General features: G+C 41.0%; 62 protein-coding genes, 11 tRNA genes and 1 other RNA gene (1 of these 74 only partly in view). 57 read left to right on the forward strand and 17 right to left on the reverse strand.

The window, feature by feature from the left end; translation table 11 throughout:
• The 4 genes from tpiA to Q8N22_00150 form a co-directional block, all read left to right on the forward strand.
• Nucleotides 1-735 (forward strand): triose-phosphate isomerase (gene tpiA / locus Q8N22_00135; GenBank protein MDP3052360.1); only part of this gene is annotated, 735 nt, incomplete at its 5' end.
• A complete protein-coding gene (locus Q8N22_00140; GenBank protein MDP3052361.1) occupies nucleotides 692-1849 on the forward strand; it encodes a phosphoglycerate kinase in 1158 nt (385 codons plus the stop codon). The genes tpiA and Q8N22_00140, both read left to right, overlap by 44 nt.
• The gene (locus tag Q8N22_00145; GenBank protein ID MDP3052362.1) at nucleotides 1849-3000 is read left to right on the forward strand and encodes a DHHA1 domain-containing protein; all 1152 of its coding nucleotides are present in this window, start codon (nucleotides 1849-1851) and stop codon (nucleotides 2998-3000) included. Before Q8N22_00140 ends, Q8N22_00145 begins: the two co-directional genes overlap by 1 nt.
• 6 nt (nucleotides 3001-3006) lie before the next feature.
• A complete protein-coding gene (locus Q8N22_00150; protein MDP3052363.1) occupies nucleotides 3007-3609 on the forward strand; it encodes a ribonuclease H family protein in 603 nt (200 codons plus the stop codon).
• A 32-nt stretch (nucleotides 3610-3641) separates the two neighbouring features.
• On the opposite strand, the gene rnpB is transcribed toward Q8N22_00150, so the two are convergent.
• Nucleotides 3642-3957, reverse strand: an RNA gene (gene rnpB / locus Q8N22_00155) — RNase P RNA component class A.
• Between the two features lie 33 nt (nucleotides 3958-3990).
• Between rnpB and Q8N22_00160 the strand changes: the two genes are divergently transcribed.
• From Q8N22_00160 to Q8N22_00170, 3 genes are read left to right on the forward strand one after another with little or no spacing between them, the layout of a single operon-like run.
• A complete protein-coding gene (locus Q8N22_00160) occupies nucleotides 3991-4200 on the forward strand; it encodes a hypothetical protein (GenBank protein MDP3052364.1) in 210 nt (69 codons plus the stop codon).
• A complete protein-coding gene (locus Q8N22_00165) occupies nucleotides 4187-5020 on the forward strand; it encodes an ATP-binding cassette domain-containing protein (protein ID MDP3052365.1) in 834 nt (277 codons plus the stop codon). Before Q8N22_00160 ends, Q8N22_00165 begins: the two co-directional genes overlap by 14 nt.
• A 5-nt stretch (nucleotides 5021-5025) precedes the next feature.
• A complete protein-coding gene (locus Q8N22_00170) occupies nucleotides 5026-5841 on the forward strand; it encodes an ABC transporter permease (protein MDP3052366.1) in 816 nt (271 codons plus the stop codon).
• A 62-nt stretch (nucleotides 5842-5903) separates the two neighbouring features.
• On the opposite strand, the gene Q8N22_00175 is transcribed toward Q8N22_00170, so the two are convergent.
• Nucleotides 5904-7448, reverse strand: a complete 1545-nt coding sequence (locus tag Q8N22_00175) for a cobalamin-dependent protein (GenBank protein MDP3052367.1) — start codon at nucleotides 7446-7448, stop codon at nucleotides 5904-5906.
• Nucleotides 7449-7643: 195 nt separating this feature from the next.
• On the opposite strand from Q8N22_00175, the gene Q8N22_00180 reads away from it, so the two are divergent.
• Nucleotides 7644-8132: an FKBP-type peptidyl-prolyl cis-trans isomerase gene (locus Q8N22_00180; protein MDP3052368.1), complete on the forward strand. Its 489-nt coding sequence runs from the start codon at nucleotides 7644-7646 to the stop codon at nucleotides 8130-8132.
• Between the two features lie 6 nt (nucleotides 8133-8138).
• Here the strand turns inward: Q8N22_00180 and Q8N22_00185 are convergent, their stop codons facing one another.
• From Q8N22_00185 to Q8N22_00200, 4 genes are all read right to left on the reverse strand, one after another.
• The gene (locus Q8N22_00185; protein ID MDP3052369.1) at nucleotides 8139-8402 is read right to left on the reverse strand and encodes a SemiSWEET family transporter; all 264 of its coding nucleotides are present in this window, start codon (nucleotides 8400-8402) and stop codon (nucleotides 8139-8141) included.
• A 38-nt stretch (nucleotides 8403-8440) separates the two neighbouring features.
• Nucleotides 8441-8511 (reverse strand) — tRNA-Gln (locus Q8N22_00190).
• Between the two features lie 58 nt (nucleotides 8512-8569).
• The gene (gene dnaX / locus Q8N22_00195; GenBank protein ID MDP3052370.1) at nucleotides 8570-9691 is read right to left on the reverse strand and encodes a DNA polymerase III subunit gamma/tau; all 1122 of its coding nucleotides are present in this window, start codon (nucleotides 9689-9691) and stop codon (nucleotides 8570-8572) included.
• An 88-nt stretch (nucleotides 9692-9779) separates the two neighbouring features.
• The gene (locus Q8N22_00200) at nucleotides 9780-10409 is read right to left on the reverse strand and encodes a CDP-alcohol phosphatidyltransferase family protein (protein ID MDP3052371.1); all 630 of its coding nucleotides are present in this window, start codon (nucleotides 10407-10409) and stop codon (nucleotides 9780-9782) included.
• A gap of 191 nt (nucleotides 10410-10600) precedes the next feature.
• Here Q8N22_00200 and Q8N22_00205 point away from each other — a divergent pair, with 191 nt between their 5' ends.
• Nucleotides 10601-11908 carry a putative glycoside hydrolase gene (locus tag Q8N22_00205; protein ID MDP3052372.1) on the forward strand — a complete coding sequence of 436 codons (1308 nt, stop codon included), beginning with the start codon at nucleotides 10601-10603 and terminating at the stop codon, nucleotides 11906-11908.
• 54 nt (nucleotides 11909-11962) lie between these two features.
• Here the strand turns inward: Q8N22_00205 and Q8N22_00210 are convergent, their stop codons facing one another.
• Nucleotides 11963-12670 (reverse strand): thioredoxin family protein, encoded by a 708-nt coding sequence (locus tag Q8N22_00210; protein MDP3052373.1) that lies wholly within the window; start codon nucleotides 12668-12670, stop codon nucleotides 11963-11965.
• Between the two features lie 40 nt (nucleotides 12671-12710).
• Between Q8N22_00210 and Q8N22_00215 the strand changes: the two genes are divergently transcribed.
• The 38 genes from Q8N22_00215 (at nucleotide 12711) to rplU (ending at nucleotide 39251) form a co-directional block, all read left to right on the forward strand.
• Nucleotides 12711-13430 (forward strand): segregation/condensation protein A, encoded by a 720-nt coding sequence (locus tag Q8N22_00215; protein MDP3052374.1) that lies wholly within the window; start codon nucleotides 12711-12713, stop codon nucleotides 13428-13430.
• A gap of 21 nt (nucleotides 13431-13451) precedes the next feature.
• Nucleotides 13452-14009: an SMC-Scp complex subunit ScpB gene (gene scpB, locus Q8N22_00220; protein ID MDP3052375.1), complete on the forward strand. Its 558-nt coding sequence runs from the start codon at nucleotides 13452-13454 to the stop codon at nucleotides 14007-14009.
• Nucleotides 13999-15027, forward strand: a complete 1029-nt coding sequence (locus Q8N22_00225; protein ID MDP3052376.1) for a serine hydrolase — start codon at nucleotides 13999-14001, stop codon at nucleotides 15025-15027. Before scpB ends, Q8N22_00225 begins: the two co-directional genes overlap by 11 nt.
• Nucleotides 15017-16084, forward strand: a complete 1068-nt coding sequence (locus Q8N22_00230; protein MDP3052377.1) for a phospho-N-acetylmuramoyl-pentapeptide-transferase — start codon at nucleotides 15017-15019, stop codon at nucleotides 16082-16084. The genes Q8N22_00225 and Q8N22_00230 overlap by 11 nt, the downstream gene beginning before the upstream one ends.
• Nucleotides 16085-16206: 122 nt before the next feature.
• Nucleotides 16207-16533, forward strand: a complete 327-nt coding sequence (locus Q8N22_00235; GenBank protein ID MDP3052378.1) for a hypothetical protein — start codon at nucleotides 16207-16209, stop codon at nucleotides 16531-16533.
• A gap of 343 nt (nucleotides 16534-16876) precedes the next feature.
• Nucleotides 16877-18331 carry an amidohydrolase family protein gene (locus Q8N22_00240; protein ID MDP3052379.1) on the forward strand — a complete coding sequence of 485 codons (1455 nt, stop codon included), beginning with the start codon at nucleotides 16877-16879 and terminating at the stop codon, nucleotides 18329-18331.
• Between the two features lie 10 nt (nucleotides 18332-18341).
• A complete protein-coding gene (gene ftsW, locus Q8N22_00245) occupies nucleotides 18342-19445 on the forward strand; it encodes a putative lipid II flippase FtsW (GenBank protein ID MDP3052380.1) in 1104 nt (367 codons plus the stop codon).
• Between the two features lie 53 nt (nucleotides 19446-19498).
• On the forward strand, nucleotides 19499-20488 hold the full coding sequence (locus tag Q8N22_00250; protein ID MDP3052381.1) for a carbohydrate kinase family protein: 990 nt from the start codon (nucleotides 19499-19501) through the stop codon (nucleotides 20486-20488).
• A 9-nt stretch (nucleotides 20489-20497) separates the two neighbouring features.
• Nucleotides 20498-21745 (forward strand): hypothetical protein, encoded by a 1248-nt coding sequence (locus Q8N22_00255; GenBank protein ID MDP3052382.1) that lies wholly within the window; start codon nucleotides 20498-20500, stop codon nucleotides 21743-21745.
• Between the two features lie 13 nt (nucleotides 21746-21758).
• Complete coding sequence (locus Q8N22_00260) at nucleotides 21759-22646, forward strand: class II fructose-bisphosphate aldolase (protein ID MDP3052383.1); 888 nt, start codon at nucleotides 21759-21761, stop codon at nucleotides 22644-22646.
• A 79-nt stretch (nucleotides 22647-22725) separates the two neighbouring features.
• Entirely contained in the window at nucleotides 22726-23472 is a 747-nt protein-coding gene (locus Q8N22_00265) for a PCRF domain-containing protein (protein MDP3052384.1), read from the forward strand.
• 119 nt (nucleotides 23473-23591) lie between these two features.
• The gene (locus tag Q8N22_00270) at nucleotides 23592-24521 is read left to right on the forward strand and encodes an HD domain-containing protein (protein MDP3052385.1); all 930 of its coding nucleotides are present in this window, start codon (nucleotides 23592-23594) and stop codon (nucleotides 24519-24521) included.
• 5 nt (nucleotides 24522-24526) lie between these two features.
• Complete coding sequence (locus tag Q8N22_00275) at nucleotides 24527-26659, forward strand: AAA family ATPase (GenBank protein ID MDP3052386.1); 2133 nt, start codon at nucleotides 24527-24529, stop codon at nucleotides 26657-26659.
• A gap of 23 nt (nucleotides 26660-26682) precedes the next feature.
• Entirely contained in the window at nucleotides 26683-26913 is a 231-nt protein-coding gene (gene rpsP, locus Q8N22_00280; GenBank protein ID MDP3052387.1) for a 30S ribosomal protein S16, read from the forward strand.
• A gap of 200 nt (nucleotides 26914-27113) precedes the next feature.
• Nucleotides 27114-27425: a KH domain-containing protein gene (locus Q8N22_00285; GenBank protein ID MDP3052388.1), complete on the forward strand. Its 312-nt coding sequence runs from the start codon at nucleotides 27114-27116 to the stop codon at nucleotides 27423-27425.
• A gap of 90 nt (nucleotides 27426-27515) precedes the next feature.
• A complete protein-coding gene (trmD, locus tag Q8N22_00290; GenBank protein MDP3052389.1) occupies nucleotides 27516-28196 on the forward strand; it encodes a tRNA (guanosine(37)-N1)-methyltransferase TrmD in 681 nt (226 codons plus the stop codon).
• A gap of 43 nt (nucleotides 28197-28239) precedes the next feature.
• Nucleotides 28240-28989: a 30S ribosomal protein S2 gene (gene rpsB / locus Q8N22_00295; GenBank protein MDP3052390.1), complete on the forward strand. Its 750-nt coding sequence runs from the start codon at nucleotides 28240-28242 to the stop codon at nucleotides 28987-28989.
• Between the two features lie 17 nt (nucleotides 28990-29006).
• On the forward strand, nucleotides 29007-29459 hold the full coding sequence (gene tsf / locus Q8N22_00300) for a translation elongation factor Ts (GenBank protein ID MDP3052391.1): 453 nt from the start codon (nucleotides 29007-29009) through the stop codon (nucleotides 29457-29459).
• Between the two features lie 9 nt (nucleotides 29460-29468).
• Nucleotides 29469-29765, forward strand: a complete 297-nt coding sequence (locus tag Q8N22_00305; GenBank protein ID MDP3052392.1) for a hypothetical protein — start codon at nucleotides 29469-29471, stop codon at nucleotides 29763-29765.
• A gap of 38 nt (nucleotides 29766-29803) precedes the next feature.
• Nucleotides 29804-29890 (forward strand) — tRNA-Tyr (locus tag Q8N22_00310).
• Between the two features lie 108 nt (nucleotides 29891-29998).
• Nucleotides 29999-30070 (forward strand) — tRNA-Thr (locus tag Q8N22_00315).
• A 48-nt stretch (nucleotides 30071-30118) separates the two neighbouring features.
• A tRNA-Thr gene (locus Q8N22_00320) sits at nucleotides 30119-30191 on the forward strand.
• Between the two features lie 56 nt (nucleotides 30192-30247).
• On the forward strand, nucleotides 30248-30595 hold the full coding sequence (locus Q8N22_00325) for a four helix bundle protein (protein MDP3052393.1): 348 nt from the start codon (nucleotides 30248-30250) through the stop codon (nucleotides 30593-30595).
• A gap of 52 nt (nucleotides 30596-30647) precedes the next feature.
• Nucleotides 30648-30824, forward strand: coding sequence for a 50S ribosomal protein L33 (gene rpmG / locus Q8N22_00330; GenBank protein ID MDP3052394.1), 177 nt, complete (start codon nucleotides 30648-30650; stop codon nucleotides 30822-30824).
• A gap of 269 nt (nucleotides 30825-31093) precedes the next feature.
• Nucleotides 31094-31164, forward strand: a tRNA-Trp gene (locus tag Q8N22_00335).
• A 4-nt stretch (nucleotides 31165-31168) separates the two neighbouring features.
• Nucleotides 31169-31795 (forward strand): protein-L-isoaspartate O-methyltransferase, encoded by a 627-nt coding sequence (gene pcm, locus Q8N22_00340; protein ID MDP3052395.1) that lies wholly within the window; start codon nucleotides 31169-31171, stop codon nucleotides 31793-31795.
• 275 nt (nucleotides 31796-32070) lie between these two features.
• Complete coding sequence (gene rplJ / locus Q8N22_00345; GenBank protein MDP3052396.1) at nucleotides 32071-32559, forward strand: 50S ribosomal protein L10; 489 nt, start codon at nucleotides 32071-32073, stop codon at nucleotides 32557-32559.
• A gap of 24 nt (nucleotides 32560-32583) precedes the next feature.
• On the forward strand, nucleotides 32584-32958 hold the full coding sequence (gene rplL / locus Q8N22_00350; GenBank protein ID MDP3052397.1) for a 50S ribosomal protein L7/L12: 375 nt from the start codon (nucleotides 32584-32586) through the stop codon (nucleotides 32956-32958).
• 75 nt (nucleotides 32959-33033) lie between these two features.
• Nucleotides 33034-33105: transfer RNA gene (locus Q8N22_00355), tRNA-Val, on the forward strand.
• A gap of 7 nt (nucleotides 33106-33112) precedes the next feature.
• Nucleotides 33113-33337 carry a GIY-YIG nuclease family protein gene (locus Q8N22_00360; protein ID MDP3052398.1) on the forward strand — a complete coding sequence of 75 codons (225 nt, stop codon included), beginning with the start codon at nucleotides 33113-33115 and terminating at the stop codon, nucleotides 33335-33337.
• 307 nt (nucleotides 33338-33644) lie between these two features.
• Nucleotides 33645-34076 carry a division/cell wall cluster transcriptional repressor MraZ gene (mraZ, locus tag Q8N22_00365; GenBank protein ID MDP3052399.1) on the forward strand — a complete coding sequence of 144 codons (432 nt, stop codon included), beginning with the start codon at nucleotides 33645-33647 and terminating at the stop codon, nucleotides 34074-34076.
• A 23-nt stretch (nucleotides 34077-34099) separates the two neighbouring features.
• Nucleotides 34100-35032: a 16S rRNA (cytosine(1402)-N(4))-methyltransferase RsmH gene (gene rsmH, locus Q8N22_00370; GenBank protein MDP3052400.1), complete on the forward strand. Its 933-nt coding sequence runs from the start codon at nucleotides 34100-34102 to the stop codon at nucleotides 35030-35032.
• Nucleotides 35033-35065: 33 nt separating this feature from the next.
• Nucleotides 35066-35353, forward strand: coding sequence for a septum formation initiator family protein (locus Q8N22_00375; GenBank protein MDP3052401.1), 288 nt, complete (start codon nucleotides 35066-35068; stop codon nucleotides 35351-35353).
• A 16-nt stretch (nucleotides 35354-35369) separates the two neighbouring features.
• A complete protein-coding gene (locus Q8N22_00380) occupies nucleotides 35370-36959 on the forward strand; it encodes a penicillin-binding protein 2 (GenBank protein ID MDP3052402.1) in 1590 nt (529 codons plus the stop codon).
• 45 nt (nucleotides 36960-37004) lie between these two features.
• Nucleotides 37005-38249: a UDP-N-acetylmuramoyl-tripeptide--D-alanyl-D-alanine ligase gene (gene murF, locus Q8N22_00385; GenBank protein MDP3052403.1), complete on the forward strand. Its 1245-nt coding sequence runs from the start codon at nucleotides 37005-37007 to the stop codon at nucleotides 38247-38249.
• Between the two features lie 16 nt (nucleotides 38250-38265).
• Nucleotides 38266-38337: transfer RNA gene (locus Q8N22_00390), tRNA-Glu, on the forward strand.
• A 208-nt stretch (nucleotides 38338-38545) separates the two neighbouring features.
• Nucleotides 38546-38881, forward strand: a complete 336-nt coding sequence (locus Q8N22_00395; GenBank protein MDP3052404.1) for a hypothetical protein — start codon at nucleotides 38546-38548, stop codon at nucleotides 38879-38881.
• 10 nt (nucleotides 38882-38891) lie between these two features.
• Nucleotides 38892-39251 carry a 50S ribosomal protein L21 gene (rplU, locus tag Q8N22_00400; GenBank protein MDP3052405.1) on the forward strand — a complete coding sequence of 120 codons (360 nt, stop codon included), beginning with the start codon at nucleotides 38892-38894 and terminating at the stop codon, nucleotides 39249-39251.
• 39 nt (nucleotides 39252-39290) lie between these two features.
• Here rplU and recR read toward each other — a convergent pair whose 3' ends face one another.
• Genes recR through Q8N22_00415 form a run of 3 tightly spaced genes read right to left on the reverse strand, consistent with a single transcriptional unit; the run spans nucleotide 39291 to nucleotide 42145 of the window.
• Nucleotides 39291-39881 (reverse strand): recombination mediator RecR, encoded by a 591-nt coding sequence (gene recR / locus Q8N22_00405; GenBank protein MDP3052406.1) that lies wholly within the window; start codon nucleotides 39879-39881, stop codon nucleotides 39291-39293.
• Nucleotides 39882-39899: 18 nt separating this feature from the next.
• Entirely contained in the window at nucleotides 39900-41246 is a 1347-nt protein-coding gene (gene dnaB, locus Q8N22_00410; protein ID MDP3052407.1) for a replicative DNA helicase, read from the reverse strand.
• Nucleotides 41237-42145 (reverse strand): magnesium transporter CorA family protein, encoded by a 909-nt coding sequence (locus Q8N22_00415; GenBank protein ID MDP3052408.1) that lies wholly within the window; start codon nucleotides 42143-42145, stop codon nucleotides 41237-41239. Before Q8N22_00415 ends, dnaB begins: the two co-directional genes overlap by 10 nt.
• A gap of 198 nt (nucleotides 42146-42343) precedes the next feature.
• On the opposite strand from Q8N22_00415, the gene Q8N22_00420 reads away from it, so the two are divergent.
• From Q8N22_00420 to Q8N22_00430, 3 genes are all read left to right on the forward strand, one after another.
• Entirely contained in the window at nucleotides 42344-44344 is a 2001-nt protein-coding gene (locus tag Q8N22_00420; GenBank protein ID MDP3052409.1) for a hypothetical protein, read from the forward strand.
• Between the two features lie 100 nt (nucleotides 44345-44444).
• Nucleotides 44445-46958: a leucine--tRNA ligase gene (gene leuS, locus Q8N22_00425; GenBank protein ID MDP3052410.1), complete on the forward strand. Its 2514-nt coding sequence runs from the start codon at nucleotides 44445-44447 to the stop codon at nucleotides 46956-46958.
• 95 nt (nucleotides 46959-47053) lie between these two features.
• A complete protein-coding gene (locus tag Q8N22_00430) occupies nucleotides 47054-47929 on the forward strand; it encodes a hypothetical protein (GenBank protein MDP3052411.1) in 876 nt (291 codons plus the stop codon).
• A gap of 94 nt (nucleotides 47930-48023) precedes the next feature.
• Here Q8N22_00430 and Q8N22_00435 read toward each other — a convergent pair whose 3' ends face one another.
• Together Q8N22_00435 and Q8N22_00440 are read right to left on the reverse strand one after the other, a co-directional pair.
• The gene (locus Q8N22_00435) at nucleotides 48024-49061 is read right to left on the reverse strand and encodes a trypsin-like peptidase domain-containing protein (protein MDP3052412.1); all 1038 of its coding nucleotides are present in this window, start codon (nucleotides 49059-49061) and stop codon (nucleotides 48024-48026) included.
• Nucleotides 49062-49131: 70 nt separating this feature from the next.
• Nucleotides 49132-49217 (reverse strand) — tRNA-Ser (locus tag Q8N22_00440).
• Nucleotides 49218-49419: 202 nt separating this feature from the next.
• On the opposite strand from Q8N22_00440, the gene Q8N22_00445 reads away from it, so the two are divergent.
• The 5 genes from Q8N22_00445 to Q8N22_00465 all read left to right on the forward strand — a co-directional run bounded on the left by Q8N22_00445 (nucleotide 49420) and on the right by Q8N22_00465 (nucleotide 51861).
• Nucleotides 49420-49491, forward strand: a tRNA-Arg gene (locus tag Q8N22_00445).
• Between the two features lie 8 nt (nucleotides 49492-49499).
• Nucleotides 49500-49574 (forward strand) — tRNA-Val (locus Q8N22_00450).
• A 44-nt stretch (nucleotides 49575-49618) separates the two neighbouring features.
• On the forward strand, nucleotides 49619-50305 hold the full coding sequence (locus Q8N22_00455) for a hypothetical protein (GenBank protein MDP3052413.1): 687 nt from the start codon (nucleotides 49619-49621) through the stop codon (nucleotides 50303-50305).
• A 2-nt stretch (nucleotides 50306-50307) separates the two neighbouring features.
• Nucleotides 50308-50378: transfer RNA gene (locus Q8N22_00460), tRNA-Ala, on the forward strand.
• A gap of 877 nt (nucleotides 50379-51255) precedes the next feature.
• A complete protein-coding gene (locus Q8N22_00465; protein ID MDP3052414.1) occupies nucleotides 51256-51861 on the forward strand; it encodes a hypothetical protein in 606 nt (201 codons plus the stop codon).
• Between the two features lie 58 nt (nucleotides 51862-51919).
• On the opposite strand, the gene Q8N22_00470 is transcribed toward Q8N22_00465, so the two are convergent.
• Genes Q8N22_00470 through Q8N22_00490 form a run of 5 tightly spaced genes read right to left on the reverse strand, consistent with a single transcriptional unit; the run spans nucleotide 51920 to nucleotide 53644 of the window.
• Nucleotides 51920-52174, reverse strand: coding sequence for a hypothetical protein (locus Q8N22_00470; protein MDP3052415.1), 255 nt, complete (start codon nucleotides 52172-52174; stop codon nucleotides 51920-51922).
• A gap of 1 nt (nucleotide 52175) precedes the next feature.
• The gene (locus tag Q8N22_00475) at nucleotides 52176-52790 is read right to left on the reverse strand and encodes a crossover junction endodeoxyribonuclease RuvC (GenBank protein ID MDP3052416.1); all 615 of its coding nucleotides are present in this window, start codon (nucleotides 52788-52790) and stop codon (nucleotides 52176-52178) included.
• Nucleotides 52759-53136, reverse strand: coding sequence for a hypothetical protein (locus Q8N22_00480; protein ID MDP3052417.1), 378 nt, complete (start codon nucleotides 53134-53136; stop codon nucleotides 52759-52761). The genes Q8N22_00475 and Q8N22_00480 overlap by 32 nt, the downstream gene beginning before the upstream one ends.
• 18 nt (nucleotides 53137-53154) lie before the next feature.
• Complete coding sequence (locus Q8N22_00485; GenBank protein MDP3052418.1) at nucleotides 53155-53454, reverse strand: helix-turn-helix transcriptional regulator; 300 nt, start codon at nucleotides 53452-53454, stop codon at nucleotides 53155-53157.
• A gap of 43 nt (nucleotides 53455-53497) precedes the next feature.
• A complete protein-coding gene (locus Q8N22_00490; protein ID MDP3052419.1) occupies nucleotides 53498-53644 on the reverse strand; it encodes a hypothetical protein in 147 nt (48 codons plus the stop codon).
• 298 nt (nucleotides 53645-53942) lie between these two features.
• Here Q8N22_00490 and Q8N22_00495 point away from each other — a divergent pair, with 298 nt between their 5' ends.
• Nucleotides 53943-54179: a hypothetical protein gene (locus Q8N22_00495; GenBank protein MDP3052420.1), complete on the forward strand. Its 237-nt coding sequence runs from the start codon at nucleotides 53943-53945 to the stop codon at nucleotides 54177-54179.
• Nucleotides 54180-54254: 75 nt separating this feature from the next.
• Nucleotides 54255-54834, forward strand: partial view of a hypothetical protein gene (locus tag Q8N22_00500; protein ID MDP3052421.1) — the 5' portion only. The gene runs 8 nt beyond the window's last position; 580 of the gene's 588 nt are visible here — the first part of the coding sequence; it begins with the start codon at nucleotides 54255-54257; its stop codon lies beyond the right edge, outside the window.

Below are 54834 nucleotides of genomic sequence, written 5' to 3' on the forward strand. Positions count from 1 at the left end.
CTTTTAAAGAGAATATGGCTTGGCCAAGATAAAAAATTAGGCAATTTGGATTTGATAATCACGCCGCCTTTTATTTATTTGGAGCCGTTATTATTGAAAGCCAAAAGTTTGAGGTTAAAAGTTAAATTCGGAGCGCAAAATTGTTTTTGGGAAAATCAGGGCGCTTACACCGGCGAAATTTCTCCGCTGATGCTGAAAAATTTGGGAGCGGAATATGCGATTATAGGCCATTCGGAAAGACGAAATTATATGCGGGAAAGCGATGAAATGATTTCAAAAAAAATAAAATCGGTTTTTGAAAACAAATTGACTCCGGTTTTATGCGTGGGCGAGACCATGGAACAAAGAGCGAAGGGGATGCGCAAAAATACAGTTCAAGAACAGCTTAATAAAGATTTAAGGGATATTAAAAATCTGAAAAATCATAATTTAATCATCGCTTACGAGCCGGTTTGGGCAATCGGCACCGGAAATTATTGCCAGCCGGAAGAAGCTCTGGAAATGATAAAATTCATAAAAGAAATTTTTAGCTTGAATTCGGGCCAGCCATCCTGCGAAGAAAATATAAAAGTTTTATACGGCGGTTCGGTGGATTCAAAGAATATCGCTAACTATCTGAAATATCCGGAAATTGACGGCGCTTTAGTCGGCGGCGCGAGCATCAAAATAAACGAATTTAAGAAAATCATTAATGAAGTATCTAAGGCAGTTAAAACTGAGCCAGCTCAAAAATAAAACCTGTCTTTTGCGGGTGGATTTGAATATTGAGTCGCCGGGAAAAGATGCTTTTCGTTTACAGGCGATTTTGCCGACTATAAAATTTTTGATTAAAAACGGAGCAAAAGTGGTGATTTTAAGCCATCGGGGAAGGCCAAAAATAAATCTCAAATCTTCTCCCTGCGGGAGATCTCGCGAAGCGAGACAAATCTCAAGTCTCAAAAATTTTTCCCTTAAGCCGTTTGCGGGAATTCTTTCTCAATTGCTTGGAAAACCGGTTCGTTTTATAGATTTTAGAAATGAATTTAGGGCATCCAAAATCCATAAAATCATCACTATCACGCGTGATAGTATTTTTCTTTTGGAAAATTTGAGATTTTTGCCCGAAGAAGAAAAAAATGACAGTCGCTTTGCTAAATTCTTAGCTTCTTTAGGGGATATTTATATTAACGACGCTTTTGCCGTCAGCCACAGAGAGAACGCCTCAGTGGAAGCCATCACTAAATTTTTGCCAAGTTATGCCGGTTTTCTTTTGGAAAAAGAAATTGAGAATCTTGACGCGGTAATAAAAAAATCCAAAAAGCCGTTAGTGGTAATTCTTGGCGGAGCCAAGGTCTCGGACAAAATCGGTTTAATAAATAATTTTCTAAAAAGTGCCGATTATTTCTTGATCGGTGGAGCGATGGCCAATACTTTTTTCGCGCTTCAGGGTTTGCCTGTGGGCGATTCATTTTACGAAAAAACGCGAATAGATGAAAAAATAACACGGGAAATAACGCGAAAAATTATTTTACCGATAGACACTGTTCTTTATAAAAGAAAAATTTTGGATATCGGCCCGGAGACGGCAAAAAAATATAACGAAATCATCCAAAAAGCCGAAACCATTATCTGGAACGGCCCGATGGGAATGTTTGAGGATAAAAAATTCGCCAAAGGAACGGAAGTGATAGCGGCCGCGGTTTTCAAAAATAAAAAAGCCAAAATCGTTATCGGCGGCGGAGAGACAATCGCTTCACTCAAACTTACAACTAAAAACAGAAATCTCTTTTTATCAACCGGCGGCGGAGCGATGTTGGAATATTTAGCCGGGGAAAAATTACCGGGAATAGAAGCTTTAAAAAACAATTAATGATTGACCTGAATAAAAAAAATATCCCAAAAGCGATCAAACGTTTGAAATTGGCCAAAAAAAGAAATGAAAAAATCGCCCTCTGGGGCGATTATGATGCCGATGGAATTTCCGGCACTTTGATTATCTATGAAGCGCTGAAAGATTTGGGCTTTGAAAATTTTTTGCTTTCACTTTCCGGCCGAAAAGGAATTTATAATCGGGGCAAAGAAGAAATAGAAAGATTCGCCAAAGAGGGGGTATCACTCATTATTTCCGTTGATTTCGGCATTTCAGCTATTGAAGAAATAAAATTTGCCCGCGAAAAAGGAATTGATTTTATCGTGCTTGATCATCACACTCCGCTCAAGGTTTTGCCTAATGGCATTATTATTAATTACTCCAACGGCCGCAGGGCGGCGGCGGGAGTTGTTTTGGAATTTGTTAAAAATTTATATCGGCAAGAAAAAAGACCAAAGAAAGAAATTGAGAAATTTTTTGATTTGGTCGCTGTTGCCACGGTCGCCGATAAAATTATTTTAACCGCCGCCAATAAGAAAATAATTTCTCAAGGCATTGAAAGGATAAATAAGGGCTATCGGCCGGCCCTTTTTGCTTTGGCTAAAAAAATCAGGATAAAAAAATTAACCCCTGACAATTTTGAGCGCTTGATTGTCCGGATTAATTTTCCCAAAGGAATCAATGAAGAAAATAATTTTTTTAGATTGATGAGCAGTAAGGACGAAAAAGAGATTAAAAATTTGGTTAACGAGATAGAAATTGACTATCAAAAAGCTCAAAAAATCATCGGAAAAATTTTAAAAGAAAATTTTGCCGAGTCAACCGCTGATAAAATTCCGGTAAAAGTGTTTTTTGCCGAAAATAAATTCAATTGGCCTCAGCCTGGGATTAACGGTTTGGTCGCTGATGAAGTTTCCCAAAAATTCAAGCTTCCGGTTTTTGTTTTTAATCATTCAGGCGATAAAATAAAAGCTTCGGGTCGGGCTCCTAAAGGTTTGAACTTAGTGAAAGCGCTGAGGACTTGTTCAGCCGATTTATTTTGTAATTTTGGCGGCCATCCCCGGGCCGCCGGCTTTAAAGCCCCGGTGGAAAATCTGGAAAAAATAAAAGAATGCCTGGAAAATTATTATAAATCCGGGAAACATAAATAATTTTTTATGAAAAATAAAAAATATTTTGCTTATTGTGTTCCTTCGACAGCCGTAAACGGTATCGCCGATAATTGGGAAGATTGCAGGGGTAAAGTGTCCGGAAAACCTAATGCCCGATATAAGGGTTTTGAAACTAAAAAAGAAGCCGAGGAATGGCTGATGGCCGGGGCTGATTATTCTTTTAAGGGCGGTCTTGAACCGGGAATTTATTTTGACGCGGGAACCGGAAGAGGAAAAGGCGTTGAAGCAAGTGTCACAGACGAAAAAGGCCAGAATCTTTTAGCAGAAATTTTACCTAAAAAAAATCTTAATAAATTCGGGAAATATGTTATTGCCGGCGGCGCGACCAATAACTACGGAGAGCTTTTGGCTCTTAATCTGGCTTTCAAGATAGCAACTAAGAGGAAAATTAAAAAGATTTTCGGCGACAGCCGACTCGTGATAAATTTTTGGTCAAAAGGTTTTATAAAAAAAGAAAATGTTTCAAAAAAAACGTTTGACCTCACTGATGAAGTTTTCGCTTTACGGCAAAAATTTGAAAAAGGCGGCGGGAAAATCAGGCATATATCCGGAGATAAAAATCCGGCGGACCTGGGTTTTCATAAATAAAAAAATATTCCGCGCCGAATGGCGCGGGGATATTTTGTTGGCAAGCTATAAGCCGGATTCTGTATTTGGTGATAATTTATCTGGGCTTTCAATTACTTGAAAGCTCTAGCAGCACCCTCCGACTTTCGTCAGAGTACGACTTTGCACCCGATAAGGATTTAGCCGTTTCACTCTTCGACTTCATTCAGAGCAAGCCCTGAACTATTTCGAAGATTAACCCCGAAGGGTCTTCTGGTCCTTTCGAACCAGAACGTCACTGCTCGCACCTCTAAGCTTGCGCTCGGCGGCCGTTAGCCGCTATCTTCTACTAGGTGTCCGGACTTTCCTCTATCGCCACTGCTCCGCAGTGGCACGCTGATTTATGCCGATTTAAGCTGATTTATGCGGATACTTTTTTATCAGCATTTATCAGCGGCTCCGACGATAGTCGGAGTATCAGCATTAATCCGCATGTCATTGCGAAGCAATGACGACAGCTATCACCTGGCTTACCAGCAGTTTCAGAATACAAAATTTACCGTAGTTGTCAATAAAATGATTTTGAGAATTGAGATAGGTTATAATTATAGTTTGGGAAATGATAAACAATAAAGAAATCATCCAGGTCAAAAATCTTGTCAGGAATTTTGGAAAAATAAAAGCCGTTGACGGAATTTCTTTCTCAGTGAAGGAAGGGGAGTTTTTTGGGTTTCTCGGCCCTAATGGAGCCGGCAAGACAACCACGATGAGAATTATCTGCACTTTATTGGCGCCGACTTCCGGTCAGGTAAAAATCAACGGCTATGATGTGGTTAAAAATCCGGATGGCGTAAGGCGTTCCATTGGAATGGTTTTCCAGGAAGAAAGTTTGGATGAAAAATTGACGGCTTGGGAAAATTTAAAATTTCACGCTATTTTATATGATATTCCTTCCAGCCAGCAATCTTCCCGAATAATTGAGGTTTTGGAAATGGCTGGATTAGTCGGCCGTAAAGACGATTTGGTAAACACTTTTTCCGGGGGAATGAAAAGGCGGTTGGAAATCGCCCGTGGACTGCTTCATCGGCCGCGAGTTTTATTTTTGGACGAGCCAACTATGGGTTTGGATCCCCAGACCCGCCGGCATATCTGGGATTATATTCAGGATTTAAGAATCAAGGAATCTATCACCGTTTTTCTGACGACTCATTACATGGACGAAGCGGAGTTAGTTGATCGGGTGGGAATAATTGATAACGGCAAAATCATCGCTTTGGACACAGTCGCTAATCTTAAAAAACAGGTTGGCGGCGTTTCAAACCATTTAACCTTAGATGATGTTTTTTTGGCTTTAACCGGTTGGCAGATTCGCGAAGAAGCCGCCAGCGACAAGGACAGAATGGGCCGGGAAAACCGCCAGCGGAAAAGCTTAAATAATAACCATAAAAATTAATCTTTATGAACCTTCCCTATATTTTTAAATCTATCTATGTTCTTTGGTATAGGGAGCTTTTACATTATTGGCGGGACCCGGTGAGAGTAGTGGCTTCAATTATGATGCCTGTTGGTTTTTTAATTTTTGGCAGCGGACTTTCTTCAATCGTCGGCAAATTCGCCAGTGAAGTCGTAGGGCCGCAGGCTAATCTGATTCAATTTCTTTTTCCGGGGGTTTTAGGGCTTTCGATTTTCTTTGTGGCTATTTTTTCCGGGGCGTCGGTTATTTGGGACAGGGAATTCGGATTTCTTAAAGAAATCCTGGTGGCGCCTATCAGCCGAGCAGTGGTGGCCTTGGGTCGGATTGCCGGCGGTGCCACCATAGCGATGATTCAGAGTTCAATTCTTTTAGCCATCGCACCATTTATCGGCCTGCATCTTTCTTTCCTTATTTTTATAAAACTTTGGTTTTTGATGCTTCTGATTTCTTTGGCCCTGACCGCCTTCGGAGTACTCATCGGCAGTTTAGTGCGCACCACGGAAGCCCACCAGATGATAAGCTATTCTTTGATTGCGCCGATGGCTCTTTTAAGCGGCGCTTATTTCCCCCTGAAAAATCTGCCTTTTTGGATGGATTTTCTAGTTCGCTTCAATCCTTTCACTTACGCCGTTGACGCCTTGCGGCAGACGATTTTGAATTTTTCCCAGATTACGGTGGGAGTAAATATTTTCGGCAAACCCATAATTTTTTTGGGAATTTTCGGCGACGTCCTTATCGTTTTTGTTTTCGGGATAATAATGACTGAATTGGCCATCTGGGCTTTTTCCCGGCTGGATTAAATTTTCCTGCAAGTTTTAGAAAAAAATAAAAAGGGCCGATTTTTTAAATCGGCCCTTAATTTTTATTTTGACATTCTGGAGGTCTGAAATTTTTCCAGTTTTTTCAGAAATGCCTGGTGTTCGTAGCGCTTAAGCCATTGCTTGATCAAAAGATGTCCTCCATAACGAAAAATATCGTTGCGCCAACCGCGATACCAGCGCTGCCAGCCCCTTATTAAATAATCAAAAGGGAAAGCCAGCGTTTTTAAAGGAATTCTCACAAAACTTAGCGGGTTATAATGCCACCCCATAAGTTTTAAAGGCAACTCCTGGAGCTCCTTTAAAGTCATATTGTTCGGTTGATAACAAGCATAGCTTCCGTCATATTTGCCCCAAGGGACAACGTCTAACGGGAAAAGCCGTCCTTCCTGTTCCAATCTGATTCGTAAATCCGTTCCTACGAGCGGAACCGGGCGTAGAATTTGAACAGTATCCAGCCGGCATCGGCGAATAAATTTTTTAAACTGCCGGAATCGTTCTCGGGCGCTGATAGTGACGGCAATTCCTTTCAACGGATAACCGAAGATGAACATCCCATGGACGAAAAATCCGTAGCTGTGGAAAATTTTTGTCCATTTGACCATATCCGAAGACAAATATCCTTTTCTCATGGCTATTAATTCTTCGTTGATAGGGGATTCGTATCCGATGCAGACCGTCCTGACACCGGCTTTTTTCATAGCCGTCAGCAGGATACTGTCTGTGGCCGCCTCCAATCTTATCTGGACCGTGAAGTCAAGCCCGAAGCCGTATTTTTGAGATATCTTTTCAAAAAATTCCAAAGCTCCGGCGCGGTCTTCTTCCATTCGGTCGTCCACGATAAAAAATGTTCCCGCTCGTCTGGTTTCCGCCAGCCATTTCACTTCTTCAAAAAGATACTGACTGGTGGCCCAATGAGGCTTTCCGCGAACCGAGCAAAATTCACAGTGTTTGCCGCAACCCCGGATTCGGCCTATCGGATAAATTTTCACTTTGGCGAATCTTAACAGACCAAAATTCGGAAAAGGCAAATCATTCAAATCAGAAACTTCCATTTTTTCCGGAAGATTGGTTTTGATTTGCGCGTCCTGCCAATATGATATTCCCGGAATTTCAGAAAGAGGTAATTTTTGCCAAAGGGCTTGAAGGAGCCGTTGAATTATTTCTTCGCCGTCGCCATGGACTACAACATCAATTCCTTTTCTAAGAGATTCTTCCGGGGAATAATGCGCGTGCCACCCGCCGGCAATCACGGCTACTCCTTCGTTGCGGTAGAAATCGGCTATTTGCCAGGCCCGTTCCATTGTGCTGGAGAGGCCGCAGAACAGGCCAATAACCGCGGCGGGATTTTCTCCCTGGAGAGTTTTGTGGTCAGGCAGGCCCTCATTGTCTCGCGGTCCCTTGTGATAATTATTTTCATCAATGACTTCCGCGCGCCAGCCCCACAATTTATCAGCGACGGTGGCTATTATAATCGGCCCTAAGGCGGTGATTCTTTCGGCGATAGGGGTGAAAATATTTATTTCTCTGAAAGCCGGGATAATCATCCGGAACAGCGGCCATTCCCCATTTCTTTTTATTTCTTTCATTACTGCCTCCTTTTTTATTTTTTAAGGTTCTTTCAATTTATTTCCTAAATAGAGTATAATACGATTTTTTTGAAAATTAAAACCCCAAACTTCAAAATCCCTAGGAATGGGGATTTTGAAGTTTTACGGATAAAAACAGAAAATAATTTTTTATGTTATCATATATTTTCAATTTGGTATAAAATAAAAAGTATTATGGATAAAAATCTAAAAATTTTGCTGATTATCATGGCCATCGTTATTGTGGCAACGGGGATTCTTGCTTTTTCAAAAAGCGCGAGTCAAAATAAAGAAGCAAATATTAATACTATTATTAATAATCAAAATCAAATGAAAAACGAAACTTTGGCAGATGGTTTGCAAATTATTGACGAGGTTGCCGGCACCGGCGCGGAGGCGGCAGCCGGAAATATCGTCAGCGTCAATTATGTCGGCACCTTAACCAACGGCAAAAAATTTGACAGTTCTTATGACAGGAATCAGCCGTTTTCATTCGTTTTGGGAGCAGGGCAGGTGATTAAGGGTTGGGATGAAGGAGTGGCGGGAATGCGCGTTGGCGGCAAAAGAAAACTGGTTATTCCGCCGGATTTGGCTTATGGCGCTCAAAGTATTGGCAATGGCTTGATTCCCGCGAATTCAACTTTGATTTTTGAAGTGGAGCTTTTGGGGATTCAGGCGCAATAATTTTTTTTAATTGTTATATTTAATTTTTAGAAAAAGTTGAGCGATGCCGATGGCAAGCCCAATTCCGTTGGCGAGAATTATTGGCAACGCGGAAAGAAGAAGTCCGTATATCAGCCAAAGACAGCAGTTAATAATATAAATAACAACCATTCCTATTGAGAGGTCGGCGGTTTTTTTGCTTTTATAGGATTTGATTATTTGCGGCAACATCAGAAACGTTCCGACAACCGCCGCGATATAACCGATTAAGTTGGTGAAAATGTGAGGCATAAATATTTTTTTAAATAATATTATTGATTTTCTAAGTGCTGGGAGACAGGGATTCGGACCCCGATACTGGGCTTCAAAGGCCCATGTCCTACCATTAGACGATCTCCCAATATATACAAACACTAACTAAAATACTTAAAAACTTAAAGCATGGTGTCTTCCGGTTTTTAGTGTTTTAGTCCTTCAGTTTTTAAATTCTCTACTATCGCCACTTCTAACGGAATAATCGGAAACTGGCTGTAGCGCATCTGGCCGTAGGCCTTGATTAAAGATTTTAAAAGTTCCAAATGTTTTTCTTTTATTAATTCCGTGTGGCTTTTGAGTTTTTCCAGGGCTTCGGGAGCTAATTCTTCTTGAAAGGCCTTTTCCAAGGTTGGTTCAAATTTTAAAACCAGCGCCTTTCTTAGATATTGAATTAAATCTTTATTAAACTGAACCAAATTATAGCCGTCATCCTCAATCTCCGCCAGTTCCTTGAGAGATTTATCAAGCTGCCCCTTCAGAAGCGTTTCGGCAAAAGCCGCTATTTTGGAGAAAGTGACTTTGCCAACCATTTTTTCCACTTCATCCACGCTTATTTTCTGATAACCGAAAGACAATAACTGGTCCAGGAGTGATTCCGCGTCCCGGAAACTGCCTTCAGCTGAAGCCGCGATTAATTCTAAAGCGCCGGTGGAAATTTCCAGTTTTTCGCTTTCGGCGATTTTTTTCAGTTTTTCCCGGATTACCATCAGGGGGATTTTTTTGAAATGGAATTGCTGGGTTCGGGAAACAATGGTGGCGGGAATTTTTTCAAACTCGGTGGTGGCTAAAATTAGAATCACGTGTTCGGGCGGTTCTTCCAAAGTTTTCAAAAGAGCGTTAAAGGCCTCTTTGGTTAACATATGCGCCTCGTCAATAATAAAAATCTTTTTTTTGAAAGAAGTAGGGGAGAGGCGGACGCTTTCTTTTAGATTTCGGATTTCATCAATGCCGCGGTTGGAGGCGGCGTCAATTTCAATAACATCCATAGCCGAGCCTTGGTCAATTTCCACGCAGGCTGCGCAGGAATTACAGGGTTCGCCTTTTTTGGCGAATTCTTCGTCTTTTTGCCGGGTCAGGCAGTTGGCGACTTTAGTGATTAAACGGGCGGCCGTGGTTTTCCCCGAACCTCGAGGGCCGGAGAAAAGATAGGCGTGGGAAAATTTATTCTGACTGGCGGAGTTTTTCAAAATCCGGCTGATTATTTCCTGGCCGAGTAAATCCTCAAAAGTCCGCGGCCGATATTTGCGATAAATAGCAAGAGCCATAAGGTGATTATACAATAAAATTTATAGAAAACTAATAAAAAACCAGTTGTTTGGGACAACTGGCAAACCCTAAGATTCGATCCGAGAATTACGCTGAATTTTCAGAGGTGGCCTTGAAGGCAAGATGGCCGATTATACTGGCGATTGCTAAAACCACTGACGGCCATAAAATTATTTGAGCCCAGAAAGGTCTTTGTAAAAGCAGGAGTGAAATTCCGATAGTTTGAAGAAAGAATTTCCATTTTCCCCAAAGGTTGGCTCCCAATTTTCTTTTAAATCCTTTTTGCTCTAGCATTGCTTTGCCGATCAAAGTTAAAACAATCAGGGTGAACTCAAATGCAATGATTAGCCAAAAAAGCAGAGGTGAAAGGAAAGAGGGGCCTTGGCTTAGAAATATTCCAAAAAGGGCAACTCCAGCCAATACCTTATCAGCGAATGGATCAAGGATTTTCCCGGCATCAGTTTCTTTTTTTCTTACTCTGGCAATCGGGCCGTCAATTAAATCCAAGAAAGCCCCAAAAATAAAAAACCAAAAAGCAATATCAGGTCTTTTATTCCAGAGAAAAAAAATGATCGGAAAAATACACAAAATCCTGATAAGGGTTAGTTGATCGGCGTTTAGCCATAAAGGCAGTGGCTTCAAAATGTTCTGCAGAAAATTTTCTTTGGCATCGGTTATTCTTTTCAGGGAAGTTTCAGTAGCGGCTATTATATTCATTTATTCCTCCTTGTTATAAATATTTTTTTAAGGTTCTAATCTGTGCTTTTAATAAAGCATACTTTTGAAATTCTGTCAAAAATGCGCTTAGTGAACCCCGTTAGAGAACTATATTCTCTAACGGGGTGAATTATTTTGTTTTAATTGAATCAAGAATAATGGTATATTGTATTTAATTGTTATAAATTATTATGAAATATTTGCTTTTTTTATTGATTTTGGCCGCTGGCGTCACTGTCTTTCTGTCCGCCAGTTGGCGGATTGAAGTTACGGTGGCCCCGACTCTTCCGGCTGCCAGCTTGGACGCGCCCGAGGCCTCTCAAGCCGGAAATCAAAAAACAACTCAAGCAACGCCAAAAATAACCGATATTGAAAATCAGAAACCGCTGGCTGATGCGCCGGAAATCATCAAGGCTATTTATTTTACCGGCTGGTCGGCCGGCAATTCGGCGAAAATAAAATATCTGATTGACTTGAAGAAAACCACGGAAATCAATGCGGTGGTGATTGACCTTAAAGATTATTCCGGTTATGTGGGCTACGATATCCAGGTCCCGGAAGTTGAAAAATATGAAGCCAAAGAAATAAAAATTCCTTTTATTAACCGTCTTGTCAAACAGCTCCACGATGAGGGGATTTATGTCATCGCCAGGATTACCGTTTTCCAGGACCCGCGGCTTGCCAAAGCCCGGCCCGACCTGACGGTTGAAAGCAAAAAAACCGGCGGTTCCTGGCTGGATAATAAAAAATTGGCTTGGATTGACCCGGCGGCCAAAGATGCTTGGGATTATAATATCGCCATTGCCAAAGACGCGGCCAGCCGGGGATTTGATGAACTGAATTTTGACTACATCCGTTTTCCTTCCGATGGCGATTTGGAAGACATGGGATTTCCTTTTTGGCAAAAAACACGGACTGACGCGGACTTAACGCGGACTAACGCAGAAACAAAAAGTGAAGTGATTAGGAATTTTTTCAAATATCTTCGTCAGCAATTGCCCGGCGTTAAAATTTCCGCCGACCTTTTCGGTTTAACGACTATCAACCAAGACGATTTAGGCATCGGGCAAATTATTGAAGATGCTTTTGAATATTTTGATTTTGTTTCGCCGATGGTTTATCCCAGCCATTACGCTTCCGGATTTTTGGGATATAAAAATCCCGCCCTCTATCCTTACGAAGTGATTAAATATTCTTTAGATTCGGCTATCAAGCGTCTTATAGAATACAGCCGGCCGCAAATCGCCGTTTCCGTCTCCAGTTCAACCGCTGTCAGCTCAGTTACCGCGAGCTCAACGAATAACCAGCAGACGTTTGATTATCCGATGAAATCAAAAATACGTCCCTGGCTTCAGGATTTTAATCTAGGAGCCACTTATGACGCGAGTATGATTACAAAACAAATCCAGGCTACCCAAGACAGTTTGGGAGATAACTTTAACGGCTGGATGCTCTGGAATCCATCAAATGTTTATATCAGGGAAGCGCTGGAGCGATAACCAACAAAATAAAAACCCCTCCGACATATGCCGGAGGGGTTTTTATTTTAACTCTTATTTCTGGTCTATAATTTGTTGAATTAAATTTGTCAGGACTTCGGCTTCTTTTTGTTCTCCGAGCTGTTCGCCGGAACCTTCGCGATAATAAACGCCGCCTAAAACAATAGTGGGAATGCCTCCTTTGCTGTATTTGGAAAAAATGTCTTTGTCTTTCATATCGTTTGCGCTTGTTATCATAATGTCGTGGAAGCTGATTTTGTCGCCGAATTTAGCGGCTACCGCCTGAATAATCGGATGCTCCCACAAACAATGAGAGCAGCTGGTTGAACCGAAGAAATAAATTATCGGCTTGCCGTTTTCTTTGATAATTTCCTGGTTGGCCACTTTTATGAAGTCGCCGTCAACGGTTTCTCCGGCGGGAGGATTCGCGCTTGTTTTTGTTTCAGAAGCGGCCGTTCCTAAATTAATTGAGTCCGGGAATAACGTGCTTCCGTCTAAAGTTATGTAAGATTCAAAAATCTGGCTGTTGACATTGAGTTCCAGTTTGTAAAGGCCCTTTTCTTTATCTTCCTTGGCGCTTACCAAACTGGCGGTGCCTTTACCTTGCGAATCGTTGATATAGCTTACGGCCTTTTTGCCCGCTTCGTCGGCTGGTATTTTTTTTGTGGAGTTAAAGCCGGCGTCCTGAAATAAAAGAACAACCGAACCCACTAAAAGGATGATCAAAACGATGGTTAAAATTTTGTAATGAATTAATTTCATATATCTTTTAAAGATTATATTATAGAATAAAAGGTGTCAAATGGCTTACGAACTGAAATTAGAACATTTTTCCGGTCCTATAGAAAAACTGCTGGAATTGATTGAAGAGAAAAAATTGGAGATTACCCAATTAAGTTTGGCTCAGGTGACGGCAGATTTTTTGATTTATTTGACGACCGTGGAAAAAATGGCGCCGGGTATTTTGGCGGATTTTTTAGTGGTGGCTTCACGTCTGCTTTTGATAAAATCCAAAGCCCTTTTGCCGAATTTAGTTTTAGACCAGGAGGAAGAACAAGAAATCAGGGACTTAGAGGAACGGTTAAAGATTTATCAGGAATTCAAAATTGCCAGAGATCATATTAAGAATCTTTGGCAGGATCAACCCGTAATTTTCAGCCGGGAGTTTTTAGCTTCTTCGGGAATTACCTGCCTGCCGGCAGGCAGGTCTTTTTATCCGCCTAGGAAGATAAAGCCGGAAAATCTAGAGACAGCCTTGAATCGCTTACTTCAAGAGCTCCAGAAATTTATTTACGAGACCAAAGATTTCAAATTGGAAGTAATCAATCTGGAAGAAAAAATGCGGGAATTTTTGAAAAGGTTGGAAATCGCCCAAACATTTAATTTCGGGAAATTGATTAATTCCCAGCCCAAAGCCGAAATCATCACTTGTTTTTTGATGATTCTTCATTTAATTAAAGACCACTTAATAAGTGTCCAGCAGGAAAAACATTTTTCCGAAATCACTATTGAAAAAATATAATTTTAAAATTATCATTAAAAAATGGATGAGCAAATAAAAAATAATTTGACCGCGGCTTTGGAAAGTTTATTGTTTATTCACGGCGAGCCGATTGATTTAAAAAAAATAGCCGAGCTTTTGGAAATCAAAAAAGAGGACCTGGAAGAAGTGATTGGCGTTTTTGAAAATAAATTAAAAACTGATAATAGCAGGGGATTGGCATTAAACAGAATAGGCGACCAGGTACAATTAGCGACCAAACCGGATTTTCAGAAATTAGGCGAAAAAATCATCAAGGAAGAAATCAAGGAAAATTTGACTCCGGCCGCTTTGGAAACCCTTTCTATAGTCGCTTATAACGGCCCGATGGCGCGGTCAATGGTTGATTATTTAAGAGGCGTGAACTCCGGTTATATTTTAAGAAATCTTCTGGTCAGGGGATTGGTTGAGCGTCATCCCGATCCCGAGCGGCCTTATGTATTCCTTTATAATGTCAGTTTTGATTTTTTAAAACATCTGGGACTGAGTAAGCAGGAAGATTTGCCGGAATATTCAAAGTATAAGGAAGTATTAAAAAATATCACCGGCAATGCGCAGTAAATTTCAATCTTTATTATTAGTTGTTTTGGTTTTTGTTTCTTTGTCGATTACCAAAGGAACAAAAACCGAGATTTCGGCTGTTAATCAGCCGGTTTCGTTTGCGGAATCGCTGGCGGTCAGCAGTTTGGCTCCCGAAGGGCAAAGCGGCGTAAGCGCCGAAGAAAGCTTTCCTCAGAACTTGCCGAAATTAAATTATGGCAGCAGTCCTGATTTTTTGGGGAATTTGGTTGTTAATATCCCCCGGGGTTTTTTATCCGGGAATTCCGTTTCTTATCAATTGCCGGCCTCAAACGAAACATTGGCAAATAAACGCCAACAGTCGCCGGATGTCATTTTGAAAACCAAAATCGCTTTAGTTTCAGATTTGGACAATGATAACGATTTGATAAGTTATAATAGCGATACTCCCTGGTCTTTAGCTTCTATTACTAAATTAATGACCGCGGTTTTGGCGATTGAAGAAATCGGCAATAAAGAAATTATACCCAGTGAAAACGCCCTTAATATTGAAGGAAATTTGGGAAAATTAGAAGCGGGAAAATTATACAAAGTTGATGACTTGATAAAAATAATGATGTTGACATCCAGCAATCACGCGGCGATAGCCCTCGCGGATTTCTATCTTTTCGGCCAGGCGGAATTCGTGAACTTAATGAATAAAAAAGCGGTTGAACTGGGCATGAATCGGACGGTTTTCCGTGATCCGACCGGCCTCTCGCCGCTTAATCAGTCAACGGCTAATGACATCAGAAAATTAATAAAGTATATTGTTAATAATCACCCGGAAATACTGGCTTGGAGCCGGGATAAAAGTTTTGGTGATTTTCAAAATATTAATCGTTTCGTTGAACGGCTTGATTTTTTAGGCGGCAAGACGGGAACTATTGACGAGTCAAAACAAAATTTAGTTTCTTTGTTTTTGGTTGATAACCGCCGGATTTTAATAATCGTTTTGGGAGCGGATGACCGTTTCGTCCAAACCCAACAACTTTTGGATTATTTGAAAAATGCCCAATAATACTCAAATTATTTTTCAGGTGGTGAGGATGCTGGTTCTTTTGGCCGTGTCTTTCGGAACGGCTTTTTTGTTGGCGCCGCTTTTCATCCGGCTTCTCCATAAATTCGATTTGACCAAAAAAAATATCCGCGATGCGGATGATACTCCGATTTTTTCGCGGCTTCACCAGGGCAAATCCCAGACGCCGACTATGGGAGGGATCATTATTTGGGGAACGGTTATTATTCTGGCAATTTTATTTTTAATTTTGAATAAAATCTGCGACGGCTTTTGGGGATATTTTAATTTTGTGAATCGCGCCCAAACCTATCTGCCTTTGGCGACGATGCTGATTGCCGGCCTTATCGGATTATTTGACGATATTCTGGGAATATTGAAAATCGGCCCCAAGGGCGGGGGATTGCGGATGGGCTTGAAAATTATTCTTTACACTGCGGTGGCCGCTGTCGGCGCCTGGTGGTTTTATTCTCCATCAATACTTAACTGGAACACTTTTTACGTTCCTTTTCTGGGGTATTTTCAAATCGGATGGTGGTATATTCCTATTTTTATATTTGTTATCATTGCGACCGCCTTTTCAACTAATGAAACCGACGGCCTTGACGGTTTGGCCGCCGGCACACTTCTGTTTGCTTTCGGTTCGCTTATTGTGGTTTCTTTTGTTTTAGGCCGTTATGATTTGGCGGCAATGGAAACGGTGATTTTGGGAGCGCTCTTGGCTTTTCTTTGGTTTAATATTTATCCGGCGAAATTTTTTATGGGCGACACCGGCGCCATGTCTTTGGGAGTAACCTTGGGAGTAATTGCTATGCTTACCAATACCGCTGTGTTCCTGCCGTTTTTCGCTTTAATTTTGGTGATTGAATCAATTTCGGTAATCATCCAGACGATAAGCAAAAAATTTTTTCACCGGAAAATTTTTCTTTCCACGCCGATTCATCACCACTTTGAAGCCATCGGCTGGCCGGAAACCCAGGTGACGATGCGTTTTTGGATTATCTCGGCTTTAGCCAGCGCTATCGGCTTGGTTCTCTTTTTCTTGGCAAGGTTTTTATGATTTGACAAACTAAAAAAAGTATGCTAATATAATAGATATTAAGTTGAGATGTTTAACTAAGAGCCAAAAGGGAAACATCTCGCTGGGGATGTTGCTCTTTAAAAAAAGAAAGAGGTGAAAAGATGGAAGGAATAAAAAAACCATGGCAATTGTTGATTAAACCGAGTAATCCTGATTTAATCGAAGAATCGAAAAACAAAGCTTGTCACAAAGCTCTGACTTTACTACTACATTTAGTAGATTTTATAGGGTGCGAAGAGAGCTTTAACCTAAAGGAATTAAAACTAGAAGATCAAGAAAGTAAGGGCAATTGTTTCATCGGTTTCACCGAAAAAGACATAGAATTCCTTTTGGGAAAGGGATTCTTAGATCAAGAAAGCAAGGGTCTATATAAAGTAAATAGCTCGGGGATAAAATATCTCGAGCAAAATGATGCCCTAGGAGAATAGATAGGACAATTATTTACAGCCCGTTCTTCAAGGATAAAACCTTGGAGACGGGCTGTTTTATTTTTAACTCCAATGAAATAATCTCAAAATTTTTCCTAAGCCAGCGTGTTGGAGCGAAGCCAGAAATTACCGAGCGAGGAGGAAGAAATAGGAAAATAGCGCTGTTTGAATCCCGAAGCGAAGCCCCGCTTAGCGGGGCGAAGCGGAGGTTGAGTTCGCCATTTTCCGTCAATTTTTGACGAGGAGCGAGGATAATTTCTCTGAGCGGAAATTTGCTGGCGGGAAAAAGTTTTGAGATTATAAATACCTAATCTGTTTTTATTTCATGTTATAATTATTTCAAATGACAGTTCTTATTAAAAACGCCTTGATTTTTGACGGGTCGGGGAAGTTGCCGTTTAAAAGTGATATTTTTATTAATCACGAGCGAATTAATCGCTTGGGAAATTTTCCGCATCAAAGCGCTGATAAAGTCATTGATGCCAGGGGAGCGATGACCACGCCCGGTTTTATTGACATTAATGCCGATGCAGACCATTACCTGACTTTATTTTCCGACCCCGGCCAAAGTGAACTTTTAAAACATGGAATCACCACTATTATTGGCGGCAACGCTGGTTCTTCTTTGGCGCCTTTAATTGACGGTTCTCTAAGGTCAATCAGAAAATGGGCCGATTCTTCGCAGGTAAATGTAAATTGGCGTTCGGTTTTTGAATTTTTGAAAATTATGAAGCGGCGGAAATTGGGAGTGAATTTCGGAACTTTAATCGGCCATTCCACCATTCGCCGCGCGATTATCGGAGAAGACCTGCGCGATTTGACCGAAAAAGAAATCAAAGTTTTTAAATACGTTTTAGAGGAAGGATTAAAAGAAGGGGCTTTCGGTTTTTCAACCGGACTGAGTTATGTCCATTCTCATAATGTTTCCAAATGGGAGATAGAAGAGTTGGTAAAAATAACCGCTAAATTCAAAGGCGTTTATGCCACTCAGCTTCGCAATTATTCCGAAGGGCTGGCTTGGGCCATCAATGAAACTTTGAATCTCGCGAGAAAAACCGGCGCGAACGTGGAGATAAGCCGTTTTCAGCCGCTCAAAGAATTTGGAAATGATTATCTTGAAATCGCTTCTTTGATAGAAAAAGAAAAAATGCGGGCTCATATCCATTTTGACATTTTTCCCGCCGAAGCGAATTTGATGGACATTTATATGTTTTTGCCGGAGTGGGCCAGAAGCGGAGGTCTGGAGGTGATGCTTCAGAATATCAAAACCCCCAGTATTAGAGAAAGGATTTTGATTTTTTTTGATCAAATCAAATTTGAAGATTTAATTATTGCCAAAGTCCCGTCTTTCTTGAAATTTATTGAAGGAAAATCTTTAACCCAATTCAGCGAAGCCCAAAATCTCGCGCCGACTGAGGCCTTATTAAAACTTATGGAATTGACCCAACTGAAGGCCGAGCTTTGGTATAAAAATATTGATTTTCAAACTCTCTCTCAGCTTTTGATTTCGGAAAACGCCATTATCGCTTCCGGGGGATCGGTGAAATTTTTGAATTTGGTTCAGGAAAAAAATCTGATGCCTTTGGAAAAAGCCGTTATCAAGGCCACTTCTTCGCCGGCGCGCAAATTTAATATCAGAGAGCGGGGATTGCTTGCCGAAGGATATTTTGCCGACATCGTGATTATGCGGGACGGCCAGCCGAGCGATGTTTTGGTCAACGGCTCGGTTGTTTTGGAAAACGGAGAGATTAACGGCAGTCTGGCGCTGGCAGGAAAGGTTTTAAAACATAGTTTTTAATTTTTTGAAAATGAGAGGCAAGACAAGACCAAAAAAAATTGATTATTTTTTTATTTTGCTGGTTTTTTTATTGACGGCTTTCGGCTTGGCGATGCTGGCCAGCGCTTCCTCGGATCTGGGCAATAAAAATTTTCACGACACTTATTCTTACCTGAAGCATCAGGTACTTTACGGCTTACTTCCCGGTCTTTTGGGATTTTTTATTATGGCTAATGTTTATTACCGGCGTTTGGAAAAAATAAGTTTTATTTTATTAATCGTCAGTCTTGGGCTTTTGATTTTAGTTTTCACTTCCATGGGGGTTTTGTCCGGCGGCGCCAGACGCTGGCTTGCTTTGGGGAATTTTAGTTTCCAGCCGTCTGAAATCGTTAAATTCGCTTTTCTTATTTATTTGGCCGCCTGGTTAAGTAAGAATAAAGACCGGACGCAAAAATTTCTCAGCGGTTTTCTGCCTCTTCTTTGTTTATTGGTTTTTATCTGCGGCATTTTATTGGTTCAGCATTCAACCAGCGCGGCTATGATTATCGGCATTTCCGCGGTCGCGGTTTATTTTATCAGCGGCGCCAGATTCAGGTATATTTTAGCCATTATTCTTTTGGGCGTTTCGGTTTTGTTTTTGGTAATTAATTTTACTCCTTATCGTTTTGACCGGATAAAGGCCTTTCTGAACCCGCAAGCCGACCCTTTGGGGAAAAGTTATCAGCAGAATCAGACTCTTCTGGCTATCGGCTCGGGTCAGTTATGGGGTCGTGGCTACGGGCAATCAACGACAAAAATTCATTATTTGCCGGAGCCGATTAGCGATTCTATTTTCGCCGTCATCGCCGAGGAATTGGGTTTTGTCGGCTCGACCGGTTTGATTGTCGCTTTTTTCCTTTTGATTTGGCGAAGTTTCGCGATTGCCGGTAAAAATCCGGATAATTTCGCCAAAATTGTGGTGATAGGTTTTGGTTTAATCGTGGGTTTGCAGGTTTTTATTCATATTGCGGCGCTTACGGGCGTGATCCCTTTAACCGGCGTACCCCTGCCTTTTATAAGTTATGGCGGCACGGCTTTGGCGGTTTCTCTGACAATGGCGGGAGTTGTTGCTAATATCTCAAAATATAGTTATTAACTTTTGGAATTTTGTTTAAAGCCGCCGATAGGTTAAACTAATTATAAGAAAAAATGTTTGACGTAATCACAATCGGAACAGCCACTCGGGACGCCTTTTTTGAAGGAGTAAATTTTTTGAAAATAAAAGATTCCCGTTTTCGGGTAGGCGAGGGGATTTCCCTGCCTTTCGGTTCAAAAATAGAAGTTCCTAAAATTACCTTTACCACCGGCGGAGTTGGGACGAATACCGCCGCCACTTTCGTCCGCCAGGAATTAAAAACCGCAATCATTTGCCGGGTCGGCTCCGATATTTCCGGCGAAGAAATAATCCGCGCTCTTAAAAAAGAAAAAATAAATACTGAATTTATCCAGAAAGATAAAACCACTTCAACGGCCTATTCGGTGATTTTCCTGACTGAAAGTGGAGAGCGTACCATTCTTTCCTACAAAGGCGCCGGTGAAGATTTGACCGAAAAAGAAATTCCCTGGAAAAAATTAAAAACAAAATGGTTTTATATCGGTTCACTCGGCGGGAATGAAAAACTTTTACGAAATCTTTTTTCTTTCGCCCAAAAAAATAAAATTAAAATTGCCGGAAACCCCGGTGGCAGGGAATTGAAAATCTTAAAAGCCCATCCGGAACTTTTAAATAATTATGATGTTTTTATCATCAACCAGGAAGAAGCCTCTTATTTGACTGGGGCTTCTTACCAGCGGGAAAAAGAAGTTTTCAAAAAATTAGACCATTGGGTCAACGGAATCGTTGTGATGACTAGAGGCCCGAAAGGGTTGATTGTTTCAGACGGAAAAACTCTCTGGCAAGCCGGAATTTTTAAAGAGAAAAAAATAGTTGACCGCACCGGCGCCGGCGATGCTTTCGGCAGTGGTTTTGTTTCCGGATTAATTCAAAGACAGGATGTTGAATACGCCATTTATTTGGGGAGCGCCAACGCCACCGCGGAAGTTGAAGTCATCGGCGCCAAGCGGGGAATTATTAATAGAAAAGATTTCCTAAGGTCGCCCCGTTGGGGAAAATTGGAAATAAAAAGATTTAAGATATAAAATAAATATATGGATAAAGTTTCTTATCAGGAAAAAATCGCCAGAATTTTAAGAATAGAAAAACAGGCCGTAATTGATTTGGAAAAAGATTTGAACCGAATTACCGGCAAGTCCAATTTTCTTTATTCTTTGGTTGAAGAAAACGATAAAATGATTGACGATTCATTGGATAATCTGGGACTGGGCCGGAACTCCATGGCCTTGGACGTTTATGACGCTTTAATTTCAAAAATAGAAAGTGATGATTTAAGAATTTTCCAGATGTTGAAGAATCCCGAGTTAACCAACCCCAAAGATTGCCAGCGGGTTGTTGATTTGGCGAAAGATATTTGCCCGAAACGTAAAGGATTTTTTCTTAAAAAAGAAATCGCCGAAGGATTTTTGAAAGCTGAACCCCCGCAAAAAATTATGAAAGCATTGGGCTATTCTTCAATAGAATCAATGCTGGCCAAAGAAGATTTATTGGAGGTTTACAGCGGTTTGCGGTTTTTGGAAGATTCGGAATGGCTCAATAATCGTTTCTTTAAGCAGTATCAAAATTTAAAAGCCGCTGATTTTGAAGAGCGGGAAATAGAAGTTAGAGTCCTCGGTTCGCAGTGGAAAGAGGCGGCCGAGAAATTCGTCCAGAAAAAATATCACAATATAAGCCATCTTAAGGAACTGGGAGTAATTTTTGTCATACCCATCACTTTGAAAGTTTCAGGCGAAATTCTGCGCACTTTATCTCTTATCGCGCATTATTTTAATGAAGTTTATTTTTATTCCGACCTTATCAAAAATTTTTCTCAAAATAATCCCAAAGAATTTCCCAAAAATTTTATTTCACTTCTGCGGGGAGATGTTTTGGATAATTTACCGGCTCCTTCTTCCGACGAACACCGTTCTTTTTCGATTGTTCAGCGCTATTTGGCTAAAGATGACGAAAATGACCATCGCTTATTTCTTCCCCATGTTAACCCGGAAGCGCTTCATTGGGACAAAGCCGAAGAGGCCTTGGCTAAAATTGAAGGTCTGGATTTTTGGAAAGACCTGGATTGGATCGGCGATTTTTTCAAAATAGAAACCGGCGGAGAAATTCTTGTTAGTTTTAATTTAGTAGATACCGTGATGAGCTTGGTCAAAGAAAAGGAAATGATTAAATACTTGTATCACCATCAGGAAGCGCTTTGGAACAAAATTTTCATCAGTTATTTCGGTCGGGAAAAATTTGAGGAATTAATCAAAGAAAATTTCATCAAGGGTTGGTTTGAGGTTTAATAATCATAAATGAATGTTTAATCTTAAAGAAATAATTCAAGAAGCTGAGAAAAATAGGGTAGCTGTCGGTCATTTTAATATTTCAAGCTTGGAGCAGTTAAAAGCGATTTTTGAAGCCGGCCAGGAATTATCCCAAACGCAAAATAGAAAAATTCCGTTAATTATCGGCACTTCCGAGGGCGAGGGGGATTATGTCGGTTTTAAGCAGGCCGCGGTTTTGGTTAAAAGTTTAAGGGAGGAATTTGATTATCCGATTTTCATCAACGGCGACCATATTCATTCCCTGGAAAAAGCCAAAGAAGTGGTTGAGGCGGGCTATGACGCCGTTATTTTTGACGCTTCCGCATCATCTTTTGAAGAAAATGTCGCGAAAACCAAGGAAGCCGTAATCTTTCTCAAGTCAATCAATCCGGAAATTTTAATTGAAGGAGAAATCGGGTTTATCGGCTCTTCTTCTAAGATTTTGAAAGAAATTCCCAAAGGAGCGGCTATTAAGCCAGAAGATTTAACCAAGCCCGAAGAAGCTAAAAGATTTGTTGAAGAAACAAAAGTTGATTTATTGTCAGCGGCTGTCGGCAATATTCATGGAATGTTTAAAAACGCGCCTAACCCGAATTTAGATATTAAAAGAGTCAAGGATATCAGAGAAGTCAGCTGTGCTCCTTTGGTTTTACACGGCGGTTCCGGAATCAGCAATGAAGATTTTTTGGCGTCTATTGACGCCGGCATTTCCATTGTTCATATCAATACCGAAATCCGTTTGGCCTGGCGGGAAGCCCTGGAAAAAAGCTTAAAAGACAATCCCGAAGAAATTGCGCCTTATAAAATAATGGCCAGCGTTATTGAAGAAATGAAAAAAGTAGTTGTGAAGAATTTAAAGATACTCAATAAATATTTATAGTCTTGAGATAAATTTTTAATTTGGAAATAATTTACTATTGTAATTCCACGATCGTGGAATTACAATAGTAAATAAAAAAATGGATAAAATAATTTTAGAAATACGAGCCGGAGCCGGCGGCGATGAGGCCGCTATTTTCGCCGCGGATTTAAGCCGGGCTTATCAGAAATTTTCAGCGAAAAAGGGCTGGCATTTTTTTATTCTTGATTCCCATCAAAGCTCATTAAACGGATATAAATCTTTGGTGGCGGAAATCAGCGGCGAAGGAGTTTATGAGGCCTTGAAATTTGAATCTGGCGTTCACCGGGTTCAGCGGATTCCGGCAACGGAAAAAGCCGGCCGAGTCCACACCTCAACGATTTCAGTGGCGGTTTTGCCGGAAGTGGAGCCGACACAGATTCAGATAAATCCCTCGGAGTTAGAAATTTCTTTTTTCCGTTCGTCCGGCCCCGGCGGACAAAACGTCAATAAAGTGGAAACAGCGGTCAGGATTTTGCATAAACCGAGCGGAGTGGTTGTCGCTTCTCAGGTTGATCGTTCGCAATCCGCGAACAAAGACCGCGCCATGAGTGTTCTTAGGGCCAAGCTTTTTGAATTCAAACAGGAAGAAGAGCATAGAAAACTTGGAGCGATACGCAAAGAACAAATCGGCTCGGGCGACCGGTCGGAAAAAATCAGGACTTATAATTTTCCGCAGGACAGGATCACCGACCATCGCATCGGCAAAAAATGGCACAATATAGAAAGCATTATGGAAGGAAATTTTGAACCGATAGTAAAAAGTTTTCAAAAAAATAACGATATGGAAGAAAAAGATAATAGCTAAAAAATAATTCCGGATATTCGCAGACGGTTCATATTTTGTAGCCGGATATCAAGTTTGGAAATAATATGAAATACATAGACCGAGTTTATGGGGAATTTGAAATTAGCGAACCGGTTATTTTGGAACTAATAAATTCCTCGCCAATTCAACGATTAAAAGAAATAGATCAGGTAGGATATCCTGAGCCTTATTTTCCAGGAGTAGCGCATTCGCGTTTCGAGCATTCAGTAGGAGTTTATTTACTTCTTAAAAAATATAATACGTCAATCAAAGAACAGATTGCTGGTTTAATCCATGATGTTTCTCATTCTGCTTTTTCTCATTGTATTGATTATGTGTTAGATAGCGGTTCAGAAAAAAAACACAACCATCAAGATAATATTTTTAATAGTTATGTAAGAAAAACAGAAATTCCAAAAATAATAAAAAATCATAACTTTGATTTAGAATATATTTTGGATGATAAAAATTTCCCCCTAAAAGAGAAGGATTTGCCTGATTTATGTGCCGACAGAATTGATTACTCTTTGAAAGCTGCTGTTATTTTCGGCGAGTTAAATGAGCAAGTCAAAAATTATTTTCTGGAAAATTTATCAACAGAAAATAATAATTGGGTATTTAAAAATTTTGAAAGCGCGAAAAAATACGCCGAATTATTTTTTAAGTTGAATAGAGAATATTACTCCGGTTTTCCTTCAGCTTTAATGTTTAGAACGGTTGGGGATTGTTTAAAATATGCTTTACAAAAAGAATATATCTCTGAAAATGATCTTTATGCAACCGATAAGATAGTTTTGGAAAAAATAAAAAAATTTTTAGATAAAGACGAAAAATTGAGATTATTTTGGGAACGAATGAATAATAAAGTGAAAGCAATCAATAACCCTGATAATTTTGATGCTCAGGTATTTTGTAAATCAAGGGTTGTTGACCCTCTGTTTAAAGAAAATGGAATTTTAAAGCGAATATCGGAAGTTGACCCAAACTGGGGTGTTATAATAGAGCAAGAATTGAAGCCAAAGCAGTATTTTCTGAAGTTTGAAAAATAATATTTATGTCCATTTTTTTAAAACGTCTTGAATTAAGCGGTTTTAAGTCCTTTGCCTCAAAGACGGTTTTGGAATTTCCGGCCGGCGTGGTCGGCATTGTCGGACCCAACGGCAGCGGCAAATCCAATATAGTTGATGCTCTTCGCTGGATGCTGGGAGAAAGAGAAGCCAAACAGCTCCGCGGCGAAAAAATTGAAAATCTTATTTTCAGCGGAACGCCTAAAAAAGCGGCCCTGGGGTTAGCCCAGGCCACTCTTTGTTTTGACAACAGCTCTCACTGGCTGCCGATTGATTTTGAAGAAGTGGTTTTGACCCGCAAGGTTGACCGCTCCGGAGTTTCCGAATTCTTCTTGAACCAGGAATCCGTTCGTTTGAAAGACATTATTGAATTATTGGCGAAATCCAGATTGGGCACGAAGGGATTCACTATTGTCAACCAGGGGCAGAGCGATATTTTCGTGAAAAGTTCGCCCTTAGAACGCCAGCAGATGATTGAAGAAATTATCGGGCTGAGAGAATTCCAAATTAAAAAAACTCAATCCGAAAATCAGTTGGATAATACGGTTATTAATTTGGAAAAAATCAAAGCGATGATTGAAGAAATTCAGCCGCATTTAAGAATGCTCCAGCGCCAGACCGGCAAATGGGAAAAGCGGAGCGCGTTTGAAGAAGAGCTGAAGAGCTTGGAAAATAATTATTTCTCTTTTAAACTAGCGGAAATAAAAAATACTTTGGCTGTCCTTGATAATCCCTTGGCGGTTTTGGAAAAAGAAATCAGGCAAAAGCAGAAAGAATTGGAAAATTTCCAGGGAGAACTGGCGAAAATTGACGAGCTGAGGTCGCGGTCGGCTGATTTGTTGGCCAAGCGTTCCGAGTGTCAGAGGGAACTAGGCCGTCTTGAAGCCAAGCTGGAAATATTGGCTTCGGCCGCTCCGGAAGAAATTGAGTATCACGCGAAAGATTTACTCGGGCTTATCAAAGAAATCAAAAATTTGTTGGAATCAAGTTTGCCGCTGGAACAGTTGGGAAAATTAAAAATAAATTTGGAGCAGGGGATTGAAAAAATCAACAAATTTTTTTCAGTTCCGGATAAATCCCTGGAGAATAAAGAAGAATTCTCAAAAATAAAAGAAGGGAAAGAAAAAATTATTAAAAATCTTGAATCCTTAAATGCCGAATTATCGCAGTTAACGCAGAATGAAAAACGTTTGATTGAAAGTTTCAGGACCGTTGAAGAAAAAAGAGAGGAAATCAACCGGCTGGAAAATGAAAGAAATAAAATTTTCTTTGAAAAAGAAAAAGCGAATCTGAAATTTCAGGATTTGGAAATTCAGTTGAATCAAATCGGCCGGTCGGTGAAAGAATTTGGCAATTCTTCCGGCACCCAGCCGATAAATATTCCGGATTTGTCCGAAATAGAAAGGAAAATGTTCAGACTGCGAACCAATCTGGCGAGCATCGGCGATATTGACCCGGCAGTGGTCAAAGAAGCCGAGGAAACCGAACAGCGCTATCAGTTTTTATCGCACCAGTCTGTTGATTTGGAAAAGGCCTCAATTGATCTCAGAACTTTAGTCAAAGATTTGGATACGAAAATCAGAATTGATTTTCAGGAAGCGCTTAAATTAATCAATAAAGAATTTGAAAATTATTTCCGGCTGATGTTCGGGGGAGGAAAGGCGAAATTAAAAATAAAAACACAGGAAGTTAAATCAGAAATTGAGTCGGAGTATGAATTAAATGGAGAAGAAAACGAAAATTCCGCCGAGCCTAAATCGGCGCCGGTGATTGAAGAAGCGGGGATAGAAATTGAGTTAAATTTGCCGAGAAGAAGAATTACTAGTTTGGAAATGCTTTCCGGCGGCGAACGGAGCTTGGTTTCCATGGCCGCCCTTTTCGCCTTAATTTCGGTTAATCCGCCTCCGTTTTTGGTGCTTGACGAAATTGATTCGGCTTTGGACGACCGTAACGCCCAGCGATTCGCGGAATTGATTAAAAAGTTTTCCGAGAAAACTCAGTTTATTATCATTACTCATAATCGTTCAACAATGAGCGTGGCCGATGTTTTATACGGTATAACTATGGGAGAAGATGGCGTTTCTAAAATTCTATCATTAAAACTTGACAGCAAAAGTTAAAAACTATAAGCTAAAAGCTAATTATGTTAGCCATTAAATTAAAAAGAATAGGAAAAAAAGGCCAGGCCTCGTTTAGAATTATTATTGCCGAGAAACGTTCAAAAATTAACGGCCGCTTTGTTGAGGACTTGGGCTGGTACAATCCGCATACCAATAAGTTTAAAATTAATATGGAGCGGGTTGATTATTGGACAAAGAGCGGCGCTCAACCGACTCCGAGTATGAAAAATCTGTTAAAAAAACAGAAAGTTTAATTTTTAATTATATGGGAGGAAAAGGAATGTAATAAAAATATGAATTTTGATGCAGGAGGATCAATGTATTAATTGAAAAATGGATTGACTTTACCTTAAAAGCGTGTTATGATGATTTATAAGTTTAATTTTTTTGAAAATTTGGATGTTTAGAAAAAAGGTCGAATATTATTGAAAAACTAGAAATCTAGAAACTCAGTATGACAGGTGATTATCAGGCGTTCCTTGAATTTCTTATCAAAGCCATTGTTGACAATCCTGACGATGTCAAGATTGAACGCAAGGTAGATGAGATGGGAGTTCTGCTTTCTTTGAAAGTTAACCCCCAGGACATGGGCCAAGTAATTGGCCGCCAAGGTGCGACAGCTAAATCTATTCGTTCTCTGTTGCGGATTGTAGGCGTGAAAAATAATGCCCGGGTTAATCTGAAAATTGAAGAGCCCGAAGGCAGCACTCGCTTCAATCAGCCCAGCGAAGGAGTACAGAAAGTTGTTGAAGATTTGAAGTTCTAATAAAAAGAATTCAAACTCATCAAAACCGTGCTATTATTTATTAATAGCGCGGTTTTTGATTGGGTAGATTTTTTTCCATCCATTATCTATATGGTTTTTGATATCATCACAATTTTTCCAGAGGCGTTTTCTTATCTTAATGAATCAATCTTAAAACGAGCCCAGAAAAAGGGTTTGCTTGAAATTAAAATTCACAATCTCCGGGATTTCACCGAAGACAAACATCGGAAAGTTGATGACAAACCTTATGCCGGCGGCCCGGGAATGGTAATTAAAATTGAACCCATTATAAAAGCGGTTCAATCTTTAACTAAAAAATCTAAATACTCAAAAACTAAAAGCTTAATTATTTTATTTTCTCCGGCAGGGAAACAGTTTGACAGCAAAATGGCAGTTGGATTGGCGAAAAAATGCGAGCGTTTAATTTTTATCTGCGGGCATTATGAGGGGATTGATGCGAGAGTTAAAAAGGCGATTTCTGATATGGGGTTGAAAATTGAAGAAATTTCTGTCGGCCCTTATGTTTTGAGCGGCGGCGAATTGCCGGCGATGATTTTAATTGACGCCGTTTCCCGCCATTTGCCCGGAGTTTTGGGAAAAGAGGAATCGCTTGAAGAAAAACGCCTGGGTATCGGCGTGCCGGCCTACACCCGGCCGGAAATTTTTGTTCATAAAGGCAAAAAATATCCGGCGCCAAAAATTTTATTGTCCGGCAATCACGCGGCGATTGTTCAATGGCGAACCAAACATCGGCAAAAGAAAGATTTCTAACGGGGATTGACCCCATAGAACAATTTTGTTATCCTTTTCTTTTATGATAGAAACGGAATTAGACATAACCCAAAATAGCCATTTTAAGGAAATGCTTGAAGCGGGCATAATTTACGGCCACAAAAAAGCCAAGACCAATCCCAAGATGAGGCCGCATATTTTTTCCACCCGCAACGGCATTGAATTGATTGACCTTAAAGCCGTTATTTCGGCGCTGGATAAAGCCAGGGATTTTCTTAAAGAGAAAACCAGCCAGGGCGCGACGGTGTGCATGGTTGGCACTCAGCCGGCTGCCCAGAAACTCATTGAAGATTTTGCCCAAAAACATAATTTACCTTTTATGACGCAGCGTTGGTTGGGTGGGATTTTAACCAATTTTAAAATTATCAACCAGCGGGTGAATTATTATCTGGGGTTGAAAGCCAAAAAAGAGCAGGGCGAATTGGACAAATACACCAAAAAAGAACGGGTGAAAATAGATAAAGAGATAACTAAAATGGGAAAGGCCTTCAGCGGATTGGTTTATCTCAATAAACTGCCGGATGTTTTATTTGTGATTGATACTTTGGAGCATAAAAACGCGGTTCACGAAGCCAAACTCCTGAAGATTCCGGTAATCGCCGTTATGTCAACCGATTGCGACCCTTCAATAATTGATTATCCGATTCCAGGCAACGACCACAGCAAGGCCAGTATTGATTGGATCCTGAAATATTTGGAACCGGCTTTTGTCAAAAGCGCTGAGCCCGCAGGAGAACTTTCGGTTCCACGTGAGGCAGGCAAAACTCAATAATATTTTTTTAATTATTTATGGCCAAAGTTAATATTGAAGTTATTCAAAAACTTAGAGACGCAACCGGTGCCGGCGTGATGTCTTGTAAAAAGGCGTATGCCGAGGCGAACGGTGATTTTGCCAAAGCCGTGGCCCTTATTAAAGAACGGGGATTGGTCAAGGTGGAGCAAAAATCAGACCGTTCAACAGGCGCGGGGCTTCTTGAAACCTATATCCACAATGACCGAGTGGGGGTTATGCTGGAACTTCGTTGTGAAACTGATTTTGTGGCTCGTTCGGATGTTTTTAAAGGATTGGCGCATAATTTGGTTATGCAAATTGCCGCGATGGAGCCCGTTGATGTTAAAAATTTGCTTTCTCAGCCCTATATTAAAAACGAAGCAATGGCTATAAATGATTTGATAAAAGATGCTATCGCCAGAGTGGGGGAGAATGTTAAAGTAGAAAGGTTTTGCCGATACGAATTGTAAATAAAATTTATGTACGATTTCATTCTTCAAATTTTTATAATGGTCAGTTTGGGAACGGTTATTTTTTTGGCGGCTCGGGTTTTGCCGCGGATTAGCGAAACCGTTAATACCTCAAAAACAAAAGCTAATCGGTTCAGTTCTTTTCCTTTTGAAAAGATTGACGCGGCGGTTAACGCTTTTCTTGAGAAAACACTTCGTAAAATAAAACTGATTTTTTTGAAGATGGATAATACGATAAGCAAGTTGCTTGAAAAGTTCAAAAAAAATGGCGATGGCGGAAGCGCTGGTAATGGATTAACCAAATAATGTAGAATATGGGCATTCCATCAATTAGCAGTTAAGATGCGCAGGTGGCAGAGTGGTCAAATGCATCAGACTGTAAATCTGACGCCCTTGCGGCTACGCAGGTTCGAATCCTGCCCTGCGCACCAAGCTACTGCCGAGGTAGCTCAGTGGTAGAGCAACTGTTTTGCTCCGATATTCTCAAAACTCTAAGTTTTGTTAGAATATCGAGAGTCCTCAATGTTCTAAAAAATTTTGCCACCTTAGCTCAACGGCAGAGCAACACTTTTGTAAAGTGAAGGTTCCGAGTTCAAATCTCGGAGGTGGCTCAGGTAAAATTTTAGAACATCGGGATAAACAGCAGTCAAGAAAATTTTGCCTGGGTAGCTCAGTTGGCAGAGCACGTCTTTGGTAAAGACGAGGTCGGCGGTTCAATCCCGCCTCCAGGCTCAGGAATTTAGTTTACGAGTTTTGAGTTTATGAGTTAATGAGTAATGGATTAGCATATGTTTTTATTTGAAAATTTAGATGTTTATCAAAGAAGTTTGAAATTAGCTATAAATATTTGTAAAATAGCTAATAATTTTTCTATAAAATTTTCTCGATTAAGGGATCAATTTATAGGTGCCGGAATTTCGGTTCCTTTAAATATTGCCGAAGGCTCGGGGAGGGATTCTCAAAAAGGAAAGAAAAATTTTTATAAAATCAGTCGGACATCGCTTTTTGAATTAATCCCGATTTTGGAAATTTGTTTAAACTTGGAATTAATAAATAAAATTGTGTATAATGAATTTAAAGAAGAGATTGAATCGCTTTCAAAAATGTTGAGTGGTTTAATGAAATCTTTAGAATAAATAGGATTAATTACTAATTAACTCATCAACTAATTACTCATTAACTTAAAACATGGCAAACGCAAAATCAAAATTTTCGGAATATTTAATAAGGCTGAAATGCGCCGTTTGTAAGCGGGTGAATTATTACACGCGCAAAAACAAGAAAACCGTTGAGAAAAAATTAGAATACAAAAAACATTGCAAGTGGTGCAAGAAACACACTATTCATAAAGAAGCCAAGAAATAAAAAAGCCGCTGAATGATAATGATTCAGTGGCTTTTAGATTTTGGAGCATATCGCTCCTTGAATTCCAGTCGGATCTGGAAAAAAGTATATGTGGGGAGGCACAAGGCCGTGGTAAGAAGGCTAGCTACCTCCCGAAGCTAGCTGTTAGAAGCGCCACCGCCGCGTGTCCGCCCTCCCAGCTATTACCCGACAGGAGAATTCGCCGTTCAGTATTGTTTTATTAAAAAAGTACTGCTATAATTATAGCATAATTATTTATATTTTGTCAAGGGGGTGTGGTTCAGTGGTAGAATGCTTCTCTCCAAAAGAAGAGACCAGGGTTCGATTCCTTGCACCCCCGCTAAATGTTCACTAAAGAATCTCTAATTAAAGATTTAGTCAAAGAGGGTTTTCTCAAAACTCTCTCTTTTATAGAGGCCTTTGAAAAGATTGACCGGCTTGATTTCGTCCCGGAAAAATTAAAAAATGAGGCCTATTTCAATCAACCTTTGTCTATCGGGTTTGATCAGACGATTTCTCAGCCCTTGACAGTCGCCTTTATGCTGGAGCTTTTGGAACCGAAACCCGGCGAAAAAATTTTAGATGTCGGCGCCGGCAGCGGCTGGGTGAGCGCTCTTTTGGCTTATATTGTCGGAGAAAAAGGAAAAGTTTGCGCTTTTGAAAGAATCCCGGAGCTCTGTGAATTCGGCAAGAAAAATGTCGCTAAATATAACTTTATAGAAAAAGGCATTGTGGAGTTTTTTTGCGGCGACGCTTCAAAAGGATATTCTGAAGAAGCGCCATACGACAGAGTAATAGCCGGAGCCGCCGCCGAAGAAATTCCTTCGGCTTGGAAAGAAGAACTTAAAATTGGCGGCCGCCTGGTGATGCCGGTTGGGCATAATATAATAGTTCTGGATAAAATCAGTTCAACGGAATTTGAAAAAAAAGAGTTTTTCGGTTTCAGCTTCGTTCCTTTGGTTAAAGATTAAAGTATTGACACTTTCAAAGTTGTGCTCTATTATAGGATAATAATCCGCAGAAAGTGGGCATAAACATAAGACCCGCCGAGGATTAAAAATTATTTTTTTCTGCGGACGAAAGTCCGTTTTTTATTTCCCGATTTTGTATGAGTAAAACGAATTAACAAAATCGAGGACCCAGCACATAAAGCGTTATGTGTTGGGTGCTCAATGTTGTGGTAAAATTTACTTCGCATTGAGCCCTGCCTGCCGGCAGGCAGGTCGTAAATTTAAACAACATTGGCATGAAATCAAAGGAACAAAAAATTGAAGAATTAAAATCAGGCGAAGAGCTTTTCAAAAAAAGCCAGAGTTTGATTTTTGTTGATTTCGGAAAGGTTTCAACCGAGAAGATGTGGTTGCTGAAAGCGAAACTCAAAAAAATTGACGCTCAATTTAAAGTTGTCAAAAAACGTTTGTTAAGAATCATTCTGAAGGAAAACAAAATTGATTTTGACCCGCATTTAATTTTTAAAGGGCAGATGGGAACGATTTTTTCCGGCAGTGATATTTCCTCGGCCGCCGGTCCCGTGTATAAATCTTTCGCGGGAATTCAGGTATTGGGCGCTTATGATTTAAAAGACAAACAATTTTTAGCGGCTGACGCGTTTAAGAAGATTGCTCTTCTGCCGTCGCGGGAAATATTGCTGTCGCAATTGGTTGGAATGTTGGCGGCGCCGATAAAAATGTTTATGTTCGTATTAAGCGAAAAATCAAAAATGGTCGAAAAATAATAAATTTTATTTCAAATTTAAAATATGGAAAAATTTAAAGATATAATTGAAAAAATAGAAAAATTAACCGTGGTGGAACTCGCCGAATTGGTGAAAACTTTGGAAGAAAAATTCGGTGTTTCAGCGTCTATGCCGGCTTCGGCCGCCGTAGCCGGTAGTGAAGATGGTTCGGCTGCTGCTGTTGAAAAAACTGCTTTCAATGTTATCTTGAAAGTTAGCGGTGACCAGAAAATTAATGTTATCAAGGTCATCAAAGAAGCTACCGGCCTTGGTTTGAAAGAATCAAAAGATATCGCCGATGGAGCGCCGAAAACTATTAAGGAAGGAATGAAGAAAGAAGACGCCGAAGATTTGAAGAGCAAATTAGAAGCGGTTGGCGCGACAGTTGAAATTCAATAGTATAGTTCTAAAACTATAAACTCAAAGAAGCCGATTGAATTTATCGGCTTTTTTGTTTTATAATAAAAAATGATAGGGCGCATAGTTTAATGGTAAAACGTCGCATTCACATTGCGAAGAGTCTAAGTTCGATTCTTAGTGTGCCCACAATGTTTTGTGTTTACATTTTAAGAAGTTTAAAGAACGGAAGAAATTATACTGGTATATTGAAAGACGTCTCAAAGAACATAATTTTGGGGAAAGTAAATATACTAAATTAACTAAACCTTTTGTTCTAATTTACAAAGAGGAATATCAAACTAGAAAAGAAGCGGTTCAGCGAGAACTATTTTTTAAAAGTGGAAAGGGTAGGGAATGGATAAAAAATAATCTTGGTTAGAGCGGTCGCCTACGGCGACAGGCCGCTGGTTTGATCCCAGCAATGCCACGGCTAAAAAGGTGAGGGACAAATCACTCCGATATGATATTGGAGTGATTTTTTTTGCGAGGTGGATAAGTTGTGTACAACTTTAAATCGCAAATTTTTAAAATCCGCTTAAACAAAGGGTTTTTGACCTTTATTTTTTTCTTAAAAGCAAAAATTTCTATTTTGACTAAATAAGGCCGGTGGTGTAAGATAAAATAAAAGTGGGGGAAGGTGGATAAAGGTGTGGATAAGTACCCCAAACTGTGGATAACTCAAATATATGTTCATCGGCGAATACCAACATAATTTAGATACTAAAGGAAGATTAGCCGTTCCCGCGAAATTCCGGGAAAAATTGGCTGGCGGCGCGATAATCACGCGCGGGCTTGACCATTGTTTGTTTGTTTTCGCTTCCAAAGAATGGGAGGTTCTGGCGCAAAAATTAATTAGTTTGCCATTAGCCCAATCCAATTCGCGGGCTTTTGTTCGTTTAATGCTGGCCGGGGCGATGGAAGCGGATATAGATAAACAAGGAAGAATTTTAACGCCCGATTATTTAAGAAAATATGCCGGCCTGAAAAAACAAGTAGCAATAGCCGGACTCTATAACCGGATTGAAATTTGGGATTCCGAAAAATGGCAGGAGTATAAAACGAAGACCGAAGGAAGTTCAGATGAGATAGCGGAAAAATTATCGGAGCTCGGCATATGAGCATGAAGCGTGGAACATGAAACATGGAACATGAAACAGAAAATAATAATTACCGTTATGCTTCAGGCTCCATGCTTCATGTTTCAGGACATATCCCCGTTCTTTTAAAAGAAACAATAACTGTCTTAGATCCAAAACCGGGAGAATTTTTTATTGATGGCACGGTTGGCAACGGCGGACACAGTGTCGCAATTCTGGAAAAAATTGAGCCAAAGGGAACATTATTGGGCACGGATTTAGATGAAACGACTTTACAGAAAGTGAAAGAAAAAATTACGGTAAATTCAAAATCAATTTTAGTCCAGAGTAATTATGCCGATTTGCCGGAAATTTTGAAAAGAGAAGATCTGCCTAAAGCCGATGGCTTGCTGTTAGACCTGGGTTTTTCTTCCGAGCAATTGACGACTGGCCGGGGTTTCAGTTTTTCCGGGCCCGAAGAGCCGCTGTTAATGACTTACGATCCTTATGCCGTTCCGGTAAAAAATTTGCTCAAAAGATTAAACGAGCCCGAATTGGCGGAAATCATAAAAAATTTAGGAGAAGAACATTGCGCCAAAAGAATAGCTCATGCCATAAAACAGAATCGCTTTCCGATTGAAACCAATAAACAATTAGCCGAAGCAGTCGCAGGGGTTCTGCCTAAAAATTACGAAAGGGGAAGAATTCACCCGGCCACGCGAACTTTTCTGGCTTTAAGAGTTTACGCCAATCAGGAACTGGCCAATTTGGAAAAGCTTTTAAATTCTTTAAACGAGATATTAAAAATCGGGGGACGGGTAGCTATTATTTCTTTTAACTCTTTGGAAGACCGGATAGTCAAAAATTATTTTCGGGAAAAGGCCAAAGAGGGGAAAATGGAAATTTTAACAAAAAAACCGATTACTCCGAGCCTGGAAGAAATAAAACAAAATTCGCGGTCTCGTTCAGCCAAACTGCGAGCCGCAAAATTACTGTAATTGCAGTAATTACGGTAATTACCGTAAAAACATATGACAATAATCCAGCCGGCTAAAAACAAAAATAAATTGAGTCTGATATTACTTTTAATCGTTATTTTTTTTATGGCCGGGTTTTATATTTACGAATACAATCATATGGTTGGGCTTAAATATCAAGTTCAATCTTTGGAAAAATCATTGGCTGATTATCAAAACCAAAATTCAAACCTTAAAAGTCAATATTATCAGTTGATTGATCCGACTCGTCTGGAGGAATTGGCCAAAGAAAATGGCTTAATTATGGACCAGCGGCCGCAATATTTAGGGGCCAATTTTTAGGCCAATATTTATAATTATGAAATTCCGTTACACTATTCTAGTAATAATTTTTGCTTTGGTTTACGGAGGGTTGATTTTCCGGCTTTACAACCTTCAGTTAGAGCAGGGGTCAGGATATTTACAACGGGTTGAAGCCCGAGGGAAAATTAGCCAGAATGACTTTGCCCGAGGCGTGATTTCTTTCACCGACCGCTACCAAAATTTAATTCCGGTGGCTGTCAGCAAAGAATTTTCAATAATCTACGCTGTTCCCAAAGAAATAAGTGAGCCGGAAAAAACCGCTGAAGTTTTGGCGCCGATTGTCGGAATCAGCCAAGCAAAATTATCTTCTCTTTTTTCCAATTCCAACTCTCTTTATAAATTATTATTGGAGAAAGCCTCTGACGAACAGGTTCGGGCGATTGGGTCCCTCAATCTCAAAGGGATCTATGTTAAATCTCAAAATTTTCGTTACTATCCTTCCCAAAATTTAGCGTCTCAGCTTCTCGGGTTTGTCGGTGTCAACGATAAAAATAATCAACCAGTTGGTCTTTATGGTTTAGAAAGTTTTTATAACGATAAACTTCAAAATAATAAAAATTTACATTTAACCATTGATCGCAATCTTCAGGCCCGAGCGGAAGAAGTTTTGGATAATTTAATAAAAAAATTTGAAGCGACCGGGGGGACTGTCATTATAGAAAATCCGACAACCGGAGAAATTTTGGCTTTGACCAACAAACCTGATTTTGACCCGAACAATTACAGCCAAGCCGAGGTCGGTTTATTTTTGAATCCGGCCATTAAAAGTTTATATGAGCCGGGCTCGGTTTTAAAAGTGATTACCATGGCGGCCGGAATTGACAGCAAAAAGATTACACCGGAGACAACTTATTACGATACCGGGTCTGTGACTTTAAATGGCAGAACTATCAGAAACTGGGACTTTAAAGCTTACGGCAAAATGACCATGACCAATGTGATTGAAAATTCCATCAACACCGGCGCGGTTTGGGCGGAAAATAAAATTGGTGATGATTTATTTTATAATTATCTTGTTAAATTCGGTTTGAATAAGCCGACTGGCGTTGATTTTCCGGAAGAACGAATGGGGAATTTGAGCAATTTGGAAATAAAAAATGCCAGCGCTATTAATTTTGCCACCGCTTCTTTCGGCCAGGGCATAGCGGTTACGCCGCTGGAATTGATTAACGCTTTTTCGGCAATCGCTAATGGCGGAAATTTAATGAGACCTTATTTTAACGCTGAATTAAAACCGCAAATCGTAAGACAGGTTATAAGCGCGGAAACCAGCCGCCAGCTGAAAGCGATGATGGTCTCAGCTGTTGACAAAGCCGGGGTAGCGGCTATTGCTAATTATCGCGTGGCGGGGAAAACCGGTACGGCGCAGGTGCCGGATTTCAAAAATGGCGGTTATACCTCGGATGTTATTAATAGTTATATCGGTTTCGCGCCGGCTGACAACCCCAGATTTATTATTTTTTTGAAATTAGACAAGCCCAAGGGAGCGCCTCTGGCCGGCCTAACAGTTGTCCCGGCTTTTAAGGAATTAGCTCAATTCGTTTTGAATTATTACAATATCCCGCCGGATAAACTAAGTAACTAAGTAATTACCGTAATTACAGTAATTTCTGTAATTACAATAAAAATCATGAAAACTATTTCATTAAAAATTTTACGATGGGCTTTGAAAGGATTGGCCAAAAATTTTGTTTCGCGTTATCAGCCCGGCATTGTTGCGGTAACCGGCAGTGTCGGAAAAACTTCCACTAAAGAAGCGATTAAGGCCGTTCTTTCAAGAGAACGGCGCGTCAGGGCGACCAGCGGCAATTTTAACAACGAAATTGGAGTGCCGCTGACAATTTTGGGCGACTGGCAAAAAATTGAAAAACCGGCTTTCTGGTTCTGGGCAAGAGTAATATTATCAGCATTAATCCGCATTTTAAATCCGCATAAATCAGCGTACCCCGAGATATTGGTTTTGGAATATGCCGCTGATCGGCCGGGCGACATTAAATATCTTTTGGAAATCGTACGGTCGCAGATTGCGGTGGTGACCGCTATCGGCAATATTCCCGCGCATGTTGAATTTTATTCCGGGCCGGAAGCCTTGGCTCGGGAGAAAAGCAAAATAGTTGAACAATTGCCGACAGTGGGATTTGCTATTTTAAACGCCGATGACGCTTTAGTACTGGATATGAAAAATCGGACTCGTTCCCAGATAATGACTTTTGGATTTAACGATTTCGCTCAGATAAAAATTACGGGATTTGAAAATTTTTCCGACAACGGGCCGACCGGCATCGCTTTTAAATTAGAATACGGCGGGAATTTTGTTCCGGTGAAAATAAACGGCGCTTTTGGAAAAGGCCAGGCCTATGCCGCAGCGGCCGCTGCTTGCGTTGGATTGATTTTCGGAATGAACTTGGTTAAAATTGCGGAAGCCTTGGCTGAAAATTTCAAGCCGCCATTGCGAAGAATGAATTTGGTTAAGGGTGTTAAGGGAACTTTTATTATTGATGACAGCTATAACGCTTCGCCCCTTTCCATGCGGTTAGCCTTGGAAACGCTTAAAGAATTGAAAGCCAAAAGAAAAGTGGCGGTTTTGGGCGATATGCTGGAAATCGGAAAATATAGCCTGGAAGCCCATGAGGAGATAGGAAAGTTCGCCGCCGGCTTCGTTGATTTGTTGATAACTATCGGCCCCCGAGCTAAATTTATCGCCGAGGCGGCTGCTAAAGCCGGACTGGATAAAGAAAATATTTCCAGTTTTCTTATCGCCGAAGAAGCCAAAAAAGAAGTGGAATTGAAAATTAAAAAAGGGGATTTAATTTTAGTGAAGGGTTCAAGGGCCATAGGATTGGATAAAGTAGTGGAGGAGATAAAACAGGTTTAATTTAAGCAAAGCGGCTGGCCCCATCGTCTAGTGGTTAGGACGCTAGGTTCTCATCCTAGTAACACCGGTTCGACTCCGGTTGGGGCTACTAAATAAAGTGGGGACTTCCGCCATTGCCTTTCAGAACCAGAATAATTTTGCTCCAGTGGCAAAATTTTCTTTGCCCTCGGCGCTGAAATTCGCCTGCGGCGAAACCAAACTTTCAGCGCCTGCGGGATATTCTTCAAGACAACGGCGGAAGTCCCGTGGGGGAAGGGGGTAGAAATAAACTGATTTTGAAGTTAGAATAAATTTAAATGAAAATTTTCAAAAATAGAAATTTTATTATAATTTTCGGGTTAAGTTTGGGATTTTTGATTTTAGCGTCAGGAGCGACATTTCTTCGTTTGGCTGAAATCAAGACCCCTTTGATAATCCATTTTGACGCTTTCAAAGGAATTGATTTTTTGGGCGACCGATTTGACGTCCTTAAAATTTTAATTGTCGCTTTGGTGATTATTTTGATAAATTTGTTCTTGGCTGAATTTATTTTTGACCGCCAACGTTTTTTGTCGTTTGTTTTCGCTTATGTCGGCCTGGTAACATCGGCTTTGACTTTAATTGCCATAGCGGTTATAATTTCCATAAATTAACAATAAATTTATGTTCGCAGTAATTGAACTCAACGGAAAACAATTTCTAATCAAAGAAGGTGACAAGATCAAAATTCAATCGCCAAAAGTCGGCGAAATTAAAGTTTTATTGCTCGCAGAACAACGCGGACTAAACGCAGACCAACGCGGAAAAAGTCAGCGTGAGTCCGCGTTAAGTCTGCAAGAGTCAGCGTGGGATGTAAAAATCGGAACTCCGTATTTGGACGGCAAAAAAGTGGAAACCAAAATTTTAAAACAGGGGAGAGAAAGAAAGAAAATTGTTTTCCGCTATCAGTCAAAAACCCGCCGCCGGAAGAAAGCGGGCCACCGCCAGCATTATACGGATTTGGAAATAGTTTCAATAAAATAAGCCCGATAAACATCGGGTCTATTTTTGTGATTTTATCCTTTATATTCTTTTTTCCAGGGCGCTTTTTAAAGTTTCTTCATCGGCAAACTCAATTTCTCCTCCGGTCGGTACGCCTTTTGCCAGATGGCTGATTTTTTGAGCCAGAGGTTTTAGTTCTTTTTCAATCAAGGAAGCGGTAAAATCGCCGAAGGTTGTAGGACTTAAAGCGATAATAATTTCTTTTACTTGCCCGCCAAATTCTTTTTTGATTCTTTCGGCCAAACTTTTAAGCCGCAATTTTTGGCTGGGATCCAATTCGCCGTTTTTGGCCAAGCCGCCCAGAATAAAATATTGGCCGCTGAATTTTCCGGTTTTTTCCAGCGAAATTAAATCGTTTTCTTTTTCAATGATGGCAATTATATCCTTGCTTCTGTTCTCATCAGAACAGACAGGGCAATTTTCGGTATAAATAAAAAAACAACGCTCGCAGGTTTTAAGTTTTTTTAGATTACCAATTGATTTTTCCAGGTTTTCAATTTCGTTTTTTCCGCTGTTCGCCAGATAGAAAGCCAGACGGGTGGCTAATCGCGGTCCGATTGAAGGAAGCTTGGAAAAAATTTCAATAAAATTTTTAATCGGTTCGGGAAACATGCCAAATTTATTAAAATTTTAGAAATTAGAATTTTCTTGATGCGTCTTGTCTATGTTTTTAAAACTGACTCTATCCGGGTCAAACATTAGTTCCACGCTACCCGTCGGCCCATTGCGGTGTTTGGAGATGATAACCTCCGTTAAATTAAGTTCTTCGGGGCTGGCATCATTTCTTTCCCAATTTTTCCGGCAGAGAAGCATTACTACATCAGCGTCTTGTTCCAACGAACCCGATTCTCTCAAATCCGAGAGCCGCGGAATTTTTATTTCTCTTTGGTCAACCGCCCTGGAAAGCTGAGAAAGGGCCAATACCGGAGTTTTCAACTCCCGGGCCAGGGCTTTGAGCCCTCTGGATATTTCAGTAACTTGTTGAACCATATTATCAGAATTGGTTCTGGGTTGGATTAGCTGCAAGTAATCAACGATGACCAATCCTAATCCTTGCTCAAGTTGCATTCTTCTTGCCGCCGAACGAATTTGAAGAATGCTGGGCGAGGGCGTGTCGTCAATAAAAATCGGCGCCTGGGAAAGACGGTCTAATGCTTCCTGAATCATTCCAAACTCCAGTTGGTCGTTTAATTTACCGGTGCGCAACCGCCAGAGAGTTACATTGGCTTCGGCGGCAATCAGCCGGTCAACAACCTGTTCCCGCGACATTTCTAAAGAAAATATTCCTACCGGTATTTTGTTTTTGACGGCGGCATGCCGGGCGATATCCAAGGCAAGAGCTGTTTTACCTAAAGAAGGCCGGGCGCCCAGAATAATAAAATCGGAACGTTGAAGGCCCGAAAGATTATCGTCAAGTTTAGTAAAGCCGGTGGGAACGCCTCTGATGGCCTCTTCGCCGCGGTGCAGTTTTTCAATTCTTTCATAAGCCGCCTGCAGTTCGTCTTTCAGTTTAATGTATTTTTGCGGCAGGGAATGCTGGGTAATGTTGAAAATTTTTTGCTCAACTTCGTCTAAGAGGTCTTCTACTTCAATATTCTCATAAACTTTTTCGTTGATTTCGGCCGAGGTTTGGATGAGGTCGCGCAGAACTTTTTTTTCTTTGACAGTTTTGGCGTAATGAGCAATATGCGAAGCCGTCGGCACTTCGTTGATTAAATCAGTGAGATAATTAACGCCGCCGATTTCTTCCAGCGATTTGTTTTCCTTGAGTTTTGTTGAAACGCTCAGCAGGTCTATCGGCTGGCTGTTGGTAAATAAATCAAGAACAACTTCGTATATTTTTTGATGAACGGGTTTATAAAAATCATTCGGAAAAAGAAAATCGGCCACTTTGATAATGGCGCCGGAATCAACCATCAGAGCTCCTAAAACCGCTCTTTCAGTTTCAATGTCTTGGGGAGGAAGTTTCAAAGCCATTTTTTTCTTCTAAATATTAATATTAAAATAATAGTCAAAAAAACACTCAGTCCAAGAATTAAGGTAACCAAAAAGGGTTTATCAGCCACTAAATCATTGATAAAATTTATCTGAAGAAAGGAAACTACAACCATTAAAGGAACCGTAACAAACGCCAGAACCGTAAAAATTTTCATTGTTTCATTGGTTTTATAATCTAAAAGCTGGGCGTTGGTGGTGTCAAAATCATTCAAAGTTTCTTTGAGCTTATTATAAGTGTGGACGACTTTCCAGTGGTCTTCCAAAGTGTCGGAAAAATAAATCTTTACTTCCGGTCCCCAAAATTTCACCCCGGCCGTTGCCAGAGATTCCAGGATGTTTCTCTGCGACCAAGTGATGATTCCAAAAGTCGTCAAATCCCGTTTGATATAGGAAATCTGTTCCAGTAGTTCTCTTTCTCTCCTCTTGAATATTTTTTCCCCGACATTATTGACTTTTTCTTCAATATGAGCGAGTTGTCTTAAGGAATATTTATTGATTTGTCCCAACAAATAATAAAGCAAGTCATAGGTGCAGTTATTCCCTCTTTTAATTTTCTCGTTTTTTAAAAACGAAGCCAATCCGTCCAAGATTTCTAACTCCTGATAATGAACGGTGATAAAGACATCTTTTTTGATTAAAATATCAATCTCGGCTTGCTGGGAGCATTTCTCTATTGGATTATATACCGGGAAATGAGTGACAATAAAAAGATAATGGTCATAGGCGTCAACATTGGTTCTGGACGAGAGATGCGTCAGCTCGTCAAGAGTAATCGGATGAAAATCAAAATTATTTCTTAAAAAATGGATATCCAAAGGAGTCGGCGAATAAATATCAATCCATTTTAGACCTTCTTTGATTTCCAATATTTCTTTCATATCTGTTATAATTATAATAAACCATATGAATCTTTACAAATTTATTCTTTTTCCGGCATTACCATGCTCCGTGGATAGTCAAGTTTATTTAGGAATGGATTTATGAAAAAAATTTCTTTTTTAATTCTAAGTATTTTTTTAATTACACAGTTTTTAACTGTACAGCCCAGTTTTGCCGCTGCAACAGGACTTGACTATATGGAGTATTCCTCCGACGCTAACGCACGGGCGGCGTATGTGAGTAATGCTTATCTGTCAGCTACGGGCGGAACGGAAACGACCGTGGGAAGTGATAAAGTTCATACATTTGCTTCTTCGGGAACATTCATAGTTACTGGTTCAGGAAATGTTCAAGTTTTGGTAGTTGGCGGCGGGGCTAATAGCCCAGGTTCGGGCATAGGTGGCGGCGCAGGACAATATATATACAATAGTTCATTCGCAATTTCCTCCGGTTCTTATACAACTACCATAAATGGCCCTGGTGGAACATCTGTTTTTAGTAGTATAACAGCCAATCCTGGTAGCGGAGGTACATCAGGTAACGGTTATACTTATGGTTCCCGTGCCAGTGGTCCTTATGGCGCAAGTAACGGCGCGGGTGGGGGTTCATCGGCAAATGGTGGTAATGCGGCTAACTATGGGGATTGGACTTATGGCGGAACTGCTGGAGCGGGAACTGCTAATTCAATTACAGGAACATCATTAGCTTATGCGTGCGGAGGCTCTGGCGGGCCTGATGGGGGAGGCAGTAATTATGCTGGAATGTACGGTTCAAGAGTATATGGTGATGGCCAAGGTTCAACTGCAACGCTTTGGTTTCTCTACGAAGGCAGTAGTCCAAATCCCTGTAATGCTTTAGGCGGAGTAGTAATTATAAGATATACGCCAGTTACAACCTTACAATCTTACTCTGAAAGCACTATTAAAACTCAAGGTTCGTATTCCTTAAAAGGAGTCGCCACTACGGGGGCATTAAATAAAACTCTTACTCGCACAATCGGCTCACCGATAGATTTAACTGGCGCAAGTACGCTTAAATTTGATATTCGTGCCTCAAGGACAGGCAGTAATATAAAAATAGGCATCCGTGATAGCGGGGGAACGACAACCGAAACTACTCCCAATATAACCTCTGCTGACGCTTGGCAAACTGTAAGTTGGGATATATCGGGAGTTTCTAACGCCAATAAAGACGCGATAGATAGGATTACTATAACCGTAGTTAACGCCGATGCGGCGAATACTTTCTATATAGATAATATATTTTCTCTGGCTTCTCCGACAATTTCTACTTCTGATGCCAGCGCCATCACCAGTTCCCAAGCCACCCTGAATGGGAATATCACCGATACCGGCGGAGAAAATAATACGGTGCGCGGTTTTCAATATGGGCTTGATACCGGCTATGGCTCGGATACGCACACCACCGGTTCCTACGGGACCGGCGTTTTTTCTGCCGACATCAGTAGCTTATCGCCAAATACCGCTTATCATTTCAGGGCTTATAGCACTAATTCTATCGGAACTTCTTATGGCGCGGACACTATTCTTACAACTTCAGTAGCCGTTCCTGTAGTTGCGACAAACGACGCCACTTCCATAACCTCTTCTACTGCTACTTTGAATGGAGATATAACTTCAATTGGAGGGTCTAATGTTTTAGAGCGCGGTTTTGATTGGGGGGTTTCTTCCGGAAATTATCTTTATGCTTGGACCGAAGCCGGCAGTTTCGGAACAGGCACTTTTGACCACCCTATTACTGGTTCAAGTCAACCTATTTATTATTTCAGAGCTAAAGTTCGCAATCCAGCCGGCTGGGCGTATGGTTCTGAAATGTCATTTCTGACGGGGGTAAGGACAACCGGTACCCTTCTTTCTTTTATTTTTGACACCGGCGTTTCCGGAGGCGTAGCTTTCAACAGCATTATGTGGCTAGGGAACCAACCGGCAGGTAGCGCTGTAGGATTCCAGTTTGCTTCTTCTAACTCCACTTCCAGTTTTCCTACCCCCACCGGTCCCGGCGGCACTTCTCTTTCCACTGATACCTACAACCCCACCGGGTCCGGCATTCCCATTGCTCTTAGTCGGGCTTACCACAACAACTACCGTTATTTCCGCTATCAGATTATTTTAGTAAGTAATTCGGCCCTAACCGCCGGCCCGAGAGTTGATGACGTGATTATCAATTGGTCGCCTTAATGTTGATATTTTATCTATCAAGGTTGAACCTCAATAGTTTTCGTCAAGACCAGAGGCCGTAGTTTTGAGTTTTTGGTTTTAAGTTTTATAATTTCCTTATATGTTTTACCCTTTCCAAAAAATTGAGAAGAAATGGCGGGCGCTTTGGGATAAAAATAAAATTTACGAGCCGGATTTCAAGAAGGCTCAAAAACCTTTTTATAACCTGATGATGTTCCCTTATCCTTCGGCCGAAGGATTACACGTGGGTAATATGTACGCTTTTGTAGGAAGCGATATTTACGGCCGACTTAAGCGGATGCAAGGATACGATGTTTTTGAACCGATTGGCCTGGACGGTTTCGGAATCCATTCCGAAAATTACGCTTTGAAAATCAAAGCGCATCCGATGGAGCAGGCGAAGGTTTCCGAAAAACGTTTTTATGAACAGCTTTCGGCAATTGGCAATGGTTTCGCCTGGGATGAACATCTTGAAACTTACGACCCAGAATATTATAAATGGACGCAGTGGATTTTCGTTCAGATGTTTAAAAACGGTTTGGTTTACCGCAAAAAGCAGGCGGTGAATTGGTGTTTGGGGTGCAAGACCGTTTTAGCCGATGAGCAAGTGATTAGCGGAGAATGCGAACGGTGTTCCAGCAAAGTTATAAAAAAAGAATTGGAACAATGGTTTTTTAAAATTACAAAATACGCGGAACAGTTGCTTGAAAATCTGGAGAAAATTGATTGGTCGGAAAAAATAAAAATCGCCCAGAAAGAATGGATAGGGAAGTCGGAAGGCGCGGAAATTGATTTTTCAGTTAAAGATAGTGAAGAAAAAATAAAAGTTTTTACGACCCGGCCGGATACTTTGTTCGGCGCGACTTATATGGTTTTGGCGCCGGAACACGAGTTGATCTCAAATCTTAAATCCCAAATATCAAACATAAAAGAAGTTGGAACTTATATTAAAAAAGCGAAAGAAAAATCGGATTCGGAAAGAATAGAATTTAATAAGGAAAAAACCGGCGTGGAATTGAAAGGCATTAAAGCGATAAATCCGGCGAACAAAAAAGAAATTCCGGTTTTTGCGGCGGATTATGTTTTATCAACTTACGGTACCGGCGCGATTATGGCGGTGCCAGCGCATGACGAACGGGATTTTGAGTTCGCTAGGCGCTATGAACTTCCCGTTGTGGAAGTTGTAGCGCCGCTGATTTATGCGGATAGAAAGCAGATTGATGCTGATAACAATATCGGCATAAATCGGCAAAATCAGCATAAATCCGCGATGATTGAGCCGTATATCAGCGAAGGAATATTAGTAAATTCAGGCCGATTTGATGGAATGCCTTCCGAAAAAGCCGGATGGGAAATCACGAAATTAACTAACGGTAAAAAAACAATTCAGTATCATCTTCGTGACTGGCTTATTTCAAGGCAGCGCTATTGGGGCGCGCCGATTCCGATGATTTATTGCGAGGCGTGCGCGAAATTAGGAAAAGGGGATAAGCCGGAGATGCCGGGCTGGTACGCGGCCCTGGAAAAAGATTTGCCGGTTGTTTTGCCGTATGTGAAAGATTTCCGGCCGAAAGGGACAGGCGAATCGCCGCTGGCGGCCGACAAAAAGTTTTATGAAGTTAAATGTCCCGAATGCGGCAAGACGGCGCGCCGTGAAACCGATGTTTCCGACACTTTTCTTGATTCCGCCTGGTATTATTTGCGCTATCCTTCGGTGAGTTCAGGAACGGCCGATGCGGAGCCCTGGAATCCGGAAATAACAAAAAAATGGTTTCCCGTGAATCTTTACACCGGCGGCGCCGAGCATTCGGTGCTTCATCTGCTTTACGTGCGTTTCGCGGCACTCGCGCTTCACGACTTGAAATTGCTGGATTTCGGTCCGTCAGAGGCGCCTAGAGGAGAGCCGTTTCCCAAATTCCGCAGTCACGGCCTTTTGATAAAAGACGGCGCTAAGATGTCAAAGTCAAAAGGAAATGTGGTCAATCCGGATGAATACATTAAAAAATTCGGCGCGGATGCGCTCCGGATGTATCTGATGTTTTTGGCGCCTTTTGAACAGGGCGGCGATTTCCGCGATGAGGCGATTATGGGAATCGTGCGTTTTCTGGAGCGGGTTTGGGAATTATCGGACAAAAAAGAGGTGAAAGACGGTTGGAAAACCAAGGAGATTATTTTACAAAAAACCATCAAAAAAATTACCGAAGATATTGAAAATCTTAAATACAACACCGCCATTTCCGAATTGATGAAATTTATTAAAATTTTGGAAGAATATCCCGATAAAAACAATTTTGAAATTTTCCTTAAACTTCTCGCGCCTTTCGCGCCTTTCATCGCTGAAGAGCTTTGGAGAAAACTCGGACATAAAAAATCCATTCATTTGGAAAATTGGCCCGAGTATAATCCGCAGTTAATTAAAGAAGATAAATTTGAACTTATAATTCAGGTTAACGGCAAATTCCGGGATAAAGTTTCGGTTCCCCAAGAAATTACCGAAAAAGAAGCCGAAGAGTTGGCGGTTTCCCAAGAAAAAATCAAGAATTGCTTAAAAGACAAAAAGATAGTAAAAACAATTTTTGTCGCAGGAAAGCTTATTAATTTAGTTGTCAATTAAGCCCAGCCCAAATTACTATTGTAAATCCACGATCGTGGAATTACAATAGTAGCTTTAATTATAGTAAAATAATTGATAATATTAATTAAGAAAATATGTCAAAAATTATCGGCATAATTCTTTTAGTGGCGGCGGTTTTTGTGATTTCCCTGGTATGGAAAACCGCGCCTGCTAATAACCTGCTTAGTTCAAACCCGAGCGAAACCGCCGCGCCTCAGACCAATGTTTCTACAAATTATTCTACAAATTACAGTCCATACTCGGCTCCGAGCGGTGGAACCACAATTTCCGCTCCTTCAAAGCCCGAGGCTACTCCGCTCAATCAAAGAGTTCGTATTAGCTCCGCTAATATTTCCGGTTATCCCTTGCAGTATTCCCATATCACCCTTTATAGTAGTCTCAAAAAAGGGGAAACGATTGACATCACCGGCTGGAAAATCAAAAGCAACAAAAGTGAAGCAACTATTCCCCAGGCCATTGAGATTTATGACCTGTCCGGCTACAGCGTAGACGGCGATATAATTCTTAAACAGAGTAATTATGTGGATTTATACAGCTTATCCAGCCCTGTGAATAAAAATTTGCGGCTGAATAAATGCAGCGGCTATCTGGCGCAAAGTTATAATTTCGGGCCCGTTTATTTGTCTTCCGGCTGCCCTCGTATTTCATCTTCGGAAATCAGAAATCTTTCCGGCCAATGCCAGTCATACATTCAATCTCTTGGTTCCTGCCGGACGCCCGACCTTAATTTTTCCAACTCTTTGCCGGGGAATGACGAAGGCAACGCCTGCCGGGCTTTTTTACAAAACATCGGTTACGCCAGCTGTGTCTCAAGCCACAGAAACGATGCCGATTTTCTTTCAAATAATTGGATAGTTTGGCTTTACGGCCAAATAACTCTTGATCCCCAGCACGATTATCTGCGGCTTTACAACGCAAGCGGGGATTTAATGAGCGAATACAGCTATTAAAATAAAAAAGACAATCAAAAAATAGCTACTATTGTAATTCCACGATCGTGGAATTACAATAGTAAACCAAATATTGATTTACTAAAATTACTGATTACCGAATTGTCTTTTCCGCTAAAGTCATTTTAATATCAATTTCTTTTTCGTCTCTTAAAACTTTTAATTTTATAGTTTCGTTCACCGCCATATTCTCCAAAAAATCCTGAATGGGTTTATCGGTCGTGATTTTTTCTCCGTTAATTTCCAAAAGAATATCTTTTTCTTTGATACCCGCTAAATCAGCTGGACTATTGGGAATAATAGCGTGTTCTTCGTGAGCAATCAGAGCTCCATAATCAACAGACAGTTTAAGTTTTTCCTTAAGATTTTGATCAATGCTTAAATAGCGGATTCCTAAAAATGGCCTTCGGATTCTTCCGTATTTTTTTAAATCCTCAAGGGCTCTTTTGGCTGCGTTGATGGGAATAGCGAAGCCGATGTTTTCGGCGTCAAAAACCACCGCCACATTAATGCCGATGGTCTGGCCGAATATATCAACCAGCGGTCCGCCGGAATTGCCCGGGTTGATGGCGGCATCGGTTTGAATCAAGCCTCGCAATTCCTGAATGGAATTGACATCGGCTTGAGCGGCGATGGAACGGCTTAAGCCGGAAACGATTCCCGAAGAAACCGTGTTTTTGAAAAGCCCCAGGGCGTTTCCGATGGCCATAACAGTTTGTCCTAATTCAATTTCATTGGAATCGCCGAGTTTGACTGTCGGAAATTTTTTGCCCGAATCAGTGATTTGAAGAATAGCGACGTCATTAAGCGGGTCGCGGGCCAGAATTTCCGCTTTCAATTTTTTATTGTCGCTAGTGACAACCATATATTCCGCATCGGCGTCAGCGACAACGTGCCTGTTGGTGATAACTATGCCTTTTTCGTCAACGATAAACCCCGAGCCGCCTCCGATTTTCACCATTCCGCGGCTGTCAATGTTTTCTTCGGGAATGTCGGTTTTTGAATTAAAAAGAGGAAATTCTTTAGTCAATTCTTGTTCTAGTTTTTCAAGGTTTTTGGAAATGACGATAGAAACCACGGCCGGCATTACCTTTTTAATCATTGTAATAAGAGGGGATTTTTCTTTTCGCATTTTTTTATTATACCATGCGGTGGGGGTGACCTGCCTGCCGGCAGGCAGGGATTCAAACTCACGAACAAAGCGGAAGCGGGAGGATTCGAACCTCCGAGGGGAATTTCCCCAACTGGTTTTCAAGACCAGCGCCATAAACCACTCGGCCACGCTTCCGCTTTGTTCACTAGTTTTTCCCGCCGTTGGCGGGATTGCGATTTGTAGATAAAATTTTAACAAATTTTATACAAATCGGGAACAAGACTACCGCCTTAAACCACTCGGCCACCCCACCCTTCCATTTTCTTTATTATTTTTCTATTATAATTTAATCAATCCGAGATTGAAAGGCAAATTGATTATTTGTATAATTCATTTACCCCTCGTAGTTCAATGGATAGAACGGGAATCTCCTAAGTTCTAAATGCAGGTTCGATTCCTGCCGAGGGGATGAATGAAGGGCGTTTAGCTCAGTGGTAGAGCGTTTCGTTGACATCGAAAAGGTCGGAGGTCCAATCCCTCCAACGCCCACCAGGCAGGATTTTGCACATTGATAAGCTCTATGGTACGATTAAAAAATGAAATCACGCTATCATCATTTAAAGCCGAGAATAATTGCCCTTCGTAAATCAGGCAAAACATATACCGAGATATGTAAAATTATTGGCATAAATATTTCGAAAGGCACTTTATCTGACTGGTGCGGCAGTATTTCGCTATCCCCTGAACAGCAGCAAAGAGTCGAACGTTCAATCAAAAGAGGCACAAAAAAGGGGCAAGCAGTCGCATTGGTTGTTAATAAGCTGAAAAGAGAAAAGTATATCCAAGCCATAAGAGATAGAGTGAATCATCTTCCCGATAAGTTAAAAGATGAAAATACTTCAAAAATTGCGCTTGCAATGTTGTACTTAGGAGAGGGATCGAAAACCAAGAGGGGATCTTTAATGTTCGGCAATTCAGATCCATTGGTTATACGTTTATTTTTGGGCTTGTTGAGATACTGTTACGATATCAACGAAAATAAATTTCGTTGTACGCTTCAATGCAGAGCTGACCAAGATATTAAAAAACTGGAAAAATTTTGGTCCAATATTACAAAAATTCCGTTTTCGCAATTTTATAAAGCAAGGATTGATCCGAGAACCATAGGAAAACGATCAAAGAAAAAAGATTATAAAGGCGTTTGTAGAATAGATTATTTTTCTGCGGATATTTTTAATGAGCTTCAAATTATTATTGAAATTATTGGTAATATAGAATTTTAATCGGGCCTATAGTTTAATGGTAAAATAAGTCGATGGCATCGACTAGTTGGGAGTTCGATTCTCCCTAGGTCCACTAATTGAGATTTATCACCGGCAAAATGCTGATTTAACTCGTAAATATAGCCTAATTTGGCGGTTCCAAATCCTTCATTTCGTCTGTAAGGAATTCCCTCCGGAAATATCAGCTTTTGGAACTTTGATTGCAGGGGTGGCGCCAAATCAAACCACTGCCGGCCGAGATTGCGAATAAAACTGGTTGCGTAGACTAAGGCAGCTTCAATATCAAATTGTTCTATTTTCGCTTCGCTTGAAGAAATTTTGACAGCGGCGACTTCGTTTTCTACCTCTTCTTTCCGTTCAATAAACTCGTCTTTGGTATAAGAGCCGTCCTCGCGCATCTCGCAGATGCGTTTTTTCTTTGCCTCGAGGAGTTTTAATTGTTTGGCATATTTCTCGGCTTCAAGTTCAAAAATTCGCCCTTTTTCCTGCCATAAATCGAGGACAGTTTCTTTAAATACCTTGAGAAATTTCTCTTTCGGCGTAACCTGTTCGAGATAAACCAAAAACTCCTTTTCAAGATCAAGCTTATGAATGCCTTTGCCGAACATTGAGCATTCTTTGTTTTGGCAGTGGTAATAATAATATTTTCCACCATTACCCCGGGGAGCGCTGCCGGTAAGGGGTCTTGAGCAATCAGCGCACAGTACCGTCCTTCTGAGCGGGAAGTGGGGATTATATTTATTATGTTTCACTGTCCTTGTCTTGCCCGAACGAACCAGCATAATCTGATACATTTCATCCTTTGTGATCATGGGGCTGTGAAGTCCGTTTACGTCTTCACCGGTCCACGGATTGAAGATGATTCCCGCGTAGAATTTCAGATACTTTCCCAAAATCCTATCTACTAATTGCGGGGTGCTTTTGGTCCCCCGGATATCTTTAAGGCCCCATTGATCCATCATCCGGGCCAGCTCAACCTGCGAGTACAGCCCCTTTGCGAACTCTTTAAGGGCTTTTTGGATAATCGGGAAAATCTGCTCGTCCGGCGGATCGGGCTGAGTTTTTTTCTCGCCTCGTTTTTTGAAATGGGAACACTTATAGCCGAGAGGCTGTCTCCAGGGAAAGATTCCCTGGTTTATTCTTGTGAGCATTCCATCGCTGCATCTTTGTTTTCGGATGGCGTTATCATATTCGGCTGCCCCGGCCAGCACGGTTTCGATGAATTTTTCCGCCGGCTTGTTGCCGATGGGTTCGGTTACCGAGTGGAGGGTGGTGCCGTAATCCAGGAGAATTTTGCGGACGGCGAAATGGTCTTCGGTGTTGCGGGCGAACCTGTCAACTCGCAGGACAATAAAGGCCTGGATTTGTTTTTTGTTCTTTCGGCAGAACTCCAGCGCTTCCAGGAATTTTTTTCTGTTATTCAAACTCAAGTCCTTGGCGCTTTCGCCTTCTTCCCGGAAAAGGGCCACGATTTCAAGGCCTTTCTGCTCGCAGTATTTGCGGCAGAGTTCCTCCTGAAATTCGAGGGAGGTTCCTTTGACCTGCTCATCGCTTGATACTCTTGTATAGATAATACCTTTCATAATCCTGTTTATGCTTAATCGCGAGGACACATTAGCGTTCTTGTCCATTAAAGTAAAGTCGCGGATTTCGCTTCTTTTTGCGGCATTCCGGGGGCATGTTTGCGGATTCTGTCTCGTTTAAAGGCGGGCGCTTAAGATCGTTTAATTTATCTGTTCTTTTTTCCTCTTGCCATTTTCCAAAGATAATCTCGGCGAGCAGATAAAATCCATCCCTGATTTCCTGGATTTCTTTATCCGAGAGGGTGGGGTCGTTTAACAGCTCTTTTGTGCGTTCAAGACTAAGCATTTTATTTTCGCCTGGTTTTTAAATAACAGATCCCCAGCCCCACGGCGTCAAACATGTGGCTCCAGTACTTTTCTCTAATTTTTCCAAGTCTCTGTTTATTTTTCCGCTTATCCTGGCTTAACATGATTTCTAATTTCGCGTGGTCTGATTTTGGATCCTGATTCAGATGGTTTTTTAATTCCGGATAATCGGATTTTTGATCCTCTTCCAGGCGGTTTTTTAGTTCCGGATAGATGGACGCAGCCAGCTTTGCCACGTCCTTCTTGGCGGCCCTGTCGTTTCCGCAGATTATTTTTCTTACGGCCAGCGGCGAAAACTCACAGACTTTTATTCTTTCCTTCCCGGCCAGAAACTTGATCTCATTGATTATCGCTTCCAGTAATTTTGATTGCCTGGTCAAGGAAAAGATGGATCTTTCTATCGCCAGAACGTCCGGAGCATAATCCTCAATCAAAGAGGAAAATACTTTTCTGATTTCTTTCAGCCTTTTTTCGCGGGAACCTTTCAAGTTCAAGATTTTTACCAGAGAGATGATGAGCTCTTCGCCCTGGAAAACGGCTATTCCCTGAAAGTGGGTACCCGGGTCAATCGCAATTATTTTCTCCTCCTTTTTCATATTTTTGAACTAGATAATTAAACAACGCGCCTTTCGACTTTTTTATTTTGCTTGCAGGAATCTCCTTTACTTGGCTGTAGATTTTTCTCAGGACGCTTCCCGGATATTTCCGGCAGACCGAAAGATAAAATCCCAGACTCGCCTTATCGTTTAATCCTTCGGCCAAATCTCTGGCTAAAAGTTCTTCTTTCGTTAAAGTGAAGGAATTTGATTCGTTATCGTTAGTATCGATACGAACGATATTATTATTTTTATTATCGTTATGATCGTTTCGATTATCGTTATCGATACTATCGTTACGATCGTTAGGTGCGCTGTTCATGTTTTTTATTTTCGGCTTGGACAAAAATTTCGACCTTTTTGGTTATCGCAAAACATTCGTGTTTTGGCGTTTTGGGCCAAGCAGCTTCATTCTTTCCCCGATTTTTTCCTGCCATTCCTGCCGGTAATCGAGAAAAACGTCCTCGACCGTTCTCCGGGTGACGACGGCCAGCCCGATGGCGTTATAAATGCCGGGTTCTTTTTCGCCCCTTTCCCATTTGGAAATCTGGGAATGATCCATTCCCATGAGAAAAGCCGCTTCTTTCTGGCTGAGATTTATCGCCTTCCGGCAATTGTGAATCCTGTTTCTTATTCTCGGTTTTCTTTTTGACTGATTTTTCATGTTGTCTTGGTCCTAAAATTTCCCGGCCGAATCAAGCTGTCCGTTAAGAACGATCGCTATCTGTAGAAGCCCCGGCCAAAAGATCGGCGATTCTTGCCAGGAAGCCTTTTATTTTTTTCAACTCCTCTTCGGAAAAGGCCTCCCGCAATATCCCCGCGAGTTTTTTTAACTGTTCCTGTTTTTCTTCCATTACTTTTGAGCCTAACAACCGGCGCCAGATTAATAAATAAAGTAAAATTTGAACTTTCGGACACGTGTCCTGAAAGCCGAATTTTACTTTATTGATGATGGGTTGCTTTAGTTTTTTAATTAGACCGGAACCTTAAAAACTTAAAAGGGGGTGATAAGAATGTTTTAATGGTCGGAGGCCCATGACCAGAGGGACTGGGAAATAGCGGAAAGCCTGGCCGATTTTTTATCAGCCAGGCTTGTCTGAATAACAACACAAAACGGGAGTTTTGTCAACAGACAGGAAAGGGGTGAGCAAGATGAACTTGAATGAACTGGGCAATAGAAAAGCGATGATCACCATCGCCGGTGAGGAAGTGGAGGTCAACGCCTCTGACTCCGTGAAGGACGCCTTAAAGCGAATCCTTCAGGAAAAAGGCATTGATTCTTTTACCATCCTGGTTGACGGTAAAGAGGTTACCGCGACCGAAGATCTGCCGCAGGCGTTTTCCGGACATGTAATTGAAGTGGAAAGATACGTCAAGGCGGGAAGATAACGAACCGGAGGCAGGCAAAGGGGGTTTTAACACTCTCCTTGCCTGCCTTCTTTCTTGAGAAGGGAAGGAGAAAAGATGATTGATACAAAGCTTATAGACCGGGCAAAGGAAAAATCAAAGGTCATCGCTGAAATAGATTCTTCCTGGCGAAAGTTCGTGGGCCTTTTGAAAGAAAATACCTTTGCCGTGCCTTTCAAGGCTGACTACGCGGCGTTGGTAAAGGATGGTTGTTTTTTGGTTGAGGGATACAGCGGCCCGCTTTTCGTGGATAAGCTCTGTTGCAAAGGCAAGGCCTACCAGCTCAAAAAGCCGGTTGCGTATTATCCTTTCAGGATATACGGGGTCTATGACTCGGGGAGAAATTTCCAGAGATTTGTGGCCGCGCCGGAAATGGGTTTTCACTACCTTGGGCTAAGCAACGAGGGACACGGTATCTGCACCGGGGACATCCAGTACGTAAACCCGGATTCCCTGCCTGCTTTGAAAGAAGTTTGTTTAAAGATTGCCAGGGCATTCCGGGTGATTAACCTTGAGTCATTGGGCACGGTTTTCCTGCCCGAGGAATACGCTTCCTTAAGAAACATCCTTTCGGACAAAGACACGGACTCAAAGATAAAGTTGGAGAAATTGCTTTCGGAGAATCTGATTGCAGAAA

Source organism: bacterium (assembly GCA_030693325.1).
Classification (GTDB): domain Bacteria; phylum Patescibacteriota; class Minisyncoccia; order UBA6257; family MFKM01; genus MFKM01.

Coding starts and splice junctions, on each gene's coding strand:
- murF (MDP3052403.1), top strand. CDS start 37,005: ATGAAAACTATTTCATTAAAAATTTTACGATGGGCTTTGAAAGGATTG.
- Q8N22_00260 (MDP3052383.1), top strand. CDS start 21,759: ATGTTTAATCTTAAAGAAATAATTCAAGAAGCTGAGAAAAATAGGGTA.
- scpB (MDP3052375.1), top strand. CDS start 13,452: ATGGATGAGCAAATAAAAAATAATTTGACCGCGGCTTTGGAAAGTTTA.
- Q8N22_00255 (MDP3052382.1), top strand. CDS start 20,498: ATGGATAAAGTTTCTTATCAGGAAAAAATCGCCAGAATTTTAAGAATA.
- Q8N22_00140 (MDP3052361.1), top strand. CDS start 692: ATGAAGTATCTAAGGCAGTTAAAACTGAGCCAGCTCAAAAATAAAACC.
- rplU (MDP3052405.1), top strand. CDS start 38,892: ATGTTCGCAGTAATTGAACTCAACGGAAAACAATTTCTAATCAAAGAA.
- Q8N22_00225 (MDP3052376.1), top strand. CDS start 13,999: ATGCGCAGTAAATTTCAATCTTTATTATTAGTTGTTTTGGTTTTTGTT.
- Q8N22_00475 (MDP3052416.1), bottom strand. CDS start 52,790: ATGAAAAAGGAGGAGAAAATAATTGCGATTGACCCGGGTACCCACTTT.
- Q8N22_00170 (MDP3052366.1), top strand. CDS start 5,026: ATGAACCTTCCCTATATTTTTAAATCTATCTATGTTCTTTGGTATAGG.
- Q8N22_00490 (MDP3052419.1), bottom strand. CDS start 53,644: ATGGAAGAAAAACAGGAACAGTTAAAAAAACTCGCGGGGATATTGCGG.
- Q8N22_00375 (MDP3052401.1), top strand. CDS start 35,066: ATGACAATAATCCAGCCGGCTAAAAACAAAAATAAATTGAGTCTGATA.
- mraZ (MDP3052399.1), top strand. CDS start 33,645: ATGTTCATCGGCGAATACCAACATAATTTAGATACTAAAGGAAGATTA.
- Q8N22_00160 (MDP3052364.1), top strand. CDS start 3,991: ATGCGGATACTTTTTTATCAGCATTTATCAGCGGCTCCGACGATAGTC.
- dnaB (MDP3052407.1), bottom strand. CDS start 41,246: ATGGCTTTGAAACTTCCTCCCCAAGACATTGAAACTGAAAGAGCGGTT.
- tsf (MDP3052391.1), top strand. CDS start 29,007: ATGGCCAAAGTTAATATTGAAGTTATTCAAAAACTTAGAGACGCAACC.
- rsmH (MDP3052400.1), top strand. CDS start 34,100: ATGGAACATGAAACAGAAAATAATAATTACCGTTATGCTTCAGGCTCC.
- leuS (MDP3052410.1), top strand. CDS start 44,445: ATGTTTTACCCTTTCCAAAAAATTGAGAAGAAATGGCGGGCGCTTTGG.
- Q8N22_00240 (MDP3052379.1), top strand. CDS start 16,877: ATGACAGTTCTTATTAAAAACGCCTTGATTTTTGACGGGTCGGGGAAG.
- Q8N22_00435 (MDP3052412.1), bottom strand. CDS start 49,061: ATGCGAAAAGAAAAATCCCCTCTTATTACAATGATTAAAAAGGTAATG.
- Q8N22_00205 (MDP3052372.1), top strand. CDS start 10,601: ATGAAATATTTGCTTTTTTTATTGATTTTGGCCGCTGGCGTCACTGTC.
- Q8N22_00185 (MDP3052369.1), bottom strand. CDS start 8,402: ATGCCTCACATTTTCACCAACTTAATCGGTTATATCGCGGCGGTTGTC.
- Q8N22_00285 (MDP3052388.1), top strand. CDS start 27,114: ATGACAGGTGATTATCAGGCGTTCCTTGAATTTCTTATCAAAGCCATT.
- Q8N22_00455 (MDP3052413.1), top strand. CDS start 49,619: ATGAAATCACGCTATCATCATTTAAAGCCGAGAATAATTGCCCTTCGT.
- Q8N22_00250 (MDP3052381.1), top strand. CDS start 19,499: ATGTTTGACGTAATCACAATCGGAACAGCCACTCGGGACGCCTTTTTT.
- Q8N22_00235 (MDP3052378.1), top strand. CDS start 16,207: ATGGAAGGAATAAAAAAACCATGGCAATTGTTGATTAAACCGAGTAAT.
- rpsB (MDP3052390.1), top strand. CDS start 28,240: ATGATAGAAACGGAATTAGACATAACCCAAAATAGCCATTTTAAGGAA.
- Q8N22_00210 (MDP3052373.1), bottom strand. CDS start 12,670: ATGAAATTAATTCATTACAAAATTTTAACCATCGTTTTGATCATCCTT.
- Q8N22_00230 (MDP3052377.1), top strand. CDS start 15,017: ATGCCCAATAATACTCAAATTATTTTTCAGGTGGTGAGGATGCTGGTT.
- Q8N22_00395 (MDP3052404.1), top strand. CDS start 38,546: ATGAAAATTTTCAAAAATAGAAATTTTATTATAATTTTCGGGTTAAGT.
- dnaX (MDP3052370.1), bottom strand. CDS start 9,691: ATGGCTCTTGCTATTTATCGCAAATATCGGCCGCGGACTTTTGAGGAT.
- trmD (MDP3052389.1), top strand. CDS start 27,516: ATGGTTTTTGATATCATCACAATTTTTCCAGAGGCGTTTTCTTATCTT.
- rpsP (MDP3052387.1), top strand. CDS start 26,683: ATGTTAGCCATTAAATTAAAAAGAATAGGAAAAAAAGGCCAGGCCTCG.
- pcm (MDP3052395.1), top strand. CDS start 31,169: ATGTTCACTAAAGAATCTCTAATTAAAGATTTAGTCAAAGAGGGTTTT.
- Q8N22_00265 (MDP3052384.1), top strand. CDS start 22,726: ATGGATAAAATAATTTTAGAAATACGAGCCGGAGCCGGCGGCGATGAG.
- Q8N22_00305 (MDP3052392.1), top strand. CDS start 29,469: ATGTACGATTTCATTCTTCAAATTTTTATAATGGTCAGTTTGGGAACG.
- Q8N22_00175 (MDP3052367.1), bottom strand. CDS start 7,448: ATGAAAGAAATAAAAAGAAATGGGGAATGGCCGCTGTTCCGGATGATT.
- Q8N22_00495 (MDP3052420.1), top strand. CDS start 53,943: ATGAACTTGAATGAACTGGGCAATAGAAAAGCGATGATCACCATCGCC.
- Q8N22_00200 (MDP3052371.1), bottom strand. CDS start 10,409: ATGAATATAATAGCCGCTACTGAAACTTCCCTGAAAAGAATAACCGAT.
- Q8N22_00180 (MDP3052368.1), top strand. CDS start 7,644: ATGGATAAAAATCTAAAAATTTTGCTGATTATCATGGCCATCGTTATT.
- Q8N22_00150 (MDP3052363.1), top strand. CDS start 3,007: ATGAAAAATAAAAAATATTTTGCTTATTGTGTTCCTTCGACAGCCGTA.
- Q8N22_00165 (MDP3052365.1), top strand. CDS start 4,187: ATGATAAACAATAAAGAAATCATCCAGGTCAAAAATCTTGTCAGGAAT.
- Q8N22_00420 (MDP3052409.1), top strand. CDS start 42,344: ATGGAGTATTCCTCCGACGCTAACGCACGGGCGGCGTATGTGAGTAAT.
- Q8N22_00275 (MDP3052386.1), top strand. CDS start 24,527: ATGTCCATTTTTTTAAAACGTCTTGAATTAAGCGGTTTTAAGTCCTTT.
- Q8N22_00430 (MDP3052411.1), top strand. CDS start 47,054: ATGTCAAAAATTATCGGCATAATTCTTTTAGTGGCGGCGGTTTTTGTG.
- ftsW (MDP3052380.1), top strand. CDS start 18,342: ATGAGAGGCAAGACAAGACCAAAAAAAATTGATTATTTTTTTATTTTG.
- Q8N22_00380 (MDP3052402.1), top strand. CDS start 35,370: ATGAAATTCCGTTACACTATTCTAGTAATAATTTTTGCTTTGGTTTAC.
- rplJ (MDP3052396.1), top strand. CDS start 32,071: ATGAAATCAAAGGAACAAAAAATTGAAGAATTAAAATCAGGCGAAGAG.
- Q8N22_00325 (MDP3052393.1), top strand. CDS start 30,248: ATGTTTTTATTTGAAAATTTAGATGTTTATCAAAGAAGTTTGAAATTA.
- Q8N22_00485 (MDP3052418.1), bottom strand. CDS start 53,454: ATGAAAAATCAGTCAAAAAGAAAACCGAGAATAAGAAACAGGATTCAC.
- Q8N22_00145 (MDP3052362.1), top strand. CDS start 1,849: ATGATTGACCTGAATAAAAAAAATATCCCAAAAGCGATCAAACGTTTG.
- rpmG (MDP3052394.1), top strand. CDS start 30,648: ATGGCAAACGCAAAATCAAAATTTTCGGAATATTTAATAAGGCTGAAA.
- recR (MDP3052406.1), bottom strand. CDS start 39,881: ATGTTTCCCGAACCGATTAAAAATTTTATTGAAATTTTTTCCAAGCTT.
- Q8N22_00215 (MDP3052374.1), top strand. CDS start 12,711: ATGGCTTACGAACTGAAATTAGAACATTTTTCCGGTCCTATAGAAAAA.
- Q8N22_00415 (MDP3052408.1), bottom strand. CDS start 42,145: ATGAAAGAAATATTGGAAATCAAAGAAGGTCTAAAATGGATTGATATT.
- Q8N22_00470 (MDP3052415.1), bottom strand. CDS start 52,174: ATGCTTAGTCTTGAACGCACAAAAGAGCTGTTAAACGACCCCACCCTC.
- rplL (MDP3052397.1), top strand. CDS start 32,584: ATGGAAAAATTTAAAGATATAATTGAAAAAATAGAAAAATTAACCGTG.